Raw genomic sequence first — 51,338 nt, forward strand, 5'->3', positions numbered from 1 at the left:
TGACGACGGAGAGATACGTGATCTCTCAGGTCCGATGTTCATGGACATGCTTCATATGCTGGCATAGCTCGCGGGACCACTTTCGCCGACCTCTCCCGGTCACAATGGGCGGGAGTCGACCCAGAGCAGCCCTTCTGGGAGGGCAAAAAAACGGCCTCCAGGAGAGTTCTATTAATTTCCGACGCGGACGTCCAAGCCTATACGGTAATGCTTTGTTCTAATTATCCGTTTCTTGACCGCCATAAATATTATTGCGCGAGATCAATGATGTCTGCGGCCATTGGATGCCGCACTGACGCAATGCGACCTCCAGCGGTTGCTTCACTACATATGCTCCAAATATTCTATGGAGACCTCTCCGTCGATGTAAGGGCCGTCACCACTACAATCCATTACCGGCTCGTCAAAATTAACCCAGACACTCGTGATAATTCTTTCTTTGCCAGCAATCGTTCGCTGAGTACTAGTGAATGCCACCTCGCCATCCAAAGCTTCTTTTACAAATTCTGGCGGTAACGAAACCACTCCAACCCCACCATTCGGCCACCACAAGTGCGGCTTAATTTTTATTCTATCACCATCTTTAAACTTCATTTATTTTGGACCATGTTGCCGACTTTGATTTTCCATTTACCATTCGGTTAATGGGCGGGCTTTATCCGTCCCACTGAGCATGGCCAACGATTTTAGCGCATTTTTATGTCTTGCTGTTTTCCGCTAATCTTGCTGGTCAAAAATGGTGCGCATGAATGGTTAAGTCGAATGCACAGGAAGGCGAGCCCGTGCAATTCCCAGCCGGGGATCCGAAAATGGCGGAGAGAAAATTCTGAATCGCCCCTGATTTTGTAGAGTATTGAATGACTGCTTCTGGCCGATTTATGCCAGTCACAACAGGCATAAATCGGCCAAAGGTAGACAGTTTACAATCTCACCCTAAGAGCCACCGCTGTACTTTACGCACACTACTTAGGCAAAACGATGTCGGAAAGCATCATCAACAGTATGCCGCCAATAAAGCACAAATCCGAACGTCAGATGCGCAGTGACGCTCCTACGCTAATTTATATTTAAGAGGCGTACCCAGTAAGTCTTGCATAGTTCAAATATCGCCACGCACTGTGATTTCACAGAGGACACACCTTTACCAAACTTTAAAGCTAACGCCAGAATAAGCAAAAAAGGCCAAAGATTCAGCTGAAATGCATAGGTTTTCGGATCAAAATAGTTTTTTGAAGCTTCAATAACTTTAGTATATTTATCAATACTTTGCTGGGTAGTAATCTGTGTCTCTGTCCAGTCATTGAGCTGCTTCAGCTCGCTATTTGGAGTGGATAAGCATGGGGTAAGCGCAGTGAGAATAAGTGTAGCGTTATCGACCTGTGCAAGTTGAATTTGCTTAACGTAGTCTCCTGCTTCCGACCCGCGGTAAACCGCTTCATCAAGCATCTGTATTTGGTCCAAGCTTTTGCTCTTAATCACACCATTGGCAATACTGACTTCGTAATATGCACCGAGTCCTAAATCTCTCTGAGAAAGTGATTTATAGCTTTTGATTAATTCTTGGGTGGTAGTGGAGAGTAACACCTTCGACTCCTCAATCTCCAGCAGCATTGATTCTGCGCTATTGCAGACTTTTAAAAGTCGCTTTTCGATAGGTAAACCCGCGCCAGCGTTAGCAACTGAAACGAATTTGGTCACCATGGGGGATAATTTTTTTGCGGCATCACATTCAGGTGTTGAGACGTTGTCTTTACAAATCTCGGTCAATTTTGGAATTGAATTTATCAAGTTTATATAACCTTCATAAAGACCTATATCCATCTTAACCTTTACGCGCGGTTGATTTTCTAGTGCCAGCCGCTGCTCTCTTTGAAGTAATTCTTGTTTCTGTGTTGCCTCAACTACTTGTCGCTGTCCGCTATTGTTGTGAAATAATAGGATTATCCCAATTGCCGCTAATGGATAATATAGGCAATCAACCCACGTCCAAAACTTTGACTTATGGAATATAAACCCGATTAGGCCTATAAAAAAGAACGCTATCACGCTAAACATAATCAACGGCATCAGCACATCTCGATCTTATAGAAAAATTGATTCTGCAACGAAATTCAGGTTAGTGGCAATATCGCATCACGCGCTACGGTACCAGCAGCGCGCCTCAGTTCAAAGTGCCGAACGTCTTCAGTTGCCGAACCGAATGCTTCGGCCGAGGCAATAGGCGTACGATTCGCCCATCGGATTGCAACTCGTAGGCTACTCCGCATCGCGCAAATACACTGTTAACGTCGACCATGAACTCAAACTGGCCTTCACTCTAATTAAAACCAAGGTGATTGTGATTGTGATAATCGTGACGTTTGACTACAAAAGGCTTCGCCACCACATCATGCACATACTCTACGAAATCCAGAATTAGCAGAGTTGCTGGTGCCATTGGGATTGGGGACCCAAAGCTAAAATCAGGATCTGTCTGAGTAGTTTGAAGCGGCCATTCTAAGCCAGGCATCAGGGCCCTGACATTGGCCCCCAGGGCTTTCTCATCAGTACCGTAAGGGGCGGCTCCATCGGGACAATTCACCGGAAAGCGGAACCCAAAACCACCATTGGCTATATATCCCTGAACCACAGCCACAATACCGGCCCAAGCAAGCGGCGAAATCACCTGATCTATGCGAGGAACAGGCCCGTTCTCGCGGTCACTGAAGTAGTCCGTCACCTTGTTCTCTCCCATACTAGGACGCTAAATGGGAGCACCTCTACGCACTTGGCCCCGGCTTTTTTAGGCCAGGGCTTGAGGGTGCCGTCCGGATCAATTTTTGTTGTATCCAAAAGCACCTCGCGTATGCAGAGCCTCCTTCCAAAAACTTTCTCGTCGGATGACGACCTCATCATCAGTTCGCATTGAGCGATATTCGAGCAAGGTAAAACTGAAATATTCACGAGCATACTCAATTCCTTCTGTCGAAATCAGTTTGGTCAGCTCATCGCTATGCCCACCGTGCCCCGTTAGAAGATAGGCCTGCCAGCGCGACCAAAGGCCCTCTTTGCCATATGCAGCCCCAATATATTTTTTTCCATTTTTCTTATCGGCAATTAGGTACACACCTTTGGTGTTCTCCAGGGCGGTCTTCCAGTCGAGGCGCTCCGTCAAAAAGATTGTTTCCATTGCAGAATAGCTCAGCGATAAATTGTCGAAGCCTGGGAAGCGTTCGCCGGTGTAGATCTCCTTAAACAGCTCAACGATACACATACCGTCGGCATACTCTTCCATCAGACATCGCCGGGCGCGGCCAATGGGCGGTGCTTCGATTTTGAGCTTACCAATCAGATGTTCATACTCTTCAAGTAACCTCACACTATAGGCGGTTGACTCTGGAACGTTGGTCGAACTGAGGACCTCCCAAACCCCTCCAAACAGCCATGTATTTGCCTTTGGTTCTGGATAAAAATCGATTAGCGAGAAAATGTATCGACGATTGAAGTCATCCCGCTTTCCCCGCCAAGAGTTCCACTGTTGCCATTCTTTACGAGATCGAATGAAGACATCTAAAGGCTGGCTATACTGATTCCAGCAGGCAAAATGGATTTTGTGTTCTTTGTAATTTAGGTCAGGGAATAAAGTGCGGAGTGGGATAGTCATCTGCTGCTCAGTGAATGTCATGTGCCAAAATGACAAGAAAAGGATTTTCCATTGCGTCTGTGACTGTCGGCAGACGACTCGCTAAATAGGCTCTCGACAAGCCCAGCGCACCGGGCTTTCCTTGAGTCATTCGCTTTGCAATTGCTGCTTGCGCGCGCATGAGAAGCGAAGGAATCAAACTCGCTTACTCTCCATGTTCGAAACAATCACCCTGATCCATATCATCTTCATTTGCTCCTTGATAAGCATCGTTATTGGGGTTGAGTTGATTGGAGTGGTTATCCATGCTTGAGTCATACGCATCATTGTTCGGGTTCATGCTGTCACTACGGTCATCATTAGGCGTTCTGCTCATTTTGTTACTCCGTTTTTAATTAAATTTTTTTGAAATATGCTGATTTACCTTCGACACTAGTCGAGTCGGTCACATTACTTCTGACCACCGAGCAAAAAGTACCTGACGACAGGACTTTTCTTTCTACTCGCCTTCGAGGCGAACAACCCAGTTAAACGTTTTTGGATTGTCTGGGTATTTCCACTTGGAGCCGAAGATAATTATGTCGCCCTCATCGGGATCGACAAAAACGCGGCACGTCAGTTGAGCGACATCAGGCAACTCTTGGCTAGTCGCAATGCCTGTAAAAATGGAACCGTTGTTTCTGGTGAGTTTTACTGTGTAGGTTTGCTCATCCTCCGAATGCCAGAAATCGAAAACAATTTCATCCCCATCGTTTCGCCGGATGACGGCCTGAAGCTCATAACCTTCATCTAGATCGTGAAAACTTCTGCTAAACATCACAACTCCTTTCCTTGGCCCCGTGGTTGATTACGCATATCTGCTCCAGAACCCCTGGGATGCCGAGCAGTACCTTTAAGCCAACACCTGGCTAGCCCTGTCATCTGAGCCATGATGGCTCTAGTGAAGCGGTCTGGCCACTAATGTAACGATGTTAGTTTACTTTGGCCGCAAAACAGCGGCTCGAAGTGGTGATGAGTTTCAGCCCCCATGACAAAGCCACAGTCGAGCTTCACCCTGGCCCCATTCGGTACGCTTTTGCCATTATCTAATACGAACTGAACACGGTCCGTAGTGACTTCTTGGCCAATATCTGTTCGAACAGTCATCAACTCATCAAGAACTAATGCGGTGTACCCAACCTTTGCAGGGGGCTTGATGTTTTCTAGCGGGTCATTAACTGCAAGCGTGAAAACTCTCCCTGTAAAATGCATGGGGTTTGGGCCTGATTGTGCTGGCGGTGCCTCTGCAGCCAAGACTGCAAAAGAAAACAGCGCCGTAATTAGCAAAAGTGATTTCATGATTCTCTGTCACTCACCGTCATTTCCATGGACGCAAAAGCCGCGTCTATCCTACCGAAAAAGGCCCTTTCGAGCCGAGTTCCTCAGCGAGCATTTTCATATCAATGCTGACTAGCCGAAAGAGTTACCGATATCACTATGCCAGTGCAAGCTCGAAAGCGCGACGTATAACCTCGATGTCAACAGTGAGATACCGCTTGCTGTGATCGAGGCAGGCATGACCGAGGATGGTGTGTAACGTCTCCTCGCCGGTCGCAGCCAGCCGCCTGCCAATGTGGGACGAACCGTGCTTGACACCGGCCTGCCTGTAGAACCGACTGATCGTCTGCCGGAGTGATTCACTGGCACCGTAAACCTCAGGACCGCTGTCCAATTGGCGATGTTTAAACGCAAGTTCAAACCCTTAGCACTTGTGTTAGGGGGGCTTGACCCTGGGCGCAGCCGCCGATATTCATCAGCACCGGAAAGGCCCCAGCCGCGTTGAAAGCGAACCGCGATCCAGCGGTACAAGGCGGCAAGGCGGCAAGGCGGCAAGGCAACGAGCATGTATCAGGTATAAATTGCTGGGTTGGCAGCCCTTGGTGATGTCTGCTCGTAGATACACCTCGGACTTAATAGCTCCGCTGGGGTACAGCACGTCTGGGACCTCCAGCAAGGCCAGTTCGGTGACGCGAATTCCAGCGGTGTGTGTGAGCCATAAGAGCATCACGTCGCGCTCTGGCAGACGGCAACTAACAGATATGACACGGATCAGTGTTTGAATTGCCCTGGACGAAGGAATGTTGCGCGGCGGATGGGTGTAGTCATAGGGTTCTCTGTCAGGATTGATGACGAATCGCGGACGATCCTGAGAGAGCTTGCAACGGGCCTCCTGAATAGCTTACAGACCCGCGTGCCGTGGTGTTCACGGAAAATACCACGCAACATTCAAAACAACCCGCCCAACGCCGCCGGTTCCCAGTTCATGATCACCAGCTCGCCACTGAGCTCGGCCCTCCCTTGCCGCTGATTAGCTGTGCTGTATCGAATATCAATCATCTCGAAGTGAAACCCATCAAACACACGCCGGATATCGGAATGATCGTTGATGCTAACCATCACCTTCCCTTTGCAACGCCGCATGAAATCAGCCATGCGCTCGTAATTCTCAAATGGAAAATCCACGCCATAGCCTGCCGTTTGCCAGTAAGGCGGATCCATGTAGTGAAACGTGTGTGCACGGTCGTAGCGCTCAGCGCAGTCCAACCAAGGTAGGTTTTCCACGTAGGTGCCGGACAACCGCTGCCACGCTGCAGACAGGTTCTCCTCGATCCGTAGCAGATTGATGGCCGGGCCAGTGGTCGCGGTACCAAACGTCTGCCCGGTCACCTTGCCGGCGAAGGCATGATGCTGCAGATAGAAGAATCGCGCGGCGCGCTGGATGTCAGTGAGGGTTTCAGGCCGGGTCATCTTCTGCCACTCAAACACCTGGCGCGAACTGGGCGCCCACTTGAACTGGCGGACAAATTCTTCCAGGTGGTTCTGCACGACGCGGTACAGCGTCACCAGATCGCCGTTGATGTCGTTGAGAACTTCAACTGGCGCGGCCTGAGGACGCATGAAGTAGAGCGCGGCGCCGCCGGCAAAGACTTCTACATAGCATTCGTGGGGTGGGAAGAGCGGGATAAGGCGGTCGGCCAGGCGGCGTTTGCCGCCCATCCAAGGAATGATGGGTGTGGACATATAAAAGCAAGACCTTTTCTGTATGGATAAACAGTGCTAGGCTCGCTCCGCTTTGTGCACGAAGCAGGAGCCTTGGCTGGACTTGCAGGGACGTTCTGCGGGGAAGGTGGCCGGGTTGGATGTTGACGCATCCTGCCCAGCCGCTCCTTTTACTTCGGTGTAGAAACTTCCTTTGCGTAGGCCTGACAGGCCCGCAGGGCGATCAATCCTTGGTCGCCGGCATCGGTGATTCCGATAATTCGTTGAGCATGCGCTGGGTCAAGTTGGACTCTTGTGGGGCCATGAACCACGCGGCCGGTGGCGGTGGTGGCTGGCACTGAACAGCCGCTGGTGGCATCGGTGGCGGCGAGTACGACTGACAGCCGCAGATCAGCAGTAGCCAGGCGATCACGCAGACGAGCCTGCTTGGTTTGCGCATCCGTCAATTCCTTGTGGTGGGTTTCGTCATTGTTCTGCAGGCGCTGCTCCAGGGCGAAGCGCTTGCCCTGCTCGTCGCGCTGCAAAGCGGCGCTGGCAAGGGATAACTCGGTGAGGGTGTCGGCATGGAGCCGGGCCTGGCGTTCCAACTGCTGGCCGTAACGCCAGCCTTGAGCAATCCAGGCCGATGCAGCAGACCCAGCAGTCAGAACGACCAACAACAAACCGACGGCGGCAATTCGGAACTGCGCGGGGATCAAGTCGAGGAGACGCATAACACCTCCCTGGCTCTGGCCCAAAGCTGCAGCCGATCTTCCAGGCCGTTGAGCCCGCCATTGATCCGGCGGGTAATGGTGTTGAACTGCTCTTGATCCGTGAGCGCGTTCAACCCGTTCACTGACCAGTACCACGCCGCAGACTCTGCCGCCCATTGCGGCAGCTCCAGCAGCTCCGGCGTGCGGAGCAACCGCTCATCACCAAACAGCGCCAGGCTGCAACGCAGGTAGTTGTCATGGCCGGTGATCTGGATCAGCCCACGGCCGCGATAGCGCTGCCCGTCTCCGTCGGCGGCAGGCGTGTTCCCCAATCTGGCAGCGAGCGTGCCGGTGTCATACTTGCTGAGGTATTGATCACCCCCCAGTTCACGCACGTACTGCAGTTGCCCGGACTCGTGGCCGATCTGGGCGAGGAAGGCTGCCTGACGCTTCGGTGTATCGATCTTGCGATTGGCCATGGCTGCGTTTAGGGCGGATACAAAAACGCCCGCTTGGCGGCGGGCGTTGGGCATGATGTGTTGAAGTTGATGCTCGGTGATGGACATCGCTCTTTCCCAGACAAAAAAATACCACTCAATGGCGGCGGGTGTTGAAGCAGGTATGACCCAGTTACAACTCTAGGACTTTGACCTCCTTGGACTTTTTCTTCCCTGCCGCCTTGGCTTTACCTTTCTTCCCTGCATTGCATTCCACAGTGGTACTCCAACCGGACTCGGTGAACACCTGCTCCACCGATTCCACTAGGAACTCCCCGTCCAGCCCTTCCTTGAAGCCCTGCGCATTGATCTGCCGCTCAGCAAACAGATCCGTACGGCCAACCATCTCCAGGCGAACCTCAGCGGTCGAGCGGTTGAACGCCGCGAGTCGCGCCTTGGCTGCTTGCTCGGCGGCGGATTTATTCGGATGAATATGCCGGTCGGTATGAACCGACGGTAAACCTGCAGGCGCGTCGTCGTTGTCCAGGGTCAAGTTGACCAGCTCACCAGTTTTCTTGTCCTGGTACTTGGCCTTGACGGCTTTTTGTGTGGTGCGGTCAGTGAAACGGAATTGCCATCGGCTGGGCCTGAAGAAAGGCCAGTTGCTCATCGGTGGTTGCGGTCACGCGCGCCTTGACCACCGGCAGGGTGCTGCCGTCGGGAAGGACAAGCGTGCGCGAGGTGAAGAGCGTGTCGCGGAAAACGCGACCAGGCCCTGCATCGTCCTGGTTGTCGGGTTTGTTCTTGCTCATCAACGGATGCTCCTAAAAGGAAAAACCCGCACTATGCGGGTCGGAATCAGTGTTTGTGGTTCGGCGTGTTGCCGCCGACATCGATGACCTTGCCGGCGCTGTTGATGTCGCCCGTCGTGTTCAACGTGCTGTTGATCTGGGTAGCACCATCGATGGTGACCAAACCCACCAGGTTGATCTTGCTCGACACCAACCGCGCGCTGTCCGGCATTATCTCCAGCACCGAGCCACCGACTTTGATACTGACGGTGCCGGCCGGCAGATCAATGCTGTAGCTGTGAGCCTGCCAGTCGTAAACCAGTGAACCACCGTCATCGAAACGCCAAACCTCCACGTGGTCGCGGTTGTCCGGCTGGGCGCCGGCATTGCCGTACAAACCGGGGATGAAGGTGCCCATCGCAGGTTCGCCACTGGGACTGATCAACGCGCCCTGCTCTCCTATGCTCGGCACCCGCCAGTGGCGTGCCTTGCCAGCAGCCTGGCTGTGCCAGCGCACCCAAGCGCTTGTCCAGTCCCCCGACTTAACACGGACCATGGCTGCGGCCAGATCCACCCCAACAACGACGCAGGGCATCACCGTCGAGGCGATCATTCGGTCGTGCTGGGCAGCGACATAGCTCATAACAGATCCTCTGGATTGACCGAACCAACGCCAGGTCCCAGGTCGATGACCAGCGAGCCCGGCGGCTCATCCGGCCACGGCCATTCTTCGGTGCCCAGGTAAACCGTCTGATCCCACTCGACCAGCCAGACGAAGTAGCCGTCCAGTTCGGGCTTGGTCCAGTCCTGGGTGGAGCGCACGAACTGCGCGCAATCGACCTCCAAGCCCCAACTCTGCCCCCGCAGAAGCACCGCCAGTTGAGAGGCCAACTGCACAGCCTGCCGTTGCGGATCTGCACTGATCGAGTCGACGATTATTCGCGCCTCGAACTCGCAGGTCAGCGCGGTTTCACCCGTCCCGATATCTGGTGCGGGTTCCATCTCGGCCATTTCCAGTAGCACCACCGGCGTGGGGATGCTGGTGTCTGCCGATAGATCTGGCCAGAACGATGCGCCTTGAATCCCAGGCAACTGCTCTCGCAGATGCTGCTCGATGGCCTCATACAAACGGTCGAGGCTGAAGGGCTGATCAGACACGGGCGGTCCCCTTGAGGTACTTCTGCAATTCAAAGTTGAGTTCTTGCTTGAGGATCTCCAACAAGCGTTCATCGGCGCGCTTCACCCAGTTATCGAAGTGCGGTCGCACCTGGTCCAGCGAGACCTTGGCTTTCGCCAGCGGGAAGCGGTTGTCGCTTTCCGCGATAAAGCCAGAGCTGCGTCGCCCCTGCGTGCTGCCGGGATAATCCGTGGCGTTGAAGTGCTTGCTCGACGTACGAATCCAGATGTCGGGGCTGCTGCCATACACCTGCTTGAAGAACGCGCCCTGGTATCGCCGCCCCGCCACCGATACACCGGAGCGGGATTGCCGAGGTCGACCGATGCGGCTGGCCTCAATGGCGTTGACCCCAAACCACAACTTGCCACGCATCGCCCCACCGCTGACCGGGTAAGCCCGAAGGCGTTGCCTAACAGCGCCGATGGCGATCCGCTCCTGCTTGCCCACTGACCGCGCGATGTGGGTTCGCAGCCAGCCCAACGTTTTGTTGATCGCTCGACGTTGAGCCGCTGCAGCAGCCTTGGGCACCAACTGGCCGAACTCACGCAAGGCCTGGGAATGCACCGCCGACGGCATGATGTTGATCATCCCGCTGTCGCGGTTCTGCTGCACATGGCTACCAACGCTCATGGACGCTTCCTCAAGATCAGGGCCACCAGGCCATCGCCACCGGGCTCCAGCTGCAGCAGGTCGTAGTCGCCCCCGCCATCCAAGGCTGGCAGGTCGATGGTGACCCGCAGGCCCTTGCTCAGCCCGTCCGAATCCTTCACGCGAATCTCGAAGCGAGGCTCGCGAAGTCCGGTGTGGACCTTGCCGAACTGCGGTTGCTTCCACGGCGCCGCGAACATCCCCAGCACCGGCTCCACGCGGCCTTCGATCTGGGCGCTGTCGCCCAAGGTCTCGAAGACAGCATCGTCGATGTCGTCGATCAGATCGCGGAAGGCCACGGTCAGAGTTCCAGCAGAATCTGCGCCCGAGGACGCGTGCACAGGTGCAGCGGGTTGGACTGGGCTTCACCGGCTACGCCCTTGCCGAACTGCATTGGCTCGATCTTGCTGTAGTAAGGGATGCCCTGGGTGTTGACCGTTTCCATGTAGTCGGCCGGCGCGAAGCACGAGATGTAGAGATCCGGCACGCCCTCGGGGATCAGCAGGGCCTTGTCGTCGTGGACGAACGCAACACCCGCCACCTTGCCGCGATAACGCTCCCAAACGATCCCGCCAAACTCGAAGCTTTCACGGGCGTCGCCACGCAGGGACGCGGCCTGCATGGTGTTGAGGTAGGTCTCTTTGACCGACTTATGCACGATGAGCTTGTTCCAGAAGTTCTTGCCGCACATCGCGCGGGAGCCGCTGCTGGTGACACTGCCGAGAGCTTCCTCTTGCATGTCCAACGCTTCGCCGCATTTGACCCGCAGCTCGGTGTCTGGACTGTTCAGCCCCATCTGAAGCTTCAGGCGATTCACGCCGAAGGATTTATAAATGTCCAAGAGGACCGTCTTGCCATCGGCATCCAGGACCTGCCCGTTCAACGCGCCCATGCGCTGGAACTCGTGGGTGGCGTCCAACTGGCGACGCGCTTTCGCCAGGCGCTTGTTGACCACATCCTGCACAGCCTGCAACTCGCTGCGCGTGCCGAAGGCGCGAATGCCCTGGATCTCGTCGGCCTTGATGGTGAAGCGTTCGGGCAGGAGCGCCCGCTCGCGCAGCCTGTCTTGGGGTATGCGCACCATTCGCTCACCAGAACTTTAGAAACTGAAATTTTCTCGGACGAAGAACTGGCCGACCTTACTGGATACAAGCAGCGAGCCCATCAACGGAGATGGCTCAACGACCGCAATTGGGTATTCGTTGAGAGCCGTGGTGGCCGCCCATTGGTCGGGCGCATGTACGCTCGTATGAAGCTTGGCATGACCAGTCCGACGTTCGCAGAACAGAGCACACCGCCGGCGAGACCAGCTTGGACACCTGACTTCTCCAGGGTGAACTGAGATGCGACCTCGAAACACCGAAAACAGGGACTTACCGCCGGGAATGGTTCGGAGAAAACGCCCTCGCAAGAACGGTAAAGTGTGGGTGGGTTATTACTACAGAGACTCAACGGGAAAGGAGATCCCGCTTGGGGGAGACTTGAGCAAAGCCCGATTGAAGTGGGCAGAGCTTGAGTCCAAAGAAAAGCCAGCCGATCTGACGATGATGAAGGGGATCTTTGATCGATACGTCCGCGACGTCATTCCGAAAAAAGGCGAGCGCACCCAAAAGGACAATCTGGCCGAACTCAAACAATTGCGGCCCATGTTCGATGGAGCGCCCATCGACTCAATCACACCAGCCAGCATCGCTGGATACCGCGACGCCCGTACCGCCAAGGTACGGGCCAATCGGGAGATCGCCCTACTCTCCCACGTTTTCAACATGGCGCGGGAATGGGGTCTGACCGAGCGGGAGAACCCGTGCCAGGGCATCCGTAAGAACAAGGAAACGCCGCGTGACTACTACGCGAATGCCGCGGTTTGGGACGCGGTCTACGGGATGGCTGAGCCTGAACTAAAAGAAGCCATGGACCTGGGCTACCTGACAGGCCAGCGGCCAGCAGACGTGATCGTCATGCGCAGGGACGACGTTGAGGGCGATTACTTCTTGGTCACGCAAGGCAAGACAGGGCTGAAGCTAAGGATCCTGATGTGCACAGAGGAGGGAGAAAACAGCTTGGGTAGGTTGATTCGGGAAATTACGGAGAGGAATGCCGGTCACCTCTCGAAGTACTTGCTGATAAACAGACACGGAAAGCGAATGACGAAGGGAATGCTGCGCTTGCGCTGGGACAAGGCGCGGGAGAAGGCTTGTGCCAAAGCAATCGAAGAGGGCGATCCGCTCCTCGCCGCGAAGATTGGCGGTTTTCAGTTTCGCGACATCCGACCGAAAGCAGCATCGGAAATCATCGATATTGGCGACGCAAGCCTGCTACTAGGGCACAGTAAGCAGGAGATCACAAAGCGGGTTTACAGGAGGATTGGCGCCACTGCTAAACCATCAAAATAGGCAAAGTTTCGGAACGCCTACCCGAAAGTTTCGGAACGCCTCTCAAAACCGTCATGTTCCACCCAAACCCCAGAAACACAAAAGCCCCGCATTGCGGGGCTTTTGTTTGAATCTTGGCGGGAAACCAGGGATTCGAACCCTGGGAACGCTATTAACGTTCGCCGGTTTTCAAGACCGGTGCATTCAACCACTCTGCCAATTTCCCTTGCGCATCACAGGATTATAGTAGCCTATCCTGTCTCAGCGGGCGCCATAATACCCGAATGAAACACACTGTCAAACTCTCGGCATCGCTTGTTACAGAGCGTCTGTTATGATCTTTGCGACTGAACGTTTCAAAACCGAAGGAGTGTCGCCATGCGCGAACAGAATTACGCAGTGAATGGCAACGCGCAGGCTGAGCAGCTTGAAGTCAGCCGCGTGTTGCGCAACACCTATGGCTTGCTCGCCCTTACGCTCGCATTCAGCGGCGTAATGGCGTTTGTGGCTCAGCAGATGCGCGTCGGTTACCCGAACATCTTTGTCGTACTGATCGGCTTCTATGGGCTGTTCTTCCTGACCAACAAGCTGCGGGACTCGGCCTGGGGTCTGGTGTCGGCGTTTGCCTTGACCGGTTTCATGGGCTTCATCCTCGGCCCGATCCTCAACCGTTACCTCGGCATGGCCGGCGGTGCGGAAGTGGTCAGCTCGGCGTTTGCCATGACGGCCTTGGTGTTTGGTGGCCTGTCGGCCTACGTGCTGATCACCCGTAAGGACATGAGCTTCCTGGGCGGCTTCATCACCGCAGGCTTCTTTGTGCTGCTGGCGGCTGTGGTCGCAGGTATGTTTTTCCAGATCAGCGGCCTGCAACTGGCGATCAGCGCGGGGTTTGTGCTGTTCTCCTCGGTGTGCATCCTGTTCCAGACCAGCGCCATCATCCACGGCGGTGAGCGTAACTACATCATGGCGACCGTGAGCCTGTATGTGTCGATCTACAACCTGTTTATCAGCCTGTTGCAGATCTTCGGCATCATGAGCCGCGATGACTGATTAGTTAACGCAATAAAAAATGCCCCGTATCGAAAGATACGGGGCATTTTTGTTTTTACGCCGTTAAGAGCAGGTTTCAGTATTTGTTGGGTTCCATCTCCAGATCAACCTTGAAGCGCTGCGCAATATCCTGCTGGATCCGCTGAGCCAGGTTGGCAATATCGTGCCCCGAGGCGCCTCCATAGTTGACCAACACCAGCGCCTGCAGTTTGTGCACACCTGCATCCCCCTCACGAAAGCCTTTCCAGCCAGCCTTGTCGATCAGCCAACCGGCCGCGAGCTTCATCTGCCCATCGGGCTGCGGATAAGCCACCAGGTCCGGGTACAGTGCCTGCAGCTCAGCCGCCAACACCTGGGACACCAAGGGGTTCTTGAAGAAGCTCCCGGCATTGCCAAGCTCTGCCGGGTCCGGCAGTTTTTCCCGGCGGATGCTGCAGATCGCACGGCTGACGTCGCTCGGCGTCGCTTCAGTGATCCCCTGCCCCGCCAGGCGTTGCTGCACCGGGCCATAGTCGAGTTTCAGGTGGCGGGTGCGGCTCAGGGCAAAGCGCACCCGCAGGATCAGCCAGCGGCCGGTTTCGTGCTTGAACACGCTGTCACGGTAGGCAAAGTTGCATTCTTCCAGACTGAATTCGCGCAGTTCGCCGGTGTGGCGATCCAGGGCGGTCAGGCCAGCGAATACGTCCTTGATCTCCACGCCGTAGGCGCCGATGTTCTGCATCGGTGCTGCGCCAACGGTACCGGGGATGAGGCTGAGGTTTTCCAGGCCACAGAACCCCTGTTCCAGGGTCCACAACACGAAGGGGTGCCAGGCTTCGCCCGCTTGCGCCTCGACCACCACCTGCGTGCCGTCATCGTGGACCACGCGGACGCCGTGGGTCGCCATGCGCAAGACCAGCGCAGGAATGTCCTGGGTCAGCAGCAAGTTGCTGCCACCGCCGATCACCAACAGTGGCACCGCATGTGCGGCTGAATAAGCCAGGGCCTCGCGGACGTCATCGTCGCTGTGAGCCTCGGCGAACAACTGGGCGCGTACGTCGATGCCAAAGCTATTGAAGGGCTTGAGCGATACCTGCGAGAGCACCTGCAAGGTCATAACCGGCCCTTCAATTCGATCACCAATAAATCACAGGCGCGTTCAATCAGGTCCAGGACCCGCTCGAAGCCTTGTTCACCTTCGTAATACGGGTCTGGCACTTCGTCCACTTCGCCATCGTAGCGGCGCAGGAACAGGTCCAGCTCCGCTGTGCCTTGGCCCGGCTGCATAGCCTTGAGGTTGCGCAGGTTGCTGTGGTCCATGGCCAGGATCAGGTCATAGCGCGCAAAGTCGGCACGGGAGACCTGCTGGGCTCGCTGGGCCGACAAGTCATAGCCGCGCACCAGCGCCGCACGCTGGCTGCGCTTATCCGGTGGGTTGCCAATATGCCATTCACCCGTACCGGCGGACGCTACCTCGACCTGCCCTGTCAAACCCGCTTCGCGCAATTTATGGCGCAGCACGCCTTCTGCGGTGGGCGAGCGACAGATATTGCCCAGGCAGACAAACAAGACCTCCATCAGGCCCCCAGCAGGCGACGGACGCGCTCAAGGTCTTCCGGCGTATCGACACCAGCCGGCGGCGCTTCCAGCGCATCGCCCACATGAATGCGCACGCCGTGCCACAAGGCACGCAGTTGCTCCAGCGATTCGGTGTTTTCCAGCCAGCACGGGCCCCAACTGACGAAGTCATGCAGGAAACCGGCACGGTAGGCATAGATGCCGATATGACGGCGATACGGCACGCCTCTCGGCAATACGTCGGGGTTTTTGACGAAGGCGTCGCGCGCCCACGGCAAGGTCGAACGGCTGAACGTCAGCGCCAGGCCATTGATGTCGCTGACCACTTTCACCACGTTCGGGTTGAACAGGGTGTCGATGTCTTCGATCGGTTCGGCCAGGGTCGCCATGCGCGCTTCGCCATGGGCGGCCAGGTTGGCCGCCACTTGGTCGATCACGCTCGGCGGAATCAACGGCTCGTCACCTTGCACGTTGACCACGATGGCATCAGGTGCCAGGCCGAGTTTTGTGGCCACTTCGGCCAGGCGATCGGTGCCGGAGTTATGGTCTTCGCGAGTCAGCACGGCCTCAGCGCCGAAGCCTTTGCAGGCTTCGATGATGCGCGGATCATCGGTGGCCACCACCACGCGCTCGGCGCTGCTTTTGCAGGCCTGTTCCCACACCAACTGGATCATCGGCTTATCGCCGATCAGTTGCAGCGGCTTGCCCGGCAAACGGGTCGACGCGTAGCGGGAAGGAATGACAACGGTAAAGGCTGTGGTCATTTATCCAGGCGCTCATCGGTAGTCAGGGTGCGGGCTTCGCTTTCCAGCATTACCGGGATGCCATCACGGATCGGGTAAGCCAGGCCGGCGCCTTTGCTGATCAGCTCGGTTTTGTCGGCGCTGAGCTTGAGCGGGCCTTTGCAGATCGGGCAAGCGAGGATATCGAGCAGTTTGGTGTCCATGAGTGTTTCCTGGATAGAAGCGGTTTAAGGCAAGAGACGGGCAGGCAACAGGCGCATCAGCTGCGTGTCGAACCAGGCGACAAACGCCGGCGACGGCAGCGCATCCACCGCAAGGTACCACCAGTCGGGCTGGGCAAAGGCGCGGCACTTAACCGCGTCCTTTTCGGTCATGACCAGCGGCAATGACGGTGTAAAATTCAGGACTTCGGCGCTGTACGGCGCGTGGTCGGCAAACGCATGGGGTATCGGCTGCCAGTGTAGCGTTTCAAGGGTGTTGAAGAAACGCTGCGGGTTGCCGATGCCGGCGACCGCATGCACCTGCTGGCCCGCCGCAAAGTGATCGACCGGCTGACGCTCGCCGGTCTTCAGATTGACCAGTGCGCAAGGCTGCAAGCGAAAGGCAAAACCATCGTCTCGGTCGCTTGCGGCGCCGTTATACAACAGCGCATCGACACTCTGCAGCCGCTCCACCGGTTCGCGCAACGGCCCCGCCGGCAGGCAACGGCGGTTGCCCAGGCCACGGGCGGCGTCGATCAGCACCAATTCAAGGTCGCGGGCCAGGCGGTAATGCTGCAGGCCATCGTCGGAGAGGATCAGGTCCAGGGTTTCACTGGCCAGCAGCGCCTTGACCGCACGGCTGCGATCGGGGTCGATCACTAACGGTACGCCGCAGCGCTGCACGATCAATAAGGGTTCGTCACCCGCCACTTCAGCACTGTGGTTGGCTTCGACCCGCCACGGCAACTGCGGCGGCTTGGCCCCATACCCTCGGCTGACCACCCCCACGCGCAAGCCGCTACGTCGGCAGTGCTCAATCAACCACAGGATCAACGGCGTCTTGCCGGTGCCACCCACCGTGATATTACCGACCACCACCACGGGCACCGGCGACTGATAGATCTCGCCCTCACCCGCAAGGAAACGTGCGCGCTTGCGCTGCACCACTCGGCGGTACAAGGATTCAAGCGGCCGCAGCAACGTGAGCATCGGATGGCCCTCGTACCAGGCCTTGAGCAAACGATCGGACATGGCCATCAGGGTTGGCTCGCTGCCTCGACGGTGGTCATGCGCAGATGGCTGAAACCGAGCTTGCCGGCGGCATCCATCGCAGTGATCACAGCCTGGTGCTGGGTCTTGCCATCGGCACTGATCGACAGCGGCAGCTTGGTATCGCCGCCGGACTCTTTCTGCAAGGCATCCATCAGGCTGTTGAGATCGTTCTTTTCGAGCAACTGGTTATTCACTGAAAACACCCCGTCGGCGCTGATGGCGATGTCCAGTTGCTTGACCTCCTGGTCTTCGGCCGGCGAACCGCTCACGGCTTCCGGCAGGTCGACGCGCAGCTCGGTTTGCCGGGTAAAGGAGGTGGTGACGACAAAAAACAGCAGCAGGATAAACACCACGTCGATGAGCGACGCGAGGTTGATATCGACATTTTCCCGGTGCTTGCGGCGAAATTTCACGCTTTGCCCCCAACCAGGTCAACGTCACGGTCGCCCTGCACGACTTCCACCAGTTTGATGGCTTCCTGCTCCATGCCGACCACCAGCTCATCGATGCGCCGTTGCAGGAAACGGTGGAAGAACACCGAAGGAATACCGACCATCAGGCCCGCTGCCGTGGTGATCAGCGCCTTGGAGATACCACCTGCCAATACGGCCGCGTTGGTGGTCATGCCGGAGCCCATGAACGAGCTGAAAATATCGATCATACCCAGCACCGTCCCCAGCAAACCGAGCAATGGCGCCATGGCAGCGATGGTGCCGAGGGCATTGATGTAGCGCTCCAGTTCATGGATGACGCGGGCGGCAGCCTCCTCGATGCACTCTTTCATGATCTCGCGACCATGCTTGGAGTTGGCCAGGCCGGCCGCAAGGATTTCACCCAACGGGGAGTTGGCGCGCAGTTCCTTGAGTTTTTCCTTGTCCAGTTGCTTGTTCTTGATCCAAGCCCAGACCTGCCCCAATAGATGCTCGGGGGTGACGCGACTGGCACGCAGGGTCCACAGGCGTTCGGCGACGATGCCGAGTGCGGCGATAGAACTTATGATGATCGGCAACATCATCCAGCCGCCGGATTTGACCAATTCCCACACAGTGAATGCCCCCTTGAAAAAGTGCGCCACTTTACCATATAGGTTCGTCGGCCACAGACCCCATCGGCTGCGGCCACAAGCGCCTAAGGTAACCGTTCACGCCAGAACCTGCGTTGACTGCGCGCAACAACCGGTGGTGCAAATGCCCCCAGTTGCAGGCGCACGGCGCCCTGCTCGGCGCTGTCATAGACCTCGCTGCCCAACCGCTGGTAGCGCGCCATCACCTGCGGATGCGGATGGCCGAACGCATTGCTGCGCCCTCGTGAAATGAGCACAGAACGAGGGGCAAGGCGTTCCACAAACGCCCAGGACGAAGAGCTGCGACTGCCATGGTGTGGCGCCTGCAACCAATGGGTGGGCACTGCCAGAGGTGAGGCGAGCATTGCCTGTTCCGCCGCGCGGTCGATATCGCCGGTCAACAGTAAACGCTCGCCATTGGCCTGCACCTGCAACACGCAGGACTTCGGGTTGCCGCTGATAGCGTCCGGCCACTGCCACAGCTCGAACGTCACATCGTCCCAGGTCCACCGTTCGCCACTGTTGCACGGCTGCGTACCGAGAAACGCCGGCAGGCCCTCGGTTTCCCCGCCCACCACGCGTTTGATTGGCATCCCCTTGGCAATCGCCCCCGCGCCGCCGGCATGATCCGCGTCGGCATGGCTGATCAACATCATGTCTAACGTCTTTACTCCGAGTTTTTGCAGCGACGGCAACACAACGCGCGCGCCCAGATCAAAGGTTCCGGAGCGCGGGCCGGCGTCGTAGAGCAAGGTGTGATGGCGAGTGCGCAAGATCAGCGACTGCCCCTGGCCAACGTCCAACTGCACCACCTCCACTTGCCCATGGGGCACCAGTTCACGCGGGGGAAACACCGCCAGCAACAGCATCGGCAAGCCCAGCAACCGAAATGGCACGCCCTTGGGCAACAGTAACAGCAGCGCACCGAGCAGGCTCAGCAGCCAATACCCCTGCGGTACGTCGGTCGGAATCCAGGCAGGCAGTTGTCCGGCAAGCCACGCCAAGCCCTTGAACAACCCATCCAACGCCCCGCCCGCCAGCCACAGCAATCCCTCCCCCATAAACGGCAACGCCAGCAACGCTGTCCCAAGCAACGCCAGCGGCAACACCACTAGGCTGATCCAGGGCACGGCGACCAGATTGGCCAGCGGCGCACTCAGGCTGATGGGCAACCCCAGCACCAGCAAAACAGGAAACAATCCAACGGCAATCAACCACTGGGGGCGGGTCCACGCCTGCCACACGCTCCACGGTCCCAACCGCCCACCAAACGCCAGGATCAGCACTGCCACCGCCGCAAACGACAACCAGAACCCCGGCTGCAAACTGGCCAACGGCTCCAGCACCAACACCCCATTGAGCGCCAACAGTAACGGCCACCACAGCCCAAGGTGCCGGAAGCGCAGCCGCCATAACAGCACCAGCCCCACCATCACACAGGCGCGCTGCACCGGCACGCCAAACCCGGCCAGCAAGCCGTAACTCAGTGCAGCCGTGAACGCTAGGCCACACGCCCACGGCAGCCACGGCCAGGTTCGGGGCCAGAGCCCATAACGTGCCAACCCGGCGATCAACCCGTAGATCAAGCCCGCCAGCATGCCGATGTGCTGGCCGGATATAACCAGCAGATGCACAGTGCCGGTGTCCTTTAACACCTGCCAATCAGCGGCGGCCAATCCAGAGCCGTCTCCCAGCACCAGGGCGATCAGGCCTGCTTCCCGACCAAAGGCATCCACCGCCATCAAGCGCTGGCGCACGCCGTCCCGCCAGGCGCTGTGCGCCGCAGCCAGACGTTCGCCGTCCTTCACCGTGCCCGTGGCGCCAATACGCTGGGCGAGCAGCCAGGCTTCCCGGTCAAATCCGTGAAAATTCAGCAACCCGGCCGGCCGCTTCAGGTTAATTGCCAGGCGCCAGCGCTCACCGCTGCGCACAGGCGGCCCGCCACGCCAGGACACTCGGATGCGTTTGGGCAAGCGGGCCTTTCGCGACCGGCTGTCGGCCAATTCGAAACGCACCCCCTCGCCCGTTTGCTGCGGCAGCCCAATGACTCGCCCCTCCACCCAACGTGTCTGGCCGTCCAGAGTCGGCTTCAGGCGATCATCCAGCGCCCACTGCGCACTGATGCATGCCCAGCTCAGCCCCACCAGGAAAAACGCCAGTGGGTATGTGCGAAACGGCAACAGCATCAACGCCAGCACCAGCAAGGCGATCAGCCATCCCGTGGGCGGCAATGCAGGTAAAAAACGCAGGGCCAGTAACCCCAGCGCCAACGCGAACATCCCTGTCCTCATGGATCATCCCTTTAAAGTGATCCACTCAGTCTTAGCCGGGCGTCCGACATTGCCTATGATGTTTTGTCACAAAGTCTGAATTTTCTGTTTATAGAATGCGAGCATACTTGCCCCTCGAACTGACCTGGACCCCTTATGCCACGGCGCTTATTCAAACGGTACATGCCTGACCCCAGCAGTATCAGGGAACACAAGTCATTACAGTTTCTCGGCACATTGCTGCATGACCCGAACCTCTGGCACCTCAACCGGCACTCGGTCGCGCGCGCGATGGCCGTAGGTTTGTTCGCGGCCTTTATCCCGATTCCCTTGCAGATGCTGCTGGCGGCCGTCCTGGCGATTACCGTGCGCGGCAACATGCCCATCGCGGTCAGCCTGGTGTGGCTGACCAACCCGATCACCATGCCGGTGGTGTTTATCTGCACCTACATGACCGGCGCGTGGCTGATGAACGTGCCCCCCCGCAGCCTGCCCGACGACCTGAGCTGGGAATGGATCAGCGGGCAACTGAGTACGTTGTGGCAGCCGTTCCTGCTGGGCTCAGTCGTTTTGGGGTTGGTGCTGGGCGCACTCGCCTATTGCCTGACGATGGGCTATTGGCGCTGGTGGGTGGCGCACCAATGGAAACAGCGCAAACAGCGTCGCGCCTAGCCTGTCGTGCTCAGCAAGCGCGCAGGCGCAGGTGCACCCGCAGGCCCTGCCCGGTGTTTTCCGCCCACAGGGTACCGTCCTGGCGTTGCACGGCGTTGCGGGCAATGCTCAAGCCCAGGCCGAAGCCACCGTCGCCGGGGCGTGAACCGTCCAGGCGGGTAAAGGGCGCGAAGATCCGTTCCAGGTCTGCGTCATCGATCCCGCCGCCCTGATCCTCCAGCCACACATGCCAATAATCCCCCTCACGCCGGCCATCCAGGCTGACCACGCCGCCCACAGGCGAATGGCGGATGGCGTTGCGCAGGATGTTTTCCAGGGCCTGCGCCAACGCATTCAGGTTGCCCCGTACCCAGCAATCCGCGCCTAGCAGGCAAGGCAGGCGCGACGCCGGCCAATCGCTCTCAAAACACGCGTTTTCGCGCAACATGTCCCACAACGCCTGAAGCTGGATATCTTCCTGGGGCAGCGGCGCGCGCTCGGTGTCCAGCCAGGCCAGTTGCAGGCTGTCTTCGACCAGGCGCTGCATGGCGTCGATCTCACGCCCCAGCCGCTCGCGCAGTTGCGCCAGGTCTTGCTCACTGTCACAGGCCACCCGCAAGCGGCTCAGCGGCGTACGCAGTTCATGGGACATGTCACGCAGCAACTGCTGCTGCAACACCACAGTGCCCTGCAAACGCTCGGACATGTGGTCGAACGCGCGGCCCAGTTCGCCCAGTTCATCCTGCCGGCTGGTGGCATCGAGGGAAAGCCGCGTATTCAATTGATCGGCGCGCCAGGCATTGGCCTGCTCGCGCAGTTGGTTAAGGGGCATGATCAGCAGCCGATACAAGCCAATGCACAGCAACAGGGTAAACAGGCCAGGGATCACCCCGTTGGTCACCACGCGCCAGAACAGTTGGTAGCGCCCCGGCAAGAAGCGTTGCGGCAACTCGATCACCAGCGAACCCGCGCCGGGGTCGTCGGGAAACGGGATTTTCAGCCATGGCAGGCCGATGACATGCCGGCTCACCGGCCAATCCAGGCCACGCAGAAACGTCAGGCGCTGGCTTTCCTTGTCGGTCAGCGGGTAGCTGCTCAGCGATTGCAGGTCATTCCCGATCACTCCCATCCAGATGGTTTCACGCTTGCCCATCGCGTGCAGCCAAGCGTCGACGCCCGCACTCCCTCCACGACTCCACGCCTGCTCAGCCTCCACCGCGTAACCACTCAAGGTGCTCCGCGCCTCGTCGGACAGGTAGGCGTTCTTCTGTTCCATGTAACGGCCCCATGACCAACTGAGCCAGATCATCAGCAAGCAGAAAGCGATCAGCAGGCAGGCCAGTTTCCAGAATAATGAGTGCTTGCCCGGCAGTCGTTTCAAGGACCGTTCAGAGGCCGTCATCGTGACCGCTCAGCACATAGCCCTTGCCCCACACCGTGCGCACTTCGCGCTCGGAGTAGCCGATGGCCTTGAGCTTGCGACGGATCTGGCTGATATGCATGTCGAGGCTGCGGTCATGAGGGGCGTAACCACGTTGCAACACATGCTGATAAAGGAAGGCTTTGCTGAGGACCTCTTCGCTGTTTCGATGCAGGGTTTCGAGCAAGCGGTATTCGCTGCGGGTCAGGCCGGCGCGGTGCGCCAAGTGGAAGACATCGCACAGTTCGTCGTCGAAGCGCAGGGTTCGCGCATCCTCGCGCACGGGTGCGAGCGCTGGCAGCGGACCACGGTCCAGTGCCACACGACGCAGGATGGCTTCAATGCGCACACGCAACTCGATCATGCTGAACGGCTTGGGCAGGTAATCATCGGCGCCAAGGCGAAACCCACTGACGCGATCGGCTTCGGCGCCCAGTGCAGACATCAGGATCACCGGGATCGAATGGCTCTGGCGCAAATGGGTCAGGATCGACAGCCCATCAAGCCCCGGCAGAAGGATATCCATCAACACCAGGTCGAAGGCCCGGTCGCGCGCCATCTGCAGGCCCTGCTGGCCGTTCTGGCACCAGGTCACATGGAAACCACAGCGCCCCAGGTGCTCATGGACATAGGCGCCCAGCACGGGGTCATCTTCGATGGTCAGGATACTGGGCAGGCCGATTGATGCGGGATTCATTAGTATCTGCAAGTCATTCTCAATGGCCGATTATTCAAGATTACCTTGCCGCAGGCAATCGCCACCGGGCGCCAAATGACCTCAAGATTGCCGTACGTCATTAATTTGCAAGATTCCACGCCGCGCAAATGGCTACACTGCGCAGGTGGCGCGGGCCGGATGCCCGTGCGAATCATAGATATCAATGTGGTGGCAGGAGAGTAGCGTGCTGACAAGAATGGGGATAAAAGGCCGCGTACTGTTGCTGACCTTATTACCGACCAGCCTGATGGCCTCGTTATTGGGGGGCTACTTCACCTGGATGCAACTCTCGGAACTGCAGACCCAATTGCTGCAACGCGGCGAAATGATCGCGGAGCAATTGGCTCCGCTGGTGGCGCCGGCCCTGAGCGCCCGCAACACCGAGCTGCTGGAGCGCATCGCCACTCAATCCCTGGAACAGCCGGACGTGCGCACCGTGGCGTTCCTCAGTCCGGACCGCATCTCCCTGGCCCATGCGGGCCCGACCATGCTCAACCAGGCGCCCATCGGCAACAGTTCCCATTTGTTGCAGCGCACCGGTAATGACGCCACCCGCTACCTGCTGCCGGTGTTTGGTCGTCATCGCAACCTCGCGGGCGACCTGATCCCGGATGAAGCCGACCGCCTGCTGGGCTGGGTCGAGGTGGAACTGTCCCACAACGGCATGTTGCTGCGCGGCTACCGCAGCCTGTTCGCCAGCCTGCTGCTGATTGCCATCGGCTTGATCTGCACCGCGGCATTGGCCCTGCGCATCAGTCGCACGATCAACTCACCAATCGGCCAGATCAAGCAGGCGGTCGCCCAACTCAAGGACGGCAACTTGCAAACCCGCTTGCCTGCGTTGGGCAGCCAGGAGCTGGACCAGCTCGCCTCGGGCATCAACCGCATGGCCGAGACCCTGCAGAACGCCCAGGAAGAACTGCAACACAGCATCGACCAGGCCACCGAAGACGTGCGCCAGAACCTGGAAACCATCGAGATCCAGAACATCGAGCTGGACCTGGCGCGCAAGGAGGCCCTGGAGGCCAGCCGCATCAAGTCGGAGTTCCTGGCCAACATGAGCCATGAGATCCGCACGCCGCTCAACGGTATCCTCGGCTTTACTCACCTGCTGCAAAAAAGCGAACTGACCCCACGCCAGCTCGATTACCTGGGCACCATCGAAAAGTCTGCCGACAACCTGCTGGGCATCATCAACGAGATCCTCGATTTTTCGAAAATCGAAGCCGGTAAGCTGGTGCTCGACAGCATCCCGTTCAACCTGCGCGACTTGCTGCAAGACACCCTGACCATCCTCGCCCCTGCCGCCCATGCCAAGCAACTGGAACTGGTCAGCCTGGTCTACCGCGACACGCCGCTGGCGCTGGTCGGCGACCCGCTGCGCCTCAAGCAGATCCTGACCAACCTGATCAGCAACGCGATCAAGTTCACCCGCGAAGGCACCATCGTGGCCAGGGCGATGATCGAGGACGAGCAAGAAGACAGCGTGCAACTGCGCATCAGCGTGCAGGACACCGGCATCGGCCTGTCCAGCCAGGACGTGCGCGCGCTGTTCCAGGCGTTCAGCCAGGCCGATAACTCACTGTCGCGCCAGCCCGGCGGTACAGGGTTGGGCCTGGTGATCTCCAAGCGCCTGATCGAGCAGATGGGCGGTGAAATCGGCGTCGACAGTACGCCGGGCGAAGGTTCGGAGTTCTGGATCAGCCTGAACCTGCCCAAGACCCGTGACGATGTCGAAGACCTGCCTTGCGCGCCACTGCTGGGCCATCGCGTGGCCGTGCTGGAAAACCACGAACTGGCGCGCCAGGCGCTGCAACACCAGCTGGAAGACTGCGGCCTGGAAGTCACCCCGTTCAACAGCCTGGAAAGCTTGACCAACGGCATCACCAGTGCCCATCAGACCGACCAGGCGATTGACCTGGCGGTACTTGGCGTGACGGCCAATGACATCCCGCCCGAGCGTCTCAACCAGCATCTATGGGACCTTGAACACCTGGGCTGCAAGGTGCTGGTGCTGTGCCCCACCACTGAACAGATGCTGTTCAACCAGTCCGTACCCAACCCCAACAGCCAGTTGCAGGCCAAGCCGGCGTGTACGCGTAAGCTGCGCCGCGCGCTGTCCGATCTGATCAGCCCGCGTCCATCGCGCAGCGAACCGGGCGAGCCGCTGTCCAGCCGGGCGCCGCGCGTATTGTGCGTGGATGACAACCCGGCGAACCTGCTGCTGGTCCAAACCCTGCTGGAAGACATGGGCGCGCGGGTGCGTGCAGTGGAAAGCGGGTATGCGGCTGTCGACGCCGTGAAACAGGACACTTTCGACCTGGTGCTGATGGACGTGCAAATGCCTGGCATGGACGGCCGCCAGAGCACCGAGGCGATCCGCCAGTGGGAAAGCGAGCGCAGCGGCACGCCGTTGCCGGTGGTCGCCCTCACCGCCCACGCCATGGCCAACGAAAAACGCGCCTTGCTGCAAAGCGGCATGGACGACTACCTGACCAAACCCATCAGCGAACGGCAACTGGCCCAAGTGGTGTTGAAATGGACCGGCCTGGCCCTGCGTAACCAAAGCCCGGAACGCCCAACGGACGGCCTCGGCCCTGGCGTGCAATTGCCGGTGCTCGACCATGAAGAGGGCCTGCGCCTGGCCGCCGGCAAGGCTGACCTGGCGGCGGACATGCTCGCCATGTTGCTGGCCTCCCTGGAAGCCGACCGCCTGGCCATCACCATCGCCCGCGATGCCAATGACAACAACGCCCTGATCGAACGCGTGCACCGCCTGCATGGCGCGACCCGTTATTGCGGCGTACCGCAACTGCGTGCCGCCTGCCACCGCGCCGAGACCCTGCTCAAACAGGACGACGCCAAGGCCTTGCACGCGCTGGACGAACTGGACATGGCGATTGCACGGCTTGCGAGTGAAGCGAGGGTCAATGCCTGAATTCATCAACAAGGAAGCCTTTGATGCGCGTCATTCTTTACAGCAGCCAGACCTACGACCGCGACAGTTTTCTCGGTGAACCGCTGCCACCGGGCCTGGAGCTGCAATTCCAGCCTGCACGGCTCAACCTCGACACCGTGGCCCTGGCCGAACAGCACGAAGTGGTGTGCGCCTTCATCAATGACGACCTCAGCGCCGCGGTGCTGGAGCACTTGGCCAAGGGCGGCACGCGGCTGATCGCCCTGCGCTCGGCGGGCTACAACCATGTGGACCTGGCCGCCGCCAAGCGCCTGGGCCTGACCATCGTGCGCGTGCCGGCCTATTCGCCCCACGCGGTGGCCGAACATGCGGTCGCACTGATCCTCGCCCTCAACCGCCGCCTGCATCGCGCCTACAATCGCACCCGCGATGGCGATTTCAGCCTGCATGGCCTTACCGGTTTCGACCTGGTGGGCAAGACCGTCGGCGTGGTCGGCACCGGGCAGATCGGCGCGACGTTCGCCAGGATAATGGCCGGCTTCGGTTGCCAACTGCTCGCCTACGACCCCTTCCCCAACCCGCAGGTCCTGGCATTGGGGGCGCGCTACGTGAGCCTGCCTGAGTTGCTGGCCCAGGCGCAGATCATCAGCCTGCACTGCCCGCTGACCGCCGACAGTAAACACTTGATCAACGCCCGCTCCCTGGCACAGATGCAGCCGGGTGCGATGCTGATCAACACCGGTCGCGGCGGGTTGGTCGACACCCCGGCGCTGATCGAGGCACTCAAGGACGGCCAACTCGGCTACCTCGGGCTGGATGTGTATGAGGAAGAAGCGCAGCTGTTTTTCGAGGACCGCTCCGACCTGCCGCTGCAGGACGACGTACTCGCGCGCCTGCTGACCTTTCCCAATGTGATCATCACCGCCCACCAGGCGTTTCTCACTCGCGAAGCCCTGGCGGCCATCGCCGGCACCACCTTGGCCAACATTGCAGCATGGGCCGATGGTCGAGCACAGAACCTTGTCGAAGGATGATCAGCGGTCACACACCAGGCTCATGATAGGCAGGCACCCGTGATAGGATGCCGCGCCTATTTGGAGGATCCATGGCCGAACACGATTTCCGCTTCAGTTTGCTGAGCCCGCAACACACCCTGATCGAATGCCGCGCCCTGGTGCCGGGCCGTTATCAGGTGACTGGCAACGGTGGTTCGATCAAGCATGGCGACGTGCTGATCGTCACCCTGCGTGGCAGTAAAACCCTGTCGATGCGCCTTACCGTCGAAGGTGACGCACGCTACTCCATCCGCCCGGCCGGCCAATGGGTCGCCATGGCCCAGGGGCCGAAATTCGGCGAGTTGGAGATTCACACCTGGAAGGTCAACTGCGACAGCTGCGATGCGGTGTTGGCGTTCGAATTCGCGGTGGAAACCAAGCTGACCAAAGAACCCCTGCAACCGGCGGCCAATGCGCGCATTGCCGACTTGGGCTGGGCCAGCGAAGGCGACAAGCACCGCTGCCCGAAATGCCAGAAGGCCGCGCAATGAGAGGCCTGCTCTTGCTCGCCGCCCTCGGGGCGGCCCTGACGGGTTGCGCCGGGGACGCGGTCACGCTCAAGCGGGATCATAGCTACGTGGTGGAATGGATTGGTGAGCGGCCGTTGATGGATTACGCGCACCTGACCGTCACCCTAGGCACCGATGGCCGCGCCTACGGCAATGGCGGTTGCAACCACTGGTTTGCGCCGTACACGGTCGAGGGCGACACGCTCAGCTTCGGCAAGATCGGCAGCACCCGCAAGCTGTGCGCCGAGGCGTTAATGGAGCAGGAGCAGCGCTTCTTCCAGGCCCTGCAAGGGGTGCAGCGCTGGGATGTCTCGCCGATCGAGCAAACGCGTTTCTGGCCGGCCGAGGGCAAGCCGATTCGCCTGTGGCTGGAAGAAGGCTAATTTCACTGCGCACTGGCTTTCCTGTGGGAGCTTGCCTGCGATGCAGGCGACTCGGTGTGTCTGTGGTACCGAGTCGATGCGATCGCAGGCAAGCCAGCTCCCACAGAATCAGCCACGTAGAGCCTTCAGCTTAGCCAACACCCCTTCCGCCGTCTGCTCACCCATCAGTTGCTCGCGCACCTTGCCCTTGTCATCAATGATGTAGGTCACCGGCAACGCTTCGCTGCGCGGGATATCAAAAATTCCCTCCGGGTTCTGCGCCAGCACGGTGAACTTGATGCCCAGCTTGTCACTGGCGGCTTTCAGCTCTTCACCCTGCACGTTGTCAAAATTGACCCCGAACACCCCTACGTTCTGCGCCTTCAGCTGTTCGGCCAAGGCATTGAGTTCAGGAATTTCCGTGCGGCACGGGCCACACCATTCGGCCCAGTAATTGACCACCAGCCACTGCTTGTCCAAGCGTTCGGCCGCCACTTTCTGGCCATACTGGTCAACGCCGTAGTCATTACCGCAGCCGCTGAGCAGCAGGGTTGTGATGATCGCCAATGCACCGATCAGTCGCTTAGTCATGGGGTAATCCTTCGCAAAAATGAACGTTGACTGCGACCTATCGCCTCTTACGGTTTAAGGACGGGCCGTAGCGCGGGTAGAATACCCGCCACCTTACGCAAGATGCGACCCGCACATGACCGATCTGACGCTTTATCACAACCCGCGCTGCTCGAAATCCCGCGGTGCGCTGCAATTGCTGGAAGCCCGCGGCCTCACCCCGACCGTGGTGCGCTATCTGGAAATCCCGCTGAACGCCGCGCAATTAAAGGCGCTGCTCGGCAAGCTGAGCATCAGCGCGCGCCAACTGCTGCGCACCGGTGAAGAGGAATACAAGACCCTCAACCTGGCGGATGCCAGCCTCAGCGAAGCACAGTTGATCGCCGCCATCGCCGAGCACCCGAAGCTGATGGAACGCCCGATCCTCGAAACCACCGATAAAGCCATCATTGGCCGTCCGCCAGAGAACGTGCTGGAGATCCTGCCGTGAGCGCGCCGTATGTGCTGATCTTGTACTACAGCCGCAACGGTTCGGTCAGCGAAATGGCCCGACACATTGCCCGAGGCGTCGAACAAGGCGCAATGGAGGCCCGACTGCGCACCGTGCCGGCGATCTCCACCGAGTGCGAAGCCGTCGCGCCGAGCATTCCGGACGAAGGCACACTGTATGCCAGCCTCGATGACCTGAAAAATTGCTCGGGCCTGGCCTTGGGTAGCCCAACCCGCTTCGGCAACATGGCTGCGCCGCTCAAGTACTTTATCGACGGCACCAGCAACCTGTGGCTCACCGGCGCCCTCGTCGGCAAGCCGGCCGGGGTGTTTACCTCTACCGCCAGCCTGCACGGCGGCCAGGAAACCACGCTGATGTCGATGCTGTTGCCGCTGTTGCACCACGGCATGTTGATCACCGGCCTGCCCTACAGCGAACAGGCATTGCTCGACACCCAGGGCGGCGGTACGCCTTATGGCGCCAGCCACCATGCCGGGCCTGACGGCAAGCGCATGCTCGATCAACACGAAATCACCCTGTGCCGCGCCTTGGGCCTGCGCCTGGCTAAAACCGCTACGTTGCTGGAGAGCGGCCGTGGCCAGGAAGCCTAAGGTCCTGCCCCCCCAGGCGTGGCTGGAGCCACGGGTCAAGGTGGCGCGCACGCTGAGCCTGCTGGCGTTTTTGGGCTTGGCGGGGTTGCTCTGCGTTTACTACCTGTTCGTCGCCGACCTGCACGGTGCCCGGCCGTGGGTGATCCTACTGATCGAACTGGTGCCGCTGCTGGTGCTGGCACCCGGCATGCTGCTGGGCAGCGCGCGCGGGCATTCGTGGATGTGTTTTGTGGTGAACCTGTATTTCATCAAAGGCGCGCTGGCGGCATACGACCCGAACCGGCAGTGGTTCGGGGTGTTGGAGATGCTGGCGAGTCTGGCGGTGTTTTGTACGGCGTTGCTTTATGTGCGGTGGCGGCACCAGTTGAATCGCCGCCTTGCTACAGGTTAGTGATTCACCGTATAGGCCAACATCATCGACAACTGACACATCGGCCGGCCACTCTCGGCATGCCACTGGTTGAAAGCGCCCTGCACCGTCGCCAAATCGCGCAGGCTGGTCGGCGCCTTGTCGACGATCTTCTGCGCGTTCAACGCCGCGACCACGTCATAACTCGGCACAAACGTGTCCTTGCCCACCATGCGCAAAAAACGCGGCGCTGACAGCCCGCCCAGTTGGTGGCCGTGCTTGCTCAGGTACTTCCACAGCCCAACGATATCGGTCACCGGCCAATCGGCGACAAACGCACCAAAGCTGCCTTTCTCCTGCTCAATGTCGAGGATCATCTGCGCATTGCGCGGCACGCTCTTGAGCTTGCCCAGGTGGCGGATGATCCGCGTGTCCTGCATCAACCGCTCCAGGTGTTCGGCGCCCATCAGCACAACTTTTTCCGGATCGAAGCCGAAGAACACTTGCTCGAACGCCGGCCACTTGGCGTCCACCACACTGTGCTTCAAACCCGCGCGAAATACCCGCAACGCCAATGTCGACAGGTAGCGGTCATCACTGATCTTGCGTAACTGCGCCGGGGTCTTGGGTACGGGCAGGTGGGCTTCCAGCTCGGCCGCCGAACCGAAGCGGTTCAGACAATATTCGTGCAGCCACTTGTAATCGCGCATGCCCTCTCCTGAGATTCGAATTGAAAACGGCGCTCGCGAGCGCCGTGTGTCAGAGCATTGAATAGGCTCAGAGGTTCACAACATTAACGAAGCGCGAAGCGGCGCTCTCATCAATTTTCAGGCTGGTGAAGTCAAACAGGTTGCGGTCGGCCAACTGCGACGGCTGCACGTTCTGCAGGCTGCGGAAGATACTTTCGGTGCGACCGGGCATCTTGCGCTCCCAGTCCAGCAGCATCTCCTTGACCACTTGGCGCTGCAGGTTTTCCTGGGAGCCGCACAGGTTGCACGGGATGATCGGAAATTGCTTGAGGTCGGAGTAGGCCTGGATGTCCTTCTCGTTGCAATACGCCAGCGGGCGGATTACCACGTTGCGTCCGTCATCGGCGCGCAGCTTGGGCGGCATGGCTTTGAGCGAGCCATTGAAGAACATATTGAGGAAAAAGGTTTCGACGATGTCATCGCGATGATGACCCAGGGCCATCTTGGTCGCGCCGATCTCATCGGCGAAGGTATAAAGCGTGCCACGGCGCAGGCGCGAACACAGCGAGCAGGTGGTCTTGCCTTCCGGGATCAGTTCCTTGACCACCGAATAGGTGTCTTTTTCGACGATGTGGTAATCGACGCCCAACGCTTTGAGGTAGGCCGGCAGCACATGCTCGGGGAAGCCCGGTTGTTTCTGGTCCATGTTGACGGCAACGATCTCAAACGTGATCGGCGCGACCTTTTGCAGGTGCAGCAGCACATCAAGCAGGGTGTAGCTGTCTTTGCCGCCGGAGAGGCAGACCATGACCTTGTCGCCGTCCTCGATCATGTTGAAATCGGCGACCGCTTCACCGGCCAGGCGACGCAGGCGTTTTTGCAGTTTGTTCTGGTTGACCGTAAGTGTGCCCATGGCGCTTGGATCCGCTGGAGGTGTGTGACGAAAAGCGCTGCATTTTACGCAAAAATACTTCAATGGGCGACGCCGATCCAATGTGGGAACTGGCTTGCCTGCGATAGCGGTGGGCCCGTCAACTTATCGAGTTCTGACAGGTTGCGATCACATGCAAGCCATCTGCCACAGTTGACCCTGTGGCGCCGACAGACCTAGCCGCGATTAAGCCCAATGTTTACAGCGCAATTTGCTCTAAAGGCCCTACAGTTATTCCGGGCATACCTTCCTATACTGCGACTAGAGGTCGCACAGCTATCCAGGACCTTTGAGGCCATTTGGCCCGTGGGCGCTCCGATGGGGGGCGATGGCAATAACGACAGGAGTGACTCGCATGATCCATCACGTCGTGGGGCTTTTTACCCATCCCGACCAGGAGTGGCGGGAAATTCGTGGCGATAAAGAAGAAAGCATCAGCCACATGTACCTCACTCACACACTGATTCTCGCGGCGATCCCCGCCGTATCAGCCTTTATCGGTACCACCCAGGTTGGCTGGGTCATCGGCAACCGCTCGCCGGTGATGCTGACCCAGGAAAGCGCGCTGTGGATGACCCTCATGTCCTACGCCGCCATGCTTGGCGGTGTGGCGGTGATGGGCGCGTTCATCCACTGGATGGCCCGTACCTACGACGCCAACCCCAGCATGGCGCGCTGCGTGGCGTTTGCCACCTACACCGCCACGCCGCTGTTCATCGGCGGGCTGGCGGCGCTCTACCCGCATATGTGGCTGGGCATGGTCGTGGGCACGGCGGCGATTTGCTACACGGTGTACCTGCTGTACGTGGGGTTGCCGACCTTCATGAACATCGACCCGGATGAGGGTTTCCTGTTTTCCAGCTCGGTGCTGGCCGTAGGCCTGGTGGTACTGGTGGCGATCATGGCGTTTACCGTGATTGTCTGGGGCCTCGGCGTAGGTCCGATCTATACCAACTGATCCGTTTAAACCGTAGGCAAGGCCACCGCAAGGTGGCTTTGTGCGTTATGCATGACCATTCGGCGCCTGACAGATTCGGAAACACTCAGCTTTGCGGCATACTGGGGTCTCTGGAGATATGTACAGCATGCCCGAGCAACTCAATACCCGCGTCGAAGATTGTTTCCAACAAGCTGAATCCTTTTTCAAACGAAGCTTCAAACGCCCCCAGGTCAGCCTCAAGCTGCGGGGCCAGAAGGCCGGTGTCGCGCATTTGCACGAGAACCTGCTGCGCTTCAACCCACAGTTGTACCGTGAAAACAGCCAGCATTTCCTGAAACAGACCGTGGCCCATGAAGTGGCGCACCTGATCGCCCACCAACTGTTCGGCGAGCGCATTCAGCCCCATGGCGAGGAATGGCAATTGATCATGCGCGGGGTTTACGAACTGCCGCCTGACCGTTGCCACACGTATGAGGTGAAGCGTCGTCAGGTGACTCGCTACATTTACCGATGCCCGTGTGCCGATAGCGACTTTCCGTTTTCGTCGCAGCGACATGGCATGGTGGCGCAGGGGCGGCGGTATTTGTGTCGGCGGTGTCGGCAGACGTTGGTATTTACCGGGGAAACTCGGGTGGAGTGAGGGCCTCTTCGCAGGCAAGCCCGCTCCCACATTCGACCGTGTTCTGACCTTGGAATACAGTCGAATGTGGGAGCGGGCTTGCTCGCGAAGACGCCGGTTCAGGCGCTACACAACGACTTTGGCACTGCGCAATTCCTCTATTCGCTGAGCACTGAACCCCAACTCCGCCAAGACCTCATCACTGTGCGCCCCCACTGCAACCCCGATATGCCGAGGCACTGGCACCCCCTCGGAAAACTTCAACGGGCAGGCCAGTTGCGCCTGGGTCGAACCGTCACCCCGCGGCACCTGGGTGATCAGTTCGCGCGCTTTTAACTGCGGATGATCCACTGCCTCGCTCAGGCTCAGCACCGGTTCGACACAAGCGTCGACCCCGGCAAACAACTCACACAACTCTTCGAAGCTACGCTTTTCAAACTCGACTTTCAGCGCCAGCTTAAGGTCTTTTTGCTGCTCCGGCTTGGGCAAAAAGCCTTGTGCCGCCAACTCCGGCCGTCCCAGCGTTTCACAGAGTTGCTGCATAAACCCTGGCTCCAAACTGCCCACCGACATCCAGCGCCCATCCCGCGAGCGGTAATAGTCGTAGAAACTACCGCCGTTGAGCACATGGCTCTCCCACTCCGGCTCCACCCCACACGCTAGGTAACCCGCACCGGCCATGGCATTCAGGCTGAACGAGCAATCGGTCATGCTCACATCCAGGTATTGGCCGACCCCGCTCTGCTGTCGGGCGATAACAGCCGCCAACAAACCCACCACCGCATGCAGCGAACCACCGCCCACGTCCGCCAGTTGCACGCCCAACGGCAGCGGCCCGCTGTCGGCACGGCCGGTGTAGCTGCCCACGCCGGCCAGTGCCAGGTAATTGATATCGTGCCCGGCGCGGTCCTTATAGGGCCCGGTCTGGCCGTAACCGGTGATCGACACGTAAATCAGCTTTGGGTTGATCGCCTTCAACGCCTCATACCCCAAGCCCAGGCGTTCCATCACCCCTGGCCGGAACTGTTCGAGCACGATGTCGTACGCCTTGACCAACGCCCGCACGACTTCCAGCGCTTCAGGCTGCTTGAGATCAAGCGCGAGGCTGCGTTTATTGCGATTGAGGTAGGCATGGCTCGCCGAAACACCCTGATCATGGGGCGGCAATACCCGCAGCAGGTCCAGGCGCGTGGGCGATTCGATACGCAGGACCTCGGCGCCCATGTCCGCCAGCATCAACGATGCAAACGGGCCAGGCAGCAAGGTGGAAAAATCCAACACTTTGAGGGACGCCAAGGGACCTGACATGGGCACTCCATTTTTGTTTTGAATGCACACAGACTAGGCAGCCTTGCGCTGACCGGCAATCGCCGGAACAGTCACCAACAGTGACCGTTTTGATCACGGCGGGCTTTTTCGTGGCAGCGGCTTTATCATTGCCCCACGTTTGCTTGCAGAGTGTTCCATGAAGTTCGCGATTGCACTGTTTTCCGCCGCCCATGCGCCCTCTTCGCGCCGTGCCCTGCTGTTCGCTCAAGCGGCGTTGGCCGGCGGGCATGAGATTGTGCGGCTGTTTTTCTATCAGGACGGCGTGCATAGCGCGTCCAATAACATCGTTGCGCCCCAGGATGAGCAAGACATCGCCCGCCAATGGCGTGAGTTTGTCAGCCAGCACCAGCTCGACGGCGTGGTGTGCATCGCCGCCGCCCTGCGGCGTGGCGTGCTCAACCAGGAGGAAGCCACGCGCTATCAACGCAGCGCGGTGAACTTGGACGCGCCGTGGGCGCTGTCGGGCCTGGGTCAGTTGCATGACGCCGCCCAGGCCGCTGACCGCCTGATCTGCTTTGGAGGGCCGTGACATGTCCAAATCCTTATTGGTGATCAGCCGCCAGGCGCCATGGTCCGGGCCAAGTGCCCGGGAAGCCTTGGATATCGTCCTGGCCGGTGGCGCCTTCGATCTACCGATTGGCCTGCTGTTCCTCGATGACGGCGTGTTCCAACTGGCGCCGCACCAGGACGCCAAGGCCGTGCAGCAAAAAGACCTCAGCGCCAACTTGCAGGCACTGGGCCTTTTTGGCATCGATGACGTATTTGCCTGCCGCCACAGCCTGGCCGAGCGCGGCCTCGCGCCGCCCGCCAGCGCCCAGCCGCTGGACAGCGAAGCGATCTCCCAGTTGATTGACCGTTACGACCAGGTGATGACCCTCTGATGTCGACTCTCCATGTGGTTTCCCACTCCCCGTTTACCGATAGCCGCCTCGACAGCTGCCTGCGCATCTGTGGCGCCAAGGACGCCATCCTGCTCTGCGGCGATGGCGCCTACGCGCTGCACAACCCGGCGCTGCACACCAAGGGCGTGAAGGTCTTTGTGCTGGCCGAAGACATGCAGGCGCGCCATTTGCCTCTGCCGGACTGGGCCGACAGCGTGGACTACCCAGGTTTCGTGCAGCTGTCGATCGACTACGACAAGGTCAACACCTGGCTATGAACACCCTGACCGTCGGCGCACGCACCTTGGAACTGGACAAGGACGGTTACCTGGTTGACCTGAACGAGTGGTCCGATGAGGTGGCAATCGCCCTGGCCGCCGCTGAGACGCTGGAGCTGACCCCGGACCATTGGGAGATCCTCCAACTGCTGCGCCAGTTCTACGCCGAATTCCAGCTGTCGCCCGCCACCCGCCCGCTGATCAAGTACACCGCCTTGAAGCTGGGCCCGGGAAAGGGCAACAGCCTGCACCTGAACAAACTGTTCAACGGCACTCCCGCCAAACTCGCCGCCAAGCTGGCGGGCCTGCCCAGGCCGACGAATTGCTTATGACCGACTTTGCCCCGCTGACCCTTGAAACCCCTGCAGAGCACCCGTTTGCGCAGTTCGTGCGCATCCTGGGCAAAGGCAAGCGCGGCGCGCGCAACCTCACCCGCGAGGAAGCCCGCGAAGCCATGGGCATGCTGCTCGACGAAAAAGTCGAAGACACCCAGCTCGGCGCCTTCTTGATGCTGTTGCGCCACAAGGAAGAAAGCCCGGAAGAACTCGCCGGCTTCACCGAAGCCGTGCGCGAACGCCTCAACGCCCCGGCGCTGAACGTGGATGTCGACTGGCCCACCTACGCCGGCAAGAAGCGTCACCTGCCATGGTACCTGCTTGCCGCCAAGTGCCTGGCACAAAATGGCGTGCGCATCCTGATGCACGGCGGTGGCGCGCATACGGCGGGGCGGCTGTACACCGAGCAATTGCTGGAAGGCTTGCAGATCCCGCTGTGCCGTAACTGGCAGCAGGTCGAGGCCGCCTATCAACGAGGCAACCTGGCGTTTATCCCACTGGGCGATTGGGCGCCGCAGTTGCAGCGCATGATCGACCTGCGCAACACCCTGGGCCTGCGCTCGCCGATTCACTCTCTGGCGCGCTTGCTTAACCCGATGAATGCACGCCTGGGCCTGCAAAGCATTTTCCACCCCGGTTACCAAGGCGTGCACCGCGATGCCAGCGGCCTACTCGGCGACAATGTGATTGTCGTGAAGGGCGATGGCGGCGAAATCGAGATCAACCCCGACTCGGCCAGCCACTTGTACGGCACCAGCGGTGGCGAAAGCTGGGACGAAGAATGGCCCGCCCTCTCTGCCCAGCGCCACGTCAAACCTGCCACGTTGGAACCCGAGCACTTGAAGGCCGTGTGGCGCGGGGATGTCGAAGACAGCTACCCACAACTGGCCCTGATCGCCACCATGGCCCTGGCCTTGCGCGGCTTGGATCACTCACGGGAACAGGCGTTCGTGTTGGCCCAGCAATACTGGGACGCGCGGGACAAATCGATTTAATCGATCATTCACCGTCAGTCTTTGCGCTTTTAAATCGAACTCAGCCCTTTAGACTGGCCTCCAACGCTTAATAGCAGAGGAGCCAGTCATGGGTTTGCTGATTGAAGGACGCTGGAAAGACCAGTGGTACGAAAGTAGCGCAGACGGCGCATTCCAACGGGAACAGGCGCAACGCCGCAACTGGGTGACCGCCGACGGTTCGCCAGGCCCGAGCGGCGAAGGCGGCTTCAAGGCCGAGGCCGGTCGCTACCACCTCTACGTGTCCCTCGCCTGCCCGTGGGCCCATCGCACCCTGATCCTGCGCAAGCTCAAGGGCCTTGAAAGCTTGATCGACGTGTCCGTGGTCAGTTGGCTGATGCTGGAAAACGGCTGGACCTTCGACAAGGCCCACGGCTCGACCGGCGACACGCTCGACGATTTCGCCTTCATGCACCAGCGCTACACTGCCGATACCGCCGACTACACCGGGCGCGTCACTGTGCCGGTGCTGTGGGACAAAAAACTGAAGCGCATCGTGAGCAATGAATCGGCGGAAATCATCCGCATGTTCAACAGTGCGTTCAACGGGATGACCGGCAACACCCTGGACTTTTACCCAGAAGCGCTGCGCCCTACCATCGACGCGCTGAACGAGCGCATTTATCCCGCGGTGAACAATGGTGTGTACCGCGCAGGCTTTGCCACTTCGCAGCAGGCGTATGAAAGTGCATTTGATGATGTGTTTGCCGAACTGGATCACCTGGAACAGCATCTGGGCGATCATCGCTACCTGGCCGGGGAGTACCTGACCGAAGCCGATGTGCGCCTGTTCACCACGCTGATTCGCTTTGATGCGGTGTATTACAGCCACTTCAAATGCAATTTGCGGCGGATTGCGGACTGCCCAAATCTGTCGAATTGGCTGAGGGAGATATATCAGTGGCCAGGTGTGGCCGAGACGGTGGATTTTGAACACATCAAGGGGCATTACTACGCCAGCCACCGGACAATCAATCCGACGGGGATTGTACCGAAGGGGCCGTTGCAAGCGTTTGATGCCGGACATGATCGGTACAAATTGACCGGCCAATCGGTATTTGGTTTGTAGTGAGCGAGCTTGCCCCGCTCACTACATCAGGTGTTCAGACTTGCGACTGAGCGCCTTCGAACCACTTGAGCTTCTCGCGCAACACCACGACTTCACCAACGATCACCAATGTCGGCGCATGCACTTCATGCTCCGCCACCATGCGCGGCAAGTCGGCCAGCGTGCCAGTAAACACACGCTGGTTGGACGTGGTGCCCTGCTGGATCAATGCCGCCGGGGTATCAGCTGCCCGCCCATGCTTGATCAGCTGTTCGCAGATGATCGGCAAACCAATCAAGCCCATGTAGAACACCAAGGTCTGCGAGGGGCCCACCAAGTCATCCCAAGGCAGTTCCGACGTACCGTTCTTTAAATGCCCGGTGATAAATCGCACTGACTGCGCGTAGTCGCGGTGGGTCAGCGGAATGCCCGCATACGCTGCGCAACCGCTGGCCGCCGTGATCCCCGGCACCACTTGGAACGGGATGCCGTGGGCTGCCAGTTCCTCAATCTCTTCACCACCTCGCCCAAAGATGAATGGATCGCCACCCTTGAGGCGCAGCACGCGTTTGCCTTGCTTGGCCAAGTCAACCAGTTGCTGGTTGATCTGATCTTGCGGCACAGCATGGTCGGCGCGACGCTTGCCGACGTACACGCGCTCGGCATCACGGCGGCACAACTCGAGAATCGCCGGCGCTACCAAGCGGTCGTACAGCACCACATCGGCTTGCTGCATCAGGCGCAAGGCACGAAAGGTCAGCAGGTCCGGATCGCCCGGGCCTGCGCCGACCAGGTAAACCTCACCCGGGGCATTTGGTGGTGCACCGTTGACCTTTTCAATCAATAGACGCTCAGCTTCAGCGCCCTGCCCGGCCAGTTGTCGATCGGCAATCGGGCCCTGGAATACTTCCTCCCAGAACGCGCGACGTTGCTGCACATCCGGGTACAAGCCTTTGACCTGGGCACGAAACCGCGCCGCCAACCCGGCCAACTGACCGTAGGTGGACGGAATCCAGGTTTCCAGCTTGGCGCGGATCAGGCGCGCCAGCACCGGCGCATCGCCGCCGCTGGACACCGCGATCACCAGGGGCGAACGGTCGACAATCGCCGGGAAGATCACGCTGCACAAGGCCGGCGCATCCACCACATTGACCGGCACACAACGACGCTTGGCATCGCTGGACACTTGCGCGTTCAGCGGCTCGTCGTCCGTTGCCGCGATGATCAGGGTGCAACCGTCGAGGTCGGCCTCCTGATAACCGCGCAACATCAGTTCCCCGCCACTGCCCTGCACCAGCTCACGCAACTGGTCTTCGATCTGGGGAGCAACCACCCGCAGCACCGCACCGGCGTCGGCCAGCAGCCGGGATTTGCGCAAGGCAATCTCCCCACCACCGACGACCAACACACGACTGCCGCGCAGGTTATGAAACAGCGGCAGAAATTCCATTTAGCGGATGACCTCAACGCCAGCCATGTAAGGCTTGAGCACGTCAGGCACACGGATCGAGCCGTCAGCCTGTTGGTAGTTTTCCAGCACCGCCACCAGCGTACGGCCTACGGCCAGGCCGGAACCGTTGAGGGTGTGGACCAGCTCCGGCTTGCCGGTTTCCGGGTTACGGAAACGCGCTTGCATACGACGCGCCTGGAAATCACCGCAGTTGGAGCACGACGAAATCTCGCGGTATTTGTCCTGGCTCGGCACCCACACTTCGAGGTCGTAGGTCTTCACGGCGCTGAAACCCATGTCACCCGTGCACAGCGCCAGCACGCGGTACGGCAGCTCCAGCAGTTGCAGGACGCGTTCGGCGTTGGCGGTCAGGCCTTCCAGGGCTTCCATGGACGTCGACGGCTCGACGACCTGCACCATCTCGACCTTGTCGAACTGGTGCTGGCGGATCATGCCGCGAGTGTCACGACCCGATGCACCGGCTTCGCTGCGGAAGCACGGGCTGTGAGCCACGAACTTCAACGGCAGTTGCTTGGCGTCGAGGATCTCGCCCGCCACGATGTTGGTCAGCGATACTTCGGCGGTCGGGATCAGGTACAGATCGGCGTCACCGTCGCGGCTGATCTTGAACAGCTCTTCCTCGAACTTCGGCAGCTGGCTGGTGCCCATCAGCGCCGGCGCCTGCACCAGATAAGGGGTGTAGGCTTCTTCGTAACCGTGCTCGGCGGTGTGCAGGTTGATCATGAACTGCGCCAGGGCACGGTGCATGCGTGCGATCGGGCCGCGCAGCAAGGCAAAGCGTGCGCCAGACATCTTGGCGGCAGTCTCAAAATCCAGGCCGCCGGTCAATTCGCCCAGGGCAACGTGGTCCTTGATCTCGAAATCAAAGGCTTTTGGCGTGCCCCACCGGCGCACTTCGACGTTGCCGTCTTCGTCTTCGCCCATAGGCACAGACTCATGCGGTAAGTTGGGGATGCCCAGCAGGATGGAATCCAGCTCGGTCTGAATGCCTTCCAGCTCGATTTTGCCGTCAGAGAGCTCGGTGCCCATGCGCTCGACATCCGCCATCAGCGGCGCGATGTCTTCGCCGCGCTGCTTGGCCTGACCGATGGATTTGGAACGCGCGTTACGCTCAGCCTGCAGTGCTTCGGTGCGGGTCTGGACGGTCTTGCGCTGTTCTTCCAGCGCTTCGATGCGCGCGACATCCAAGGCAAAGCCACGGGATGCCAGGCGGTCCGCTACGTCCTGAAGGTTGCTACGTAACAGTTTGGAATCGAGCATGTCGGTCTCTCGTTTATCAAAGTTTGGTCAAGGACAGGCCAGCCCAGGTGGCGAGCAGCCCGCCGAACACGCTGATGCCCAGGTACCCGAAGGCGACCAGGGCCTGCCCGCTTTCCAGCAGGCGCAGCGTATCCAGTGAAAAGGATGAAAAGGTCGTCAGACCGCCTACAAAGCCGACAATCAAGCCAGCCCGAATTTCAATCGGTACTTCCGGGCGCAACAGGAACCAGCCGTACAACAGCCCGATGATCAAACAGCCCACTAGGTTGACCGCCAGGGTCGCCGCATAAAAATGCTTCGGCCAGTTGGCGCTGACCCAGGTGCTAGTGGCGAAACGCAATAATGTACCAGCGATGGCGGCTGCGGACACGGCAAGAATCATCTTGAGCACTACTTTCTCCGCTGTTTTGGGCTGAGTTGATCGAGTTGGGCGAGGTGATTGAGCTTTTCACCGATCTTCAGCTCCAGGCCACGGGGCACCGGCTGGTAGAACGGCTGTGGCTCAAGGTCGTCGGGGAAGTAATCTTCACCGGCAGCATAGGCGTCCGGTTCATCGTGGGCATAACGGTATTCATCGCCGTAGCCCAGTTGTTTCATCAGCTTGGTCGGCGCGTTGCGCAGGTGCAGCGGCACTTCCAGGGAGCCGTGTTCGGCAGCTGCGCGCAGGGCGGACTTGAGGCCCATATACACCGCGTTGCTTTTAGGCGCGCAGGCCAAATAGGTAATGGCCTGGGCCACTGCCAACTCGCCTTCCGGGCTGCCCAGGCGCTCCTGAACTTCCCACGCCGCCAGGCACAGGCTCAGCGCACGCGGGTCAGCGTTGCCGATGTCTTCGCTGGCCATACGCACCACGCGGCGGGCAAGGTAAAGCGGGTCGCAGCCGCCGTCGATCATGCGCGCGAACCAGTACAGCGCGCCGTCCGGGTTGGAACCGCGTACGGATTTGTGCAGCGCCGAGATCTGGTCGTAGAAGGCTTCGCCGCCCTTGTCGAAGCGCCGACGCGTATCGCCGAGCAGGCTTTGCAGGAGCTCGACGCCAATTTCATTGCCGTCTTCGGCGAGGTCCGAGGCGTTTTCCAGCAGGTTGAGAAAGCGGCGCCCGTCACCGTCTGCGGCGCTCATCAGAATCTTGAAGCCTTCATCGCTGAGACTCAGCTGGCGCTTGCCCAGGCCCTTGTCTTCGCTTAACGCACGCTGCAACAGCTTTCGCATCGCCGCTTCGTCCAGGCTTTTCAGCACATAGACGCGCGCCCGCGAAAGCAAGGCGTTGTTCAATTCAAAAGAAGGGTTCTCGGTGGTGGCACCGATAAAGATCAGCGTGCCGTCTTCAACATAGGGCAGGAACGCATCCTGCTGCGATTTGTTGAAGCGATGCACTTCATCGACAAACAGGATGGTGCGCTTGCCGTATTGCCCGGCCTGCTGCTTGGCGACTTCCACCGCCTGGCGGATCTCCTTGACCCCGGCGAGCACCGCCGAGACCGTTTCGAAGTGTGCATCCGAGACCTTCGCCAGCAGCCGCGCCAGGGTGGTTTTACCCACGCCCGGTGGCCCCCAGAAGATCATCGAATGCAGCGCGCCCTGCTCCAAGGCTTCACGCAGAGGCTTGCCGCGCGCGAGCAGGTGTTCCTGACCGACGTACTCATCCAGATTGGTCGAACGCAAGCGCGCGGCCAGGGGTTGAGCAATCGGGTCACTTCGAAACAGATCCATGGGCAGCGTTTGAAACCTCTGGGGGATTTATTCCTGGATCACGTCGGCACCCTTGGGGATGTCGAACTTGAACTTGGACGCCGGCACAGGCTGGTTGGCCTTGACCCCGGAGAACAGGATATCGGTGCGTTGGCCGACGCTGTCGACCAGTCGCATGTTATTGATCACGCCGTTGCCAAACGACAGGGACAGTGTGTCAAACAGGGTGTCCTTGGATTTCGGCTTGAGGGTGAACTCAATGACGTTGCTGGTTTGCTTGGACGTGATGTCGAAGCTGTCGTTGATTTTCGACACATCGCCCGACAGCAACAGCGCCGGGGTCTGGTTCAGACGCGGGTCGAGCTTCTTGATGGTCGCCTGTTCCAGGTCCGGGTCCCACAGAGTGACCTTCTGGCCATCGGAAACGATGGTCTGTTCAGCCTTGCCTTCCGTATGCCAGTAGAACAGGCCAGGGCGCTTTACAGCCATTTCGCCTGCGGTTTCCTGCAACTGGGTGCCGCCGGCATCCAGGGTCATCTGGGAAAAGCGCGCAGTCAGCGTTTGGGATTTGTCCAACAGGTTCTTCAGGCTGGCGACGGAAGCCGGGTCAGCGTGAGCCGAAACAGCGGTCAGGGCCAGTGCCGGCAACAACAGCATGCGGATAAGACGCATGGGAGTCCTCATTGAGTCGTTAGCGTGCCGCGTGCTGCCACGCGGCACGGGGTCAGTCGCGCATCTGCCCAGGGGCAATGACTTCGCGCGAGCCGTTGGTGTTCATTGCGGTCACGACGCCGGCATTTTCCATGGATTCGATCATGCGGGCGGCGCGGTTGTAGCCAATCTTGAGCTTGCGTTGCACGGCGGAAATCGACGCGCGACGGCTTTCCAGCACGAAGGCGACGGCTTCGTCGTACAGCGCGTCGGTCTCGGCATCATCGTCACCACTGCTGCCGCCGTCAAAGCCACTGCCGGCTTCTTCGACGCCCGCGAGGATGTCGTCGTTGTATTCCGGCGCGCCGCGCAGTTTCCAGGCTTCCACCACGCGGTGTACTTCATCGTCGGAAACAAACGCGCCGTGCACCCGGATTGGCAGGCTGGTGCCTGGCGGCATGTAGAGCATGTCACCGTGGCCCAGCAGTTGCTCGGCACCGCCCTGATCGATGATGGTCCGCGAGTCGATCTTGCTCGACACTTGGAACGCCATGCGCGTCGGGATGTTGGCCTTGATCAGACCGGTGATCACGTCCACCGAGGGACGCTGGGTGGCGAGGATCAAGTGGATACCGGCCGCCCGAGCTTTCTGGGCGATACGTGCGATGAGTTCTTCGACCTTCTTGCCGACGATCATCATCATGTCGGCAAATTCGTCGACCACCACCACGATGGTCGGCAGCTTGGTCAGCAGCGGCGCTTCGTCGTGAATGCTTTCGCGCTTGTACAGCGGGTCGGCCAGCGGTGTGCCGGCGTCCTGGGCCTCCTTGACCTTGGCGTTGAAACCCGACAGGTTACGTACGCCCATCTTCGCCATCAGCTTGTAGCGGCGCTCCATCTCGGCAACGCTCCACCGCAGCGCGTTGGCGGCGTCCTTCATGTCAGTGACCACGGGGCACAACAGGTGCGGGATGCCCTCGTAGATCGACAATTCCAACATCTTCGGGTCGATCATGATCAGTTTGGCGTCATCCGGGCCGGACTTGAACAGAATCGACAGGATCATCGCGTTCACACCCACCGACTTACCGGAACCGGTGGTACCCGCGACCAGCAGATGAGGCATTTTCGCCAGGTCAGTGATTACCGGCTTGCCGCCGATGTCGTGACCCAAGGCCAGGGTGACCGGCGATTTGAAGCTATCGTATTCCGGCGTCGACAGGACTTCGGAGAAGCGCACGATCTGGCGGTCTTCGTTGGGGATTTCGATACCCACGGTGGTTTTGCCGGGGATCACTTCCACCACGCGCACGCTGGTCACGGCCAGGGAACGCGCCAAGTCTTTCGCCAGGTTGGAAATACGGCTGACCTTGACGCCCGCCGCCGGCTGGATCTCGTAACGGGTAATCACCGGGCCGGGGTGGATCGAGTCCACCGTCACTTCGACGCCGAATTCCTTGAGCTTGATTTCCAGCAGGTGGCCGACGGCCGCCAGGGATTCAGGGGAATAATTAAGTTGTTTCTTTTCGGCCGGGTCGAGAATCGAGATCGGCGGCAAGGTACCTTCGACGGCGCTGTCGACAAACAACGGCGCCTGTTTCTCTTTTTGCACGCGAGCGCTGGGCTCGGGGGCCTTGGGCGGCGCCGGGGCAATCACTGGCGGCACCTGCTTCTCGCGGTCCGACATGTGCTTGCTCAGGGCTTGCTCGCGTTCGATCAGGCGTTCCTTGACCTTGGCCTGTTCGCGTCGGTCCGGCGTGCTCGGGGCCACCACCTCGTTGACGCGGGTGTCCACCTCACGCAGTTGGGCCACCATGCGTTTGCGGTCCACACGGGCCGACCACCAGCGATTAGCCGCGCCCTGGAATAGCTCCAGCAGGTCGAGGGTGATCTTGCCAGTCACGTCCATCACCTTGAACCACGACAGATCGGTGAACACGGTGAGACCGAACAGGAACAGCGCAATAAACATCAGGGTGCTGCCCTGGATATTCAGGCTCTTGCGCGCCAGGTCGCCGAGGCTTTCGCCCAGCGCACCGCCCGCACCCGCCGGCAGGCCGGTCGGCGCATGAAAATGGATATGGGCCAGGGCCGCGCCGGACAGCACCAGGAACACCAGGCCGATCAGGCGCCACGAAAACAGCCAACCGCTCCACTGCCATGGCTCGTGACGCTGGCGGAAGATCTGCCAGGTCTTTATCGCCAGCAGCAACGGGAAGATATACGCGAAGTAACCCAGCACCATAAACAGGATATCGGCGCTGTAGGAACCGGCGGGGCCGCCGAAGTTCTGCACGTCTTCGATCTTGCTGTTATGGCTCCAGCCGGGATCGTCCTTGCCATACGTGAGCAAGGCCATCATCAGGAACAGGCACAGCGCGCCGATAGCGATCAGCGCACCTTCCTTGAGGCGATAATGCAGGTGCTGGCGCCAGGCCGGCACGACTGCTGCTTTAGGTGTTGCGGCGGATTTCTTCAAAACGGGTCTTTTCCTGCGCCTTTAGCGCGTCCATCTGTTGAATGACTGCAAATACTGCCCAATCCGAGCAGCTGAAAAATGAACGAGTGTCGTTGAATCTACTTTTTAACATTGGGCGATTGCTGGATGAAATGAGGAAAGCGCCACAATGCCCGCATTGTACGGGTTTGTGACTGCGATGCCACGCCCTGGCCCTTCACCCGGCAGCCTAGCCAATCGAGTCTCACAACATGTTCAATTTGAGCATGCATTGTCTTTGCTGACAAAGGCTTATGAGCTGTTTTTATCAATCAAGGCCAGCTTGGCAAATGGCCTGCATCGAACCAACCCGATTACGACCGCGCCCCCGACACAGAGTTGCAGAAACACCTGCTCACGCTAATACGCATGAAAGGCCGATTCGGGCTGGCCCGATGGCGCCATGTCGACAATAATCAGCACTGCGCAAGCAGGTGTCATACCTGTCACTCCCCTCCCCTTCCGCAAGCCTGGATGCCATGCTGACCTGGTTACAACGCGATTCACTGACCTTCCCCCCGCTGGCCAAGGCCATGCGTGAGCCCAATGGCCTGCTCGCGGCCGGTGGCGACCTGTCGGCCGAACGACTGGTGCAAGCCTACCGTCACGGCTGCTTCCCATGGTTCTCGGAGGGCCAGCCGATCCTCTGGTGGTCGCCCGACCCACGTACCGTCATACTCCCCGACGAGCTGCATGTGTCCCGCAGCCTGGGCAAACTGTTGCGCCAGCAGCGCTACAGCGTCACCTTCGACCAGGACTTCGCTGCAGTCATCCAGGCCTGCGCCGCACCGCGCGCCTATACCGATGGAACCTGGATCACCCAAAGCATCCAGAGCGCCTACCTGGAACTGCATCAGCGCGGTTACGCCCATTCGGTAGAGGTCTGGGACGACGGGGAACTGGTGGGCGGCCTGTATGGCCTGGCAATGGGCCAATTGTTTTTCGGCGAATCAATGTTCAGCCGCGCCGACAACGCTTCGAAATTCGGCTTTGCCACGCTGACTCGCCAACTACAGGCCTGGGGCTTTGTGCTGATCGACTGCCAGATGCCCAACGACCACCTGCACAGCCTGGGTGCCCGCGCCATTTCCCGCAGCGACTTCGCAGGCTTCCTGCGTGACCATCTGGACCCGCCCAACGCCGGGCCTTGGGTTTCTTAAGCGACTTGCGCACTCCTGACTTACACTTACTTCAAAGCTTATCCGAGGGTTGATCATGACCGAGTTGGCGCGTTTGAAGTTTTATGCCACTCAACCCCACTCTTGCAGCTATCTGCCCGACGAGCAGGCCACCACACTGTTCCTCGACCCCAGCCAGCCGATGGACGTGCATGTGTACGCCGATCTCTCGGAAATGGGCTTTCGGCGCAGTGGCGATCATCTGTACCGGCCGCATTGCCAGAACTGTAATGCCTGCGTGCCGGCGCGCATCCCTGTGGCGCAGTTTCTGCCGGACCGTAACCAGAAGCGCATCCTCAAGCGCAACGCCGACCTGACGGTGATGCCAGCCAAGCCGCGCTTCACCGAAGAATACTTCGACCTGTATCAGCGTTATATCGAGCAACGACACGCCGACGGCGATATGTTTCCGCCCAGTCGCGACCAGTTTTCCACGTTCCTGGTGCGCGACCTGCCCTTCTCACGCTTCTACGAGTTTCGTGCGGACGGCCGCTTGGTGGCCGTCGCCGTGACCGATTTGCTGCCTAACGGGCTTTCAGCGGTCTACACCTTTTATGAGCCTGACGAAGAACGCCGTAGCCTGGGACGCTTCGCGATCCTCTGGCAAATTGGCGAATCCCTGCGCCAGGAACTGGAGGCGGTGTACCTCGGCTACTGGATCAAGAACTGCAAAAAGATGAATTACAAGACCCAATATCGACCCATTGAACTGCTGATTAATCAAAGATGGGTCACACATAACTAGAACCCCTTGGCTTAAACACCCTTTTTCGGGCACAATGCACGCCGCTTTTGCCTGGCGCAGTTGCACCGGGCCATTCACTGGATACCGAGGGCTTTACTGCATGTCGAAAGAAGACAGCTTCGAAATGGAAGGCACTGTCGTCGACACCCTGCCCAACACCATGTTTCGTGTGGAGTTGGAAAATGGGCACGTCGTAACCGCGCATATCTCCGGCAAGATGCGCAAGAACTACATTCGTATTCTTACCGGCGACAAAGTGCGCGTCGAGCTGACGCCCTATGACTTGAGCAAAGGGCGCATCACTTACCGCGCTCGCTAAGCAAGTCAATACAAAACGCCCGGTTATGCCGGGCGTTTTTGTGTGTGCTCTTTACCTAACAAGCCCGCTCCCACATTTAATCTCCTTCGTTTTCAAGACAGCAAAAAGGCGCCTTTCGGCGCCTTTTGCTTTGTTGCGGTCAGCTATCAGGCCATTTCAGCCGTGGTTTCGAACTCGAAGGCCAGCTCGCCGTCCTTCAGGTCGATGTGCACCACGCCACCATGGTCGGAAAGCTCGCCAAACAGGATCTCTTCGGCCAGCGGCCGCTTGATCTTGTCCTGGATCAGACGCGCCATCGGGCGTGCGCCCATTGCCGCATCGTATCCGCCTTCGGCGATCCAGCTGCGCGCCGCTTCCGAGACTTCCAGTTGCACGCGCTTGTCTTCCAACTGCGCCTGGAGCTCGGTGAGGAACTTGTCCACCACACTTTTGATGACCTCATGGCTGAGGCGACCAAACTGGATAATAGTATCCAGGCGGTTGCGGAACTCCGGCGTAAAGCTTTTCTTGATCACTTCCATGGCATCAGAAGAGTGATCTTGATGACTGAAGCCAATCGAAGCCCGCGCGGCCGTTTCGGCACCGGCGTTGGTGGTCATGATCACGATCACGTTGCGGAAGTCCGCTTTGCGCCCGTTGTTGTCGGTCAGGGTCCCGTGGTCCATCACCTGCAGCAGCAGGTTGAAGACTTCCGGGTGGGCCTTCTCGATTTCATCGAGCAGCAACACGCAATGCGGCTGCTTGGTGATCGCCTCGGTCAACAGGCCGCCCTGGTCGAAACCGACATAGCCCGGAGGCGCGCCGATCAGACGCGACACGGTGTGCCGCTCCATGTATTCGGACATGTCGAAGCGCACCAGCTCGATGCCCATGGCCTTGGCCAACTGCCGCGCCGCTTCGGTCTTGCCGACGCCGGTCGGGCCTGCGAACAGGAACGAACCGACAGGCTTGTCCGGCGACTTGAGGCCAGCACGCGATAGCTTGATCGCGGTGGACAGCGCATCGATGGCCGCATCCTGGCCAAAAACGGTGAGCTTGAGGTCGCGCTCCAGGTTGCGCAGCAGCTCCTTATCGGAACTGTTGACGTGCTTAGGTGGAATCCGCGCGATCTTCGCCACGATGTCCTCGACTTGAGGCACGTCGATGCGTTTCACACGCTTCTCGACCGGCTGCAGGCGCTGGTAAGCCCCCGCCTCGTCAATCACGTCGATCGCCTTGTCCGGCATGTGCCGGTCATTGATGTAGCGCGACGCCAGCTCAGCCGCCGCACGCAGGGCCTCATCGGTGTACTCGATGCCATGGTGCGCTTCGAAGCGCCCCTTGAGCCCGCGCAGGATGCCGATGGTGTCTTCGACCGAAGGCTCGGACACATCGACTTTCTGAAAGCGACGCGCCAGGGCACGGTCTTTCTCGAAGATGCCGCGAAATTCCTGGAACGTGGTCGAGCCGATGCAACGGATATCACCCGAGGATAACAACGGCTTGAGCAGGTTGGAGGCATCCATCACCCCACCGGAGGCGGCACCGGCACCAATGATCGTGTGGATTTCGTCGATGAACAGAATCGCCTGCGGGCGTTTTTTCAGCTCGCCGAGCAACGCCTTGAAGCGCTTCTCGAAATCGCCCCGGTACTTGGTCCCGGCGAGCAAAGCGCCGAGATCAAGGGAGTAGACGACGCTGTTGGCCAGCAGGTCTGGCACCTGGTTATCCACGATGCGCTTGGCCAGGCCTTCGGCGATCGCGGTTTTACCCACGCCCGCCTCACCCACCAGCAACGGGTTGTTCTTGCGACGACGCGCGAGGATCTGCGCCACGCGCTCAACTTCCAGCTCTCGCCCCACCAGCGGATCGATCCGCCCCTGGCGCGCCAGTTCATTGAGGTTGCTGGCATAGGCATCCAGTGGATTGACCGAAGAAGAAGACTCACCACCCTCTTCGTCCTGCATCTCCTGCTCACCCTCGGAATGATCGCCGTGCCCAGGCACCTTGGAGATACCGTGGGCGATGTAGTTGACGACATCAATACGGGCAACGCTCTGCTGTTTCAGCAGGAACACTGCCTGGCTTTCCTGCTCGCTGAAAATCGCCACCAGCACGTTGGCGCCTGTGACTTCACGCTTACCGGAGCTCTGCACGTGGAAAACAGCACGTTGAAGCACCCGCTGGAAGCCCAGGGTTGGCTGGGTTTCACGGTCTTCATCGTGGACGGGAATAAGTGGCGTCGTGGAGTCGATAAACTCCTGCAGGTCATGCTTGAGTTTGTCGAGGTTAGCGCCGCACGCACGCAGAACGGTGGCGGCAGCTTCGTTATCCAAAAGTGCCAGCAGCAGGTGTTCGACGGTCATGAATTCATGACGCTTCGAACGGGCCTCCTTGAAGGCAAGATTGAGGGTGACTTCGAGCTCGCGGTTTAACATAGCTTCACCTCATACCCAAGTGGTCGGCGTTAACCGTCCTTCTCGATTTCACAGAGTAGCGGATGCTGGCTTTCCCTGGCGTACTGGTTGACCTGCATGGCCTTTGTCTCGGCGATGTCGCGGGTAAACACTCCACATACTGCCCGTCCTTCTGTATGAACGGCCAGCATTACCTTGGTGGCCAACTCGCGGTTCAGGTTAAAAAACACCTCGAGCACTTCGACGACGAAATCCATCGGTGTGTAGTCATCATTGAACAAAACCACCTTGTACATCGGCGGCGCCTGTAAAGCAGGCTTGGCCTCCTGAACAGCAATGCCTGCAGAACCGTCGTCATCATGTTCATGATCCGGTCGATCCTGATTGAATGTTAGTCGAATCTGGCTGTTTGCATGCATGGAAAGAAAGGTTCGTCAGTGGTTCAAATACAGTGGTGGGGGCGACCTGTCAGAATTTCAACTCTGACCGACTGGTCGCCTTGACTATCGGCAAATCGGTGTTACAACCAATAGAACCCACAGTGGGTAAAAAAGGTCCGCGCAGTCAACCTTATTTATGGTTCTTCACGGAATCACGGGAAAGACAGAAACAAGAACGCCGATTTGATGGATGATGTTCGTGCGAGCAAACACATCTAAAAAACCGGCGTTCTTATGCGTGATATTAATACTTTTCTTCC

Annotated in this window: 59 protein-coding genes, 1 tRNA gene and 2 pseudogenes; 22 read left to right on the top strand and 40 right to left on the bottom strand. The window is 59.2% G+C overall.

The annotated features are described in order from the left end of the window. Window positions 1–324: 324 nt before the first annotated feature. The 17 genes and pseudogenes from AACY52_RS23650 to AACY52_RS23730 form a co-directional block, all read right to left on the bottom strand. Entirely contained in the window at window positions 325–594 is a 270-nt protein-coding gene (locus AACY52_RS23650) for a hypothetical protein (protein WP_339560828.1), read from the bottom strand. Window positions 595–1,056: 462 nt separating this feature from the next. Further along, window positions 1,057–2,067 (bottom strand): hypothetical protein, encoded by a 1,011-nt coding sequence (locus AACY52_RS23655; RefSeq protein WP_339560829.1) that lies wholly within the window; start codon window positions 2,065–2,067, stop codon window positions 1,057–1,059. Between the two features lie 250 nt (window positions 2,068–2,317). Further along, window positions 2,318–2,719: a hypothetical protein gene (locus tag AACY52_RS23660; protein ID WP_339560830.1), complete on the bottom strand. Its 402-nt coding sequence runs from the start codon at window positions 2,717–2,719 to the stop codon at window positions 2,318–2,320. Window positions 2,720–2,812: 93 nt separating this feature from the next. Next, complete coding sequence (locus AACY52_RS23665; protein WP_339560831.1) at window positions 2,813–3,643, bottom strand: GIY-YIG nuclease family protein; 831 nt, start codon at window positions 3,641–3,643, stop codon at window positions 2,813–2,815. Between the two features lie 184 nt (window positions 3,644–3,827). Next, on the bottom strand, window positions 3,828–3,998 hold the full coding sequence (locus AACY52_RS23670; protein ID WP_339560832.1) for a hypothetical protein: 171 nt from the start codon (window positions 3,996–3,998) through the stop codon (window positions 3,828–3,830). A gap of 123 nt (window positions 3,999–4,121) precedes the next feature. Then, window positions 4,122–4,439, bottom strand: a complete 318-nt coding sequence (locus tag AACY52_RS23675; RefSeq protein WP_339560833.1) for a hypothetical protein — start codon at window positions 4,437–4,439, stop codon at window positions 4,122–4,124. A 140-nt stretch (window positions 4,440–4,579) separates the two neighbouring features. After that, a complete protein-coding gene (locus tag AACY52_RS23680) occupies window positions 4,580–4,960 on the bottom strand; it encodes a hypothetical protein (RefSeq protein WP_339560834.1) in 381 nt (126 codons plus the stop codon). Between the two features lie 927 nt (window positions 4,961–5,887). After that, on the bottom strand, window positions 5,888–6,682 hold the full coding sequence (locus AACY52_RS23685) for a DNA adenine methylase (RefSeq protein ID WP_339560835.1): 795 nt from the start codon (window positions 6,680–6,682) through the stop codon (window positions 5,888–5,890). A 149-nt stretch (window positions 6,683–6,831) separates the two neighbouring features. Next, on the bottom strand, window positions 6,832–7,374 hold the full coding sequence (locus AACY52_RS23690; protein WP_339560836.1) for a lysis system i-spanin subunit Rz: 543 nt from the start codon (window positions 7,372–7,374) through the stop codon (window positions 6,832–6,834). Further along, window positions 7,356–7,919 carry a glycoside hydrolase family 19 protein gene (locus tag AACY52_RS23695; RefSeq protein WP_339560837.1) on the bottom strand — a complete coding sequence of 188 codons (564 nt, stop codon included), beginning with the start codon at window positions 7,917–7,919 and terminating at the stop codon, window positions 7,356–7,358. The genes AACY52_RS23690 and AACY52_RS23695 overlap by 19 nt, the downstream gene beginning before the upstream one ends. A gap of 64 nt (window positions 7,920–7,983) precedes the next feature. After that, window positions 7,984–8,433, bottom strand: a pseudogene (locus AACY52_RS23700) (phage late control D family protein); the annotation flags it as partial. Beyond that, a complete protein-coding gene (locus AACY52_RS23705; protein ID WP_339560838.1) occupies window positions 8,408–8,602 on the bottom strand; it encodes a hypothetical protein in 195 nt (64 codons plus the stop codon). The gene AACY52_RS23705 and the pseudogene AACY52_RS23700, both read right to left, overlap by 26 nt. Window positions 8,603–8,648: 46 nt before the next feature. Next, entirely contained in the window at window positions 8,649–9,224 is a 576-nt protein-coding gene (locus AACY52_RS23710) for a phage baseplate assembly protein V (protein ID WP_339560839.1), read from the bottom strand. Then, the gene (locus AACY52_RS23715; protein ID WP_339560840.1) at window positions 9,221–9,739 is read right to left on the bottom strand and encodes a hypothetical protein; all 519 of its coding nucleotides are present in this window, start codon (window positions 9,737–9,739) and stop codon (window positions 9,221–9,223) included. Before AACY52_RS23715 ends, AACY52_RS23710 begins: the two co-directional genes overlap by 4 nt. Beyond that, window positions 9,732–10,388, bottom strand: a complete 657-nt coding sequence (locus AACY52_RS23720) for a hypothetical protein (protein WP_339560841.1) — start codon at window positions 10,386–10,388, stop codon at window positions 9,732–9,734. The genes AACY52_RS23715 and AACY52_RS23720 overlap by 8 nt, the downstream gene beginning before the upstream one ends. Continuing rightward, a complete protein-coding gene (locus AACY52_RS23725; protein WP_339560842.1) occupies window positions 10,385–10,705 on the bottom strand; it encodes a hypothetical protein in 321 nt (106 codons plus the stop codon). Before AACY52_RS23725 ends, AACY52_RS23720 begins: the two co-directional genes overlap by 4 nt. A 2-nt stretch (window positions 10,706–10,707) precedes the next feature. Then, window positions 10,708–11,448 (bottom strand): annotated as a pseudogene (locus AACY52_RS23730) (major capsid protein); the annotation flags it as partial. 24 nt (window positions 11,449–11,472) lie between these two features. On the opposite strand from AACY52_RS23730, the gene AACY52_RS23735 reads away from it, so the two are divergent. Then, window positions 11,473–11,748 carry a DUF4224 domain-containing protein gene (locus AACY52_RS23735; RefSeq protein WP_339560843.1) on the top strand — a complete coding sequence of 92 codons (276 nt, stop codon included), beginning with the start codon at window positions 11,473–11,475 and terminating at the stop codon, window positions 11,746–11,748. A 1-nt stretch (window position 11,749) separates the two neighbouring features. Further along, entirely contained in the window at window positions 11,750–12,799 is a 1,050-nt protein-coding gene (locus AACY52_RS23740) for a tyrosine-type recombinase/integrase (RefSeq protein WP_177036048.1), read from the top strand. A gap of 114 nt (window positions 12,800–12,913) precedes the next feature. Here the strand turns inward: AACY52_RS23740 and AACY52_RS23745 are convergent. Further along, window positions 12,914–13,004: transfer RNA gene (locus tag AACY52_RS23745), tRNA-Ser, on the bottom strand. Window positions 13,005–13,156: 152 nt separating this feature from the next. On the opposite strand from AACY52_RS23745, the gene AACY52_RS23750 reads away from it, so the two are divergent. Continuing rightward, window positions 13,157–13,828, top strand: coding sequence for a Bax inhibitor-1/YccA family protein (locus AACY52_RS23750; RefSeq protein WP_003174664.1), 672 nt, complete (start codon window positions 13,157–13,159; stop codon window positions 13,826–13,828). Window positions 13,829–13,904: 76 nt separating this feature from the next. On the opposite strand, the gene murB is transcribed toward AACY52_RS23750, so the two are convergent. The 8 genes from murB to AACY52_RS23790 form a co-directional block, all read right to left on the bottom strand. Next, window positions 13,905–14,924, bottom strand: a complete 1,020-nt coding sequence (gene murB / locus AACY52_RS23755) for a UDP-N-acetylmuramate dehydrogenase (RefSeq protein ID WP_339436956.1) — start codon at window positions 14,922–14,924, stop codon at window positions 13,905–13,907. Next, window positions 14,921–15,385 (bottom strand): low molecular weight protein-tyrosine-phosphatase, encoded by a 465-nt coding sequence (locus tag AACY52_RS23760; protein ID WP_339421075.1) that lies wholly within the window; start codon window positions 15,383–15,385, stop codon window positions 14,921–14,923. Before AACY52_RS23760 ends, murB begins: the two co-directional genes overlap by 4 nt. Then, the gene (gene kdsB / locus AACY52_RS23765) at window positions 15,385–16,149 is read right to left on the bottom strand and encodes a 3-deoxy-manno-octulosonate cytidylyltransferase (protein WP_339506132.1); all 765 of its coding nucleotides are present in this window, start codon (window positions 16,147–16,149) and stop codon (window positions 15,385–15,387) included. Before kdsB ends, AACY52_RS23760 begins: the two co-directional genes overlap by 1 nt. Then, window positions 16,146–16,331 (bottom strand): Trm112 family protein, encoded by a 186-nt coding sequence (locus AACY52_RS23770; RefSeq protein WP_003174668.1) that lies wholly within the window; start codon window positions 16,329–16,331, stop codon window positions 16,146–16,148. The genes kdsB and AACY52_RS23770 overlap by 4 nt, the downstream gene beginning before the upstream one ends. A gap of 24 nt (window positions 16,332–16,355) precedes the next feature. Further along, window positions 16,356–17,366 (bottom strand): tetraacyldisaccharide 4'-kinase, encoded by a 1,011-nt coding sequence (gene lpxK / locus AACY52_RS23775; RefSeq protein WP_339436958.1) that lies wholly within the window; start codon window positions 17,364–17,366, stop codon window positions 16,356–16,358. Continuing rightward, window positions 17,366–17,794 carry a biopolymer transporter ExbD gene (locus AACY52_RS23780; RefSeq protein WP_339421069.1) on the bottom strand — a complete coding sequence of 143 codons (429 nt, stop codon included), beginning with the start codon at window positions 17,792–17,794 and terminating at the stop codon, window positions 17,366–17,368. Before AACY52_RS23780 ends, lpxK begins: the two co-directional genes overlap by 1 nt. Next, on the bottom strand, window positions 17,791–18,426 hold the full coding sequence (locus AACY52_RS23785) for a MotA/TolQ/ExbB proton channel family protein (RefSeq protein ID WP_339421067.1): 636 nt from the start codon (window positions 18,424–18,426) through the stop codon (window positions 17,791–17,793). The genes AACY52_RS23780 and AACY52_RS23785 overlap by 4 nt, the downstream gene beginning before the upstream one ends. 83 nt (window positions 18,427–18,509) lie before the next feature. After that, window positions 18,510–20,735 carry a DNA internalization-related competence protein ComEC/Rec2 gene (locus AACY52_RS23790; protein ID WP_339428207.1) on the bottom strand — a complete coding sequence of 742 codons (2,226 nt, stop codon included), beginning with the start codon at window positions 20,733–20,735 and terminating at the stop codon, window positions 18,510–18,512. A gap of 135 nt (window positions 20,736–20,870) precedes the next feature. Here AACY52_RS23790 and AACY52_RS23795 point away from each other — a divergent pair, with 135 nt between their 5' ends. Then, a complete protein-coding gene (locus AACY52_RS23795; RefSeq protein WP_339421063.1) occupies window positions 20,871–21,386 on the top strand; it encodes a DUF2062 domain-containing protein in 516 nt (171 codons plus the stop codon). Window positions 21,387–21,396: 10 nt separating this feature from the next. Here the strand turns inward: AACY52_RS23795 and AACY52_RS23800 are convergent, their stop codons facing one another. Both AACY52_RS23800 and AACY52_RS23805 read right to left on the bottom strand, forming a co-directional pair. Next, window positions 21,397–22,767 carry a sensor histidine kinase gene (locus tag AACY52_RS23800; protein WP_339421061.1) on the bottom strand — a complete coding sequence of 457 codons (1,371 nt, stop codon included), beginning with the start codon at window positions 22,765–22,767 and terminating at the stop codon, window positions 21,397–21,399. Then, window positions 22,754–23,482 carry a response regulator transcription factor gene (locus AACY52_RS23805; protein WP_339421059.1) on the bottom strand — a complete coding sequence of 243 codons (729 nt, stop codon included), beginning with the start codon at window positions 23,480–23,482 and terminating at the stop codon, window positions 22,754–22,756. Before AACY52_RS23805 ends, AACY52_RS23800 begins: the two co-directional genes overlap by 14 nt. Before the next feature lie 205 nt (window positions 23,483–23,687). Between AACY52_RS23805 and AACY52_RS23810 the strand changes: the two genes are divergently transcribed. From AACY52_RS23810 to AACY52_RS23825, 4 genes are all read left to right on the top strand, one after another. Continuing rightward, on the top strand, window positions 23,688–26,441 hold the full coding sequence (locus AACY52_RS23810; protein WP_339436961.1) for a response regulator: 2,754 nt from the start codon (window positions 23,688–23,690) through the stop codon (window positions 26,439–26,441). Window positions 26,442–26,464: 23 nt separating this feature from the next. Continuing rightward, the gene (locus tag AACY52_RS23815; RefSeq protein WP_339438314.1) at window positions 26,465–27,454 is read left to right on the top strand and encodes a 2-hydroxyacid dehydrogenase; all 990 of its coding nucleotides are present in this window, start codon (window positions 26,465–26,467) and stop codon (window positions 27,452–27,454) included. A 71-nt stretch (window positions 27,455–27,525) separates the two neighbouring features. Continuing rightward, a complete protein-coding gene (locus AACY52_RS23820; protein ID WP_339421055.1) occupies window positions 27,526–27,966 on the top strand; it encodes a hypothetical protein in 441 nt (146 codons plus the stop codon). After that, window positions 27,963–28,367, top strand: coding sequence for an META domain-containing protein (locus AACY52_RS23825; RefSeq protein WP_339436963.1), 405 nt, complete (start codon window positions 27,963–27,965; stop codon window positions 28,365–28,367). The genes AACY52_RS23820 and AACY52_RS23825 overlap by 4 nt, the downstream gene beginning before the upstream one ends. Before the next feature lie 108 nt (window positions 28,368–28,475). On the opposite strand, the gene AACY52_RS23830 is transcribed toward AACY52_RS23825, so the two are convergent. Continuing rightward, window positions 28,476–28,937, bottom strand: coding sequence for a TlpA disulfide reductase family protein (locus AACY52_RS23830; RefSeq protein WP_339421053.1), 462 nt, complete (start codon window positions 28,935–28,937; stop codon window positions 28,476–28,478). Window positions 28,938–29,052: 115 nt separating this feature from the next. On the opposite strand from AACY52_RS23830, the gene arsC reads away from it, so the two are divergent. From arsC to AACY52_RS23845, 3 genes are read left to right on the top strand one after another with little or no spacing between them, the layout of a single operon-like run. Beyond that, on the top strand, window positions 29,053–29,406 hold the full coding sequence (arsC, locus tag AACY52_RS23835) for an arsenate reductase (glutaredoxin) (RefSeq protein ID WP_339436964.1): 354 nt from the start codon (window positions 29,053–29,055) through the stop codon (window positions 29,404–29,406). Beyond that, a complete protein-coding gene (gene wrbA, locus AACY52_RS23840; protein ID WP_339560844.1) occupies window positions 29,403–30,017 on the top strand; it encodes an NAD(P)H:quinone oxidoreductase in 615 nt (204 codons plus the stop codon). Before arsC ends, wrbA begins: the two co-directional genes overlap by 4 nt. After that, complete coding sequence (locus tag AACY52_RS23845) at window positions 30,001–30,408, top strand: DUF2069 domain-containing protein (RefSeq protein WP_339421048.1); 408 nt, start codon at window positions 30,001–30,003, stop codon at window positions 30,406–30,408. Before wrbA ends, AACY52_RS23845 begins: the two co-directional genes overlap by 17 nt. Here the strand turns inward: AACY52_RS23845 and AACY52_RS23850 are convergent. Together AACY52_RS23850 and ttcA are read right to left on the bottom strand one after the other, a co-directional pair. Further along, window positions 30,405–31,076 (bottom strand): DNA-3-methyladenine glycosylase I, encoded by a 672-nt coding sequence (locus AACY52_RS23850; RefSeq protein WP_010209632.1) that lies wholly within the window; start codon window positions 31,074–31,076, stop codon window positions 30,405–30,407. The genes AACY52_RS23845 and AACY52_RS23850 overlap by 4 nt on opposite strands. A 67-nt stretch (window positions 31,077–31,143) precedes the next feature. Continuing rightward, a complete protein-coding gene (gene ttcA, locus AACY52_RS23855; RefSeq protein ID WP_339436966.1) occupies window positions 31,144–31,968 on the bottom strand; it encodes a tRNA 2-thiocytidine(32) synthetase TtcA in 825 nt (274 codons plus the stop codon). A 373-nt stretch (window positions 31,969–32,341) separates the two neighbouring features. On the opposite strand from ttcA, the gene AACY52_RS23860 reads away from it, so the two are divergent. Together AACY52_RS23860 and AACY52_RS23865 are read left to right on the top strand one after the other, a co-directional pair. Continuing rightward, window positions 32,342–32,944 carry a Yip1 family protein gene (locus tag AACY52_RS23860; protein ID WP_065872086.1) on the top strand — a complete coding sequence of 201 codons (603 nt, stop codon included), beginning with the start codon at window positions 32,342–32,344 and terminating at the stop codon, window positions 32,942–32,944. A 127-nt stretch (window positions 32,945–33,071) separates the two neighbouring features. Continuing rightward, window positions 33,072–33,566: a SprT family zinc-dependent metalloprotease gene (locus AACY52_RS23865; RefSeq protein WP_065872224.1), complete on the top strand. Its 495-nt coding sequence runs from the start codon at window positions 33,072–33,074 to the stop codon at window positions 33,564–33,566. A 105-nt stretch (window positions 33,567–33,671) separates the two neighbouring features. Here AACY52_RS23865 and AACY52_RS23870 read toward each other — a convergent pair whose 3' ends face one another. Next, entirely contained in the window at window positions 33,672–34,853 is a 1,182-nt protein-coding gene (locus tag AACY52_RS23870; protein WP_339421041.1) for a CaiB/BaiF CoA-transferase family protein, read from the bottom strand. Window positions 34,854–35,010: 157 nt separating this feature from the next. Here AACY52_RS23870 and tusD point away from each other — a divergent pair, with 157 nt between their 5' ends. The 6 genes from tusD (at window position 35,011) to AACY52_RS23900 (ending at window position 38,450) form a co-directional block, all read left to right on the top strand. Continuing rightward, window positions 35,011–35,403, top strand: a complete 393-nt coding sequence (gene tusD / locus AACY52_RS23875; RefSeq protein WP_339421039.1) for a sulfurtransferase complex subunit TusD — start codon at window positions 35,011–35,013, stop codon at window positions 35,401–35,403. A 1-nt stretch (window position 35,404) separates the two neighbouring features. Continuing rightward, window positions 35,405–35,755, top strand: coding sequence for a sulfurtransferase complex subunit TusC (tusC, locus tag AACY52_RS23880; RefSeq protein WP_065872083.1), 351 nt, complete (start codon window positions 35,405–35,407; stop codon window positions 35,753–35,755). Next, window positions 35,755–36,033, top strand: a complete 279-nt coding sequence (gene tusB, locus AACY52_RS23885; protein WP_339436967.1) for a sulfurtransferase complex subunit TusB — start codon at window positions 35,755–35,757, stop codon at window positions 36,031–36,033. The genes tusC and tusB overlap by 1 nt, the downstream gene beginning before the upstream one ends. Then, complete coding sequence (locus AACY52_RS23890) at window positions 36,030–36,365, top strand: TusE/DsrC/DsvC family sulfur relay protein (protein ID WP_339421036.1); 336 nt, start codon at window positions 36,030–36,032, stop codon at window positions 36,363–36,365. Before tusB ends, AACY52_RS23890 begins: the two co-directional genes overlap by 4 nt. Then, the gene (locus AACY52_RS23895; protein ID WP_339436968.1) at window positions 36,362–37,363 is read left to right on the top strand and encodes a glycosyl transferase family protein; all 1,002 of its coding nucleotides are present in this window, start codon (window positions 36,362–36,364) and stop codon (window positions 37,361–37,363) included. The genes AACY52_RS23890 and AACY52_RS23895 overlap by 4 nt, the downstream gene beginning before the upstream one ends. Before the next feature lie 88 nt (window positions 37,364–37,451). Then, complete coding sequence (locus AACY52_RS23900) at window positions 37,452–38,450, top strand: glutathione S-transferase family protein (protein ID WP_339421033.1); 999 nt, start codon at window positions 37,452–37,454, stop codon at window positions 38,448–38,450. Window positions 38,451–38,484: 34 nt separating this feature from the next. Here the strand turns inward: AACY52_RS23900 and cysG are convergent, their stop codons facing one another. From cysG to AACY52_RS23930, 6 genes are read right to left on the bottom strand one after another with little or no spacing between them, the layout of a single operon-like run. Beyond that, complete coding sequence (cysG, locus tag AACY52_RS23905; RefSeq protein ID WP_339421031.1) at window positions 38,485–39,879, bottom strand: siroheme synthase CysG; 1,395 nt, start codon at window positions 39,877–39,879, stop codon at window positions 38,485–38,487. Continuing rightward, window positions 39,880–41,160, bottom strand: a complete 1,281-nt coding sequence (gene serS, locus AACY52_RS23910) for a serine--tRNA ligase (RefSeq protein ID WP_339421029.1) — start codon at window positions 41,158–41,160, stop codon at window positions 39,880–39,882. A gap of 16 nt (window positions 41,161–41,176) precedes the next feature. Further along, window positions 41,177–41,551, bottom strand: coding sequence for a fluoride efflux transporter CrcB (gene crcB / locus AACY52_RS23915; RefSeq protein WP_339506138.1), 375 nt, complete (start codon window positions 41,549–41,551; stop codon window positions 41,177–41,179). After that, a complete protein-coding gene (locus AACY52_RS23920; protein ID WP_339560845.1) occupies window positions 41,551–42,873 on the bottom strand; it encodes a replication-associated recombination protein A in 1,323 nt (440 codons plus the stop codon). Before AACY52_RS23920 ends, crcB begins: the two co-directional genes overlap by 1 nt. Before the next feature lie 27 nt (window positions 42,874–42,900). Next, the gene (gene lolA / locus AACY52_RS23925) at window positions 42,901–43,524 is read right to left on the bottom strand and encodes an outer membrane lipoprotein chaperone LolA (protein ID WP_339421023.1); all 624 of its coding nucleotides are present in this window, start codon (window positions 43,522–43,524) and stop codon (window positions 42,901–42,903) included. 52 nt (window positions 43,525–43,576) lie between these two features. After that, window positions 43,577–45,982 (bottom strand): DNA translocase FtsK 4TM domain-containing protein, encoded by a 2,406-nt coding sequence (locus AACY52_RS23930; protein ID WP_339421021.1) that lies wholly within the window; start codon window positions 45,980–45,982, stop codon window positions 43,577–43,579. A 497-nt stretch (window positions 45,983–46,479) separates the two neighbouring features. Between AACY52_RS23930 and aat the strand changes: the two genes are divergently transcribed. The 3 genes from aat (at window position 46,480) to infA (ending at window position 48,242) form a co-directional block, all read left to right on the top strand. Further along, window positions 46,480–47,160 carry a leucyl/phenylalanyl-tRNA--protein transferase gene (gene aat / locus AACY52_RS23935; RefSeq protein ID WP_339560846.1) on the top strand — a complete coding sequence of 227 codons (681 nt, stop codon included), beginning with the start codon at window positions 46,480–46,482 and terminating at the stop codon, window positions 47,158–47,160. A 55-nt stretch (window positions 47,161–47,215) separates the two neighbouring features. Further along, window positions 47,216–47,923: an arginyltransferase gene (locus AACY52_RS23940; RefSeq protein ID WP_339421017.1), complete on the top strand. Its 708-nt coding sequence runs from the start codon at window positions 47,216–47,218 to the stop codon at window positions 47,921–47,923. A gap of 100 nt (window positions 47,924–48,023) precedes the next feature. Continuing rightward, a complete protein-coding gene (infA, locus tag AACY52_RS23945; protein ID WP_002553999.1) occupies window positions 48,024–48,242 on the top strand; it encodes a translation initiation factor IF-1 in 219 nt (72 codons plus the stop codon). Window positions 48,243–48,388: 146 nt separating this feature from the next. On the opposite strand, the gene clpA is transcribed toward infA, so the two are convergent. Together clpA and clpS are read right to left on the bottom strand one after the other, a co-directional pair. Beyond that, window positions 48,389–50,659 (bottom strand): ATP-dependent Clp protease ATP-binding subunit ClpA, encoded by a 2,271-nt coding sequence (gene clpA / locus AACY52_RS23950; RefSeq protein ID WP_339560847.1) that lies wholly within the window; start codon window positions 50,657–50,659, stop codon window positions 48,389–48,391. A 29-nt stretch (window positions 50,660–50,688) separates the two neighbouring features. Further along, window positions 50,689–51,057, bottom strand: coding sequence for an ATP-dependent Clp protease adapter ClpS (gene clpS / locus AACY52_RS23955; RefSeq protein WP_101271708.1), 369 nt, complete (start codon window positions 51,055–51,057; stop codon window positions 50,689–50,691). Window positions 51,058–51,338: the final 281 nt, after the last annotated feature.

Source organism: Pseudomonas sp. EA_65y_Pfl1_P113 (genome assembly GCF_963970525.1).
Taxonomy (GTDB): domain Bacteria; phylum Pseudomonadota; class Gammaproteobacteria; order Pseudomonadales; family Pseudomonadaceae; genus Aquipseudomonas; species Aquipseudomonas tritici.

Coding starts and splice junctions, on each gene's coding strand:
- AACY52_RS23650 (WP_339560828.1), bottom strand. CDS start 594: ATGAAGTTTAAAGATGGTGATAGAATAAAAATTAAGCCGCACTTGTGG.
- AACY52_RS23655 (WP_339560829.1), bottom strand. CDS start 2,067: ATGCCGTTGATTATGTTTAGCGTGATAGCGTTCTTTTTTATAGGCCTA.
- AACY52_RS23665 (WP_339560831.1), bottom strand. CDS start 3,643: ATGACTATCCCACTCCGCACTTTATTCCCTGACCTAAATTACAAAGAA.
- AACY52_RS23670 (WP_339560832.1), bottom strand. CDS start 3,998: ATGAGCAGAACGCCTAATGATGACCGTAGTGACAGCATGAACCCGAAC.
- AACY52_RS23675 (WP_339560833.1), bottom strand. CDS start 4,439: ATGTTTAGCAGAAGTTTTCACGATCTAGATGAAGGTTATGAGCTTCAG.
- AACY52_RS23680 (WP_339560834.1), bottom strand. CDS start 4,960: ATGAAATCACTTTTGCTAATTACGGCGCTGTTTTCTTTTGCAGTCTTG.
- AACY52_RS23685 (WP_339560835.1), bottom strand. CDS start 6,682: ATGTCCACACCCATCATTCCTTGGATGGGCGGCAAACGCCGCCTGGCC.
- AACY52_RS23690 (WP_339560836.1), bottom strand. CDS start 7,374: ATGCGTCTCCTCGACTTGATCCCCGCGCAGTTCCGAATTGCCGCCGTC.
- AACY52_RS23695 (WP_339560837.1), bottom strand. CDS start 7,919: ATGTCCATCACCGAGCATCAACTTCAACACATCATGCCCAACGCCCGC.
- AACY52_RS23705 (WP_339560838.1), bottom strand. CDS start 8,602: ATGAGCAAGAACAAACCCGACAACCAGGACGATGCAGGGCCTGGTCGC.
- AACY52_RS23710 (WP_339560839.1), bottom strand. CDS start 9,224: ATGAGCTATGTCGCTGCCCAGCACGACCGAATGATCGCCTCGACGGTG.
- AACY52_RS23720 (WP_339560841.1), bottom strand. CDS start 10,388: ATGAGCGTTGGTAGCCATGTGCAGCAGAACCGCGACAGCGGGATGATC.
- AACY52_RS23740 (WP_177036048.1), top strand. CDS start 11,750: ATGCGACCTCGAAACACCGAAAACAGGGACTTACCGCCGGGAATGGTT.
- AACY52_RS23750 (WP_003174664.1), top strand. CDS start 13,157: ATGCGCGAACAGAATTACGCAGTGAATGGCAACGCGCAGGCTGAGCAG.
- murB (WP_339436956.1), bottom strand. CDS start 14,924: ATGACCTTGCAGGTGCTCTCGCAGGTATCGCTCAAGCCCTTCAATAGC.
- AACY52_RS23760 (WP_339421075.1), bottom strand. CDS start 15,385: ATGGAGGTCTTGTTTGTCTGCCTGGGCAATATCTGTCGCTCGCCCACC.
- kdsB (WP_339506132.1), bottom strand. CDS start 16,149: ATGACCACAGCCTTTACCGTTGTCATTCCTTCCCGCTACGCGTCGACC.
- AACY52_RS23770 (WP_003174668.1), bottom strand. CDS start 16,331: ATGGACACCAAACTGCTCGATATCCTCGCTTGCCCGATCTGCAAAGGC.
- lpxK (WP_339436958.1), bottom strand. CDS start 17,366: ATGGCCATGTCCGATCGTTTGCTCAAGGCCTGGTACGAGGGCCATCCG.
- AACY52_RS23790 (WP_339428207.1), bottom strand. CDS start 20,735: ATGAGGACAGGGATGTTCGCGTTGGCGCTGGGGTTACTGGCCCTGCGT.
- AACY52_RS23795 (WP_339421063.1), top strand. CDS start 20,871: ATGCCACGGCGCTTATTCAAACGGTACATGCCTGACCCCAGCAGTATC.
- AACY52_RS23800 (WP_339421061.1), bottom strand. CDS start 22,767: ATGACGGCCTCTGAACGGTCCTTGAAACGACTGCCGGGCAAGCACTCA.
- AACY52_RS23805 (WP_339421059.1), bottom strand. CDS start 23,482: ATGAATCCCGCATCAATCGGCCTGCCCAGTATCCTGACCATCGAAGAT.
- AACY52_RS23815 (WP_339438314.1), top strand. CDS start 26,465: ATGCGCGTCATTCTTTACAGCAGCCAGACCTACGACCGCGACAGTTTT.
- AACY52_RS23820 (WP_339421055.1), top strand. CDS start 27,526: ATGGCCGAACACGATTTCCGCTTCAGTTTGCTGAGCCCGCAACACACC.
- AACY52_RS23825 (WP_339436963.1), top strand. CDS start 27,963: ATGAGAGGCCTGCTCTTGCTCGCCGCCCTCGGGGCGGCCCTGACGGGT.
- AACY52_RS23830 (WP_339421053.1), bottom strand. CDS start 28,937: ATGACTAAGCGACTGATCGGTGCATTGGCGATCATCACAACCCTGCTG.
- arsC (WP_339436964.1), top strand. CDS start 29,053: ATGACCGATCTGACGCTTTATCACAACCCGCGCTGCTCGAAATCCCGC.
- AACY52_RS23850 (WP_010209632.1), bottom strand. CDS start 31,076: ATGCGCGATTACAAGTGGCTGCACGAATATTGTCTGAACCGCTTCGGT.
- ttcA (WP_339436966.1), bottom strand. CDS start 31,968: ATGGGCACACTTACGGTCAACCAGAACAAACTGCAAAAACGCCTGCGT.
- AACY52_RS23860 (WP_065872086.1), top strand. CDS start 32,342: ATGATCCATCACGTCGTGGGGCTTTTTACCCATCCCGACCAGGAGTGG.
- AACY52_RS23865 (WP_065872224.1), top strand. CDS start 33,072: ATGCCCGAGCAACTCAATACCCGCGTCGAAGATTGTTTCCAACAAGCT.
- AACY52_RS23870 (WP_339421041.1), bottom strand. CDS start 34,853: ATGTCAGGTCCCTTGGCGTCCCTCAAAGTGTTGGATTTTTCCACCTTG.
- tusD (WP_339421039.1), top strand. CDS start 35,011: ATGAAGTTCGCGATTGCACTGTTTTCCGCCGCCCATGCGCCCTCTTCG.
- tusC (WP_065872083.1), top strand. CDS start 35,405: ATGTCCAAATCCTTATTGGTGATCAGCCGCCAGGCGCCATGGTCCGGG.
- tusB (WP_339436967.1), top strand. CDS start 35,755: ATGTCGACTCTCCATGTGGTTTCCCACTCCCCGTTTACCGATAGCCGC.
- AACY52_RS23890 (WP_339421036.1), top strand. CDS start 36,030: ATGAACACCCTGACCGTCGGCGCACGCACCTTGGAACTGGACAAGGAC.
- AACY52_RS23895 (WP_339436968.1), top strand. CDS start 36,362: ATGACCGACTTTGCCCCGCTGACCCTTGAAACCCCTGCAGAGCACCCG.
- AACY52_RS23900 (WP_339421033.1), top strand. CDS start 37,452: ATGGGTTTGCTGATTGAAGGACGCTGGAAAGACCAGTGGTACGAAAGT.
- cysG (WP_339421031.1), bottom strand. CDS start 39,879: ATGGAATTTCTGCCGCTGTTTCATAACCTGCGCGGCAGTCGTGTGTTG.
- serS (WP_339421029.1), bottom strand. CDS start 41,160: ATGCTCGATTCCAAACTGTTACGTAGCAACCTTCAGGACGTAGCGGAC.
- AACY52_RS23920 (WP_339560845.1), bottom strand. CDS start 42,873: ATGGATCTGTTTCGAAGTGACCCGATTGCTCAACCCCTGGCCGCGCGC.
- lolA (WP_339421023.1), bottom strand. CDS start 43,524: ATGCGTCTTATCCGCATGCTGTTGTTGCCGGCACTGGCCCTGACCGCT.
- aat (WP_339560846.1), top strand. CDS start 46,480: ATGCTGACCTGGTTACAACGCGATTCACTGACCTTCCCCCCGCTGGCC.
- AACY52_RS23940 (WP_339421017.1), top strand. CDS start 47,216: ATGACCGAGTTGGCGCGTTTGAAGTTTTATGCCACTCAACCCCACTCT.
- infA (WP_002553999.1), top strand. CDS start 48,024: ATGTCGAAAGAAGACAGCTTCGAAATGGAAGGCACTGTCGTCGACACC.
- clpA (WP_339560847.1), bottom strand. CDS start 50,659: ATGTTAAACCGCGAGCTCGAAGTCACCCTCAATCTTGCCTTCAAGGAG.
- clpS (WP_101271708.1), bottom strand. CDS start 51,057: ATGCATGCAAACAGCCAGATTCGACTAACATTCAATCAGGATCGACCG.